Raw genomic sequence first — 57,671 nt, 5'->3', positions numbered from 1 at the left:
GGCGGCGAAGATGGTCTTCTCCAGCGACCAGCCGGAGAGGAGGCCGTGGCAGATGGCTCCGCCGAAGGCGTCTCCGGCGCCCAGGCCGTTCTTCGTGGTCACTGAGGTCACGGGCATCTCCACCCGCTCGGTGCGGGTCTTGGCCAGCGTGCCCTCCAGGCCCTGCTTGACGATGGCCAGCTCGACACCGGCCTCCAGGAGGGCGTCGGCGGCGCGCTCGGGGTCCCGCTCGCCGACGGCCACCTCGCACTCCTCGCGGTTGCCGATGGCGACGGTGACCTTGGGCAGGATCTTGGAGACCTCGCGGTGGGCCGTGGCCTTGTCCTTCCAGAACATGGGCCGGTAGTCGAGGTCGGCGATGGTGAAGCGCCTCCGGTCACGGGCCCCCAGGGCGGCGTGGTGGGCCGAGCGCGAGGGCTCCTTGCTCAGCCCGGTCACCGAGATCCAGAAGATGGAGGCGTCGCGAATGGCGTCGAGCGGCAGGTCCTCCCAGGTCAGCTCCAGGTCGGGGGCCGAGGGCTCGCGATAGAAGTAGAGGGGGAAGTTGTCCGGCGGGAAGATCTCGCAGAAGGTGACCGGCGTGTTGTAGGCGGCCTTGGTGACGACGTGGCGGTCGTCGACCCCCAGGCGGCGCATCTCGGTGCGCACGAAGCGCCCGAAGGGGTCGTTGCCCACGCCGGTGACGACGGCGGAGCGGTGGCCGTAGCGGGCGGCGGCCACGGCCACGTTGGTGGGGCTGCCGCCCAGGAACTTGCCGAAGCTCTCCACGTCCTCCAGGCCGACACCGACCTGGAGGGGGTAGATGTCGATGCCGCAGCGTCCGATGGTCAGGACGTCCAGCGGGGTCTGACTGCCGGGCAGCCTCTCGGGTGCGAACACCTCCGCCGGCTCAGTGGTCTCAATGGTCTCGGTGACCTCGATGCCGTCCCCGGCCTCGGTCGTCTCGCTGGTTGCCGTCGTTGCTGTCGTCACGGTGATCGCGTCTCCACATCCTTGGGGCCCGCAGGTCTCCAAGGGCGGGGCCTGCGTCGGGCGTCACTGCGAAGCCTGCCTCACAGCCAGGCTCCAGGTCAAGCATTTGTCAGAACATTTGACGTCAGATGACCCTGACCGCCACCACCGTCGCAGCCACGATGACGACGGTGCGTGACATCGACGGGCGCCATCCGTATGCTCAAGGCATTATCACGTCTGACGCACAGGCTTATCTCATGTCCGATTCAGCATCCCCTTTCGCCCTCGACATCACGATCGACCGCGACTCCAAGACGCCGCTGCACACGCAAATTTCCGAGCCCCTGGCCTCACTCATCCTCGACGGCACGCTGCCCGCCGGCACCCGCCTCGAGGACGAGCTCTCCATGGCCAAGCGCCTGGAGGTCTCCCGCCCCACGGCGCGCCAGGCGCTCCAGCACCTGGTGGACCGCGGCCTGGTCAAGCGCCGTCGGGGCGTGGGCACGATCGTCTCCCCCATGCACGTCCACCGCCCGATGCAGCTGACCAGCCTCCTGGCGGACCTGTCCGCGGCCGGCCACACGACCTCCACCACCGTACTGGACTACACCGAGCACGAGGCCGACGCCGACGACGCCGAGCACCTCGAGGTCGAGGAGGGCACCGCCGTCGTGTCCTGCACCCGCATCCGCTGCGCCGACGGCGAGCCGATCGCGGTCCTGTCCAACCTCATGCCGGCCTCCATGGCCCCCACCCGCGAGGAGCTGGAGGCGGGAGGCCTCTACGACCTCCTGCGCGCCAAGGACATCGTTCCCACCACCGCCAAGCAGATCATCGGCGCCCGAAACGCCACCACCCGCGAGGCCGAGCTGCTCCACGAGCGCCGCCGCACCGCCCTGCTGACGGCCACCCGCATCACCTACGACCAGGCGGGCCGCGTCATCGAGTACGGCCAGCACATCTACCGCGCCTCGCGCTACACCTTCGAGACCTCCCTGTTCTCGAGCTAGCTCTCCGCCCGGCCCGGGCACTACCACCGTTCCCAGGAATCTTTGTCCTGACAATTTGTTGACAGATGGCGCCGGGCACACTTCAATAGGGGCTACCGGACCGCGGCTGCAAGGACGCCTGCGCGGATGAACCCGAAAGAGAGCACAGAACAGATGAGTATCGAATACACTCCCGGCCCCCTTCTTGACGCTGCTCGCAACACGCCCACCGCGCTGTGGAACGACTCGGCCGACCCCGACGAGCTGCGCCAGTCGATCTCCTTCGGCGGCGTGGGCGCCACCTGCAACCCCACCATCGCCTACACCTGCATCAACCAGCGCAAGGACGTGTGGCTCCCCCGCATCGCCGAGCTGGCCGAGGAGATGCCCGAGGCCACCGAGTCCGAGATCGGCTGGCAGGTCGTGCGCGAGATGAGCATTGAGGCCGCCAAGCTGCTCGAGCCCATCTTCGAGGAGCACAAGGGGCGCAACGGCCGCCTGTCCATGCAGACCGACCCGCGCCTGGCCCGCAGCGCCAAGGCCCTGGCCGACCAGGCCGAGGAGTTCTCCAACCTCGCCAAGAACATCATCGTCAAGATCCCCGCCACCTCCGTGGGCGTCAAGGCCATCGAGGACGCCACCTACCGCGGCGTGTCGGTCAACGTGACGGTCTCCTTCTCGGTGCCCCAGGCCGTGGCCACCGGTGAGGCCATCGAGCGCGGCCTCAAGCGCCGCGAGGCCGAGGGCAAGGACGTCTCCACCATGGGCCCGGTCGTCACCCTCATGGGCGGCCGCCTGGACGACTGGCTCAAGATCGTGGCCAAGCGGGACAAGCTCTTCATCGACCCCGGCCACCTGGAGTGGGGCGGCGTGGCCGCCCTCAAGCGCGCCTACCAGGAGTTCCAGGCCCGCGGCCTGCGCGCCCGCGTGCTGTCCGCCGCCTTCCGCAACGTGCTGCAGTGGTCCGAGCTGGTCGGCGGCGACCTGGTCGTCTCCCCGCCCTTCGCCTGGCAGAAGCTCATCAACGACTCCGGCTACAAGGTCGTCGAGCGCATCGACGAGCCCGTGGCCCCCGAGATCATGGAGACCCTGCTGTCCATCCCCGAGTTCGTGCGCGCCTACGAGCCCGACGGCATGACGCCCGAGGAGTTCGACTCCTTCGGCGCCACCCGCCGCACCCTGCGCGGCTTCCTCCAGGCCGACGCCGACCTGGACGCCCTGGTGCGCGACGTCATCATGCCCCAGCCCTGAGCGGCCCCGATCAGGCTCGGCCGGGCCCCGGTGGGAGCCCGGCCGGCCGCAGGCGGCACCCGCCGCACCGGGTGGGTCGACGACGCCTTCAGACACGTTCCGCGTCGTCGCCCCACCCTCACCCCCACCACTGACCGACTGACCGCAACCCAGACACTCACTCACACGCAGAAGGAGCAAGGATGCTCTCCATCGCCGTCATCGGCGCCGGCCGCATCGGCCACGTCCACGCCAAGACCATCGCCGCCCACCCCCAGGCCGAGCTCGCCTTAGTCTGCGACCCCTTCGAGGACGCCGCGGAGAAGCTGGCCGCCACCTACGGGGCCCGCTCCTGCAAGGAGGCCGAGGAGGTCTTCGCCGACCCCGAGATCGACGCCGTCATCGTCGGCTCGCCCACGCCGCTGCACATCCCCCACCTGCTGGCCTCCGCCAAGGCCGGCAAGGCGGTCCTGTGCGAGAAGCCGATCGCCCTGGACATGAAGGACGTCGAGGCCGCCCAGGCCGAGCTCGACGCCGTCGAGGTACCCGTCATGTTCGGCTTCAACCGCCGCTTCGACCCCAGCTTCGCCGCCGCCCGCGCCGCGGTCGAGGCCGGCAGGATCGGTGACATCGAGCAGCTGACCATCATCAGCCGCGACCCGGCCGCCCCGCCGGCGGAGTACATCAAGGTCTCCGGTGGCATCTTCCGCGACATGACCATCCACGACTTCGACACCGCCCGCTTCTTCCTGGGCGAGATCGAGGAGGTCTACGCCGCCGGGCAGAACCTCGACCCGGCCCTGAAGGACACCGGCGACTTCGACGCCGCCGTCGTCACCCTCAAGGCGGCCTCGGGCGCCGTGGCCACCATCATCAACAACCGCCACTGCTCCTCGGGCTACGACCAGCGCCTGGAGGCCTCGGGCCGCGAGGGCGCCCTGTTCGCCGAGAACATCCGCGCCACCACGGTGCGCCTGTCCAACGGCGAGGTCACCGACGCCCAGGAGCCCTACCTCGACTTCTTCCTGGAGCGCTACGCCGACGCCTACCGCATTGAGCTGAGCGCCTTCATCGAGGCCGTCGAGGCCGGCACCACGCCGCCCACCGGCATCGGCGACGCGATCGCCGCGCTGCGCCTGGCCGAGGCCGCCACGGAGTCGGCCCACTCCGGTCAGCCGGTGCGCCTGAGCTGACGACCTGGCGCACCACCGCACCCCAGGTAGACGCACGGTGGGCGTCGTCGAGCGATCCATCTCGACGGCGCCCACCGTGCGTTGCTCTATGGGACTCCTGAGGGAGTCGGTCAGTCCCGGTCAGTCCTCCTCGTGCAGGCGGTAGGTGAAGGAGTGGGACTGCCCCACTGCCAGGGCGATGAGGTCCTCCCCGCTGTTGAAGGCGTTGGGCGGGCAGGTCATGGGCTCGATGGCCACACCCGCCCGGGAGAGCTCGTCGGCGGTGTAGGCCTGCACCCAGGGGGCGTCCGAGCTCATGACGACGGCACGGTCCGCCTGCCCTCCGCGAAGGCTCACCTCCCAGGTGCCCTCGGGCAGGGCGGTGTAGGCGTTGTCCGTCCGGGTGGCGCCGACGAGCCGGCCCCGGCGCCAGTCCCAGTCGGTTCCCTCCACACTGCGCCGACTCGTGGGAGCCATGTGCTCGTCGACGTCGAGGACCTCGGCCGCCGGGATGGTCAGGACGCAGTCGTCCAGGGGCACCGAGCGGGTCAGGTAGGGGTGGCAGGAGACGCCGTAGGGGGCGGGGGCGAGCTCGCCGTCGGTCTCGGGAGCGCCGGGAACCGGGGGGTTGGGGCGGGCGGCGCCGACGTTGGTGGCGGTCACCGTGACGCTCAGCCCGCGCTCGGCGTCGAGCTGGAAACGGGCACTGGCCTCCAGGCTCCACGGGTAGCCGTAGGAGGCGAGCAGGCTCAGCTCGAGGACGACCTGGCTGCGTTCAGCGCCGTCGTCGGGGCCGGAGGGGTCGTCGTCGACGACCTGCCAGTCCATCCAGCCGGCCAGGCCATGGAGGGCCGAGCCGCTGGCCGGTTCGTTGCAGGCCACGAGGAACTCGGTCCCGCCGTAGTCGTAGCGCGCCCCGGCGATGCGGTTGGCCCACGGCAGCAGGGTCTTGCCCTGCCAGCCCGCAGGCAGCGTGGCCTCGGCGTCGAAGGGCATGACGAGGTCGCGCCCCTGGCGGCGCAGGCGGACGAGCATGGCGCCCGAGGAGGCGATGCGAGCCTCGTAGTCGCCGGCGACCAGGTCGATGAGTTCTCCGTTGATCATGGTTCCTGTCCCAGTGTTCGGGGGCGGGCCTGTGCCCCTCAGTGTTGATATCTCGGTTGGCATCTCATGTGGTATCACAACCGTCGGCACCGTAGGCCGTATCGGCCCAGATCCGGTGCCGACGGTCTCGATGGTTGCGGCTCACGCGGCACGCGCCGTCGTGTCGCGGACGAGCAGGTCGGGCACCACCCGGTAGAGGCGGCCGCCCAGGCGCCGGTTCTCACCGGTGACCTCCTCCGGGATCCGGCCGTCCTGGTCCGGGTGCATCCGGGCCAGCAGCGCCCGCACCGCCACCTCGGCAATGAGGCCGGCGTCCTGGCGCACCGTGGTCAGGGAGAAGGCCGAGGCCGCCGTCACCGGGATACCGTCGTAGCCGGTGACGGCCACGTCCTGCGGCACCCGCACGCCCTGGCGGCGCAGCTCCATGAGGGCACCGACCGCGCAGTGGTCGTTGAAGCACAGCAGCGCCTCGGGCGGCTCGCCGGCCTCGATGAGGTGGCGCACCGCCCTGGCCCCGCTTTCCTCGTCCCCTCCTCCGGGCACGACGCACGCACCGTCCGCCAGGCCGCGCCGCTCCATGGCGTGGACGAACCTCGCCACCCGCCGCCTCGCAGCGGTCTCTCGCCCGCCGTCGACATGGGTGATGCGACGCCGCCCGGTGTCGGCGAGGTGGTCGACGAGCAGCTGGATACCGACGTCGTCGCGGGAGTGGATCTCGTCGACGTCGCTCAGCTCGGTGCCGGTACCGATGAGGACCGCCGGAGTGCGGTCAACGATGCGGACCAGGGCATCCACCGGGATGTCGGGGTCGATGAGGACGATGCCCTCACAGCGCTCCAGCAGCAGGGCGCGCAGTCCGTCGGCCACGTCCCGGTGCGGGGTGGAGGCGGCCAGGACCAGGCCGTGCCCCAGGGCGGAGGCCGCCTGGTAGAGCCCGTCCACGATGAGTCCCTGGTAGGCCTGCCCGATGGCGAAGCTGGCACCGATGAGGCCGGTGTGGCTGCGACGCAGGAACTGGGCTCGCGGATCGGCCTGGTAGCCGAGCTCGGCGGCGATCCGCAGGATCTCCTCGCGGGTCTTCTCAGCGACGCCGTCGGAGCCGTTGAGCGCCGCCGAAACGGTGGAGATGGAGCGGCCGGCGTGCTCGGCCACGGTCCTGATCGTGACGCGGCCGCCGCGTCCTCGAGGTCCTTGCATGGCAGACTCCTCCCTTCCCACACCGTTGTGCCCACCGATCCCGCGCGTGCCACGGGAGACGGCACCCACCGTCGGGCACCGACCGTCACATCCTATCCGACGACACCGTTTCAGCAGGTAGGCGACCACTCATAGGACTGTATCAATCCACCTGTCGACCGCGCCTGCTATGCGATCGAGCAACTGGTGCACCGTGCCAGCATGCGGATCACGGGCTCCCGAACACCCCTACCCGCCGCCCCGGGTCACACCGTCGAGATTCTCAGCCATCTTTCGTCTTGTCAGGACAAAGATGGTCTGATACCTTCCTGTGGCGTCATTAGCGACGGGTGTCTCCCGGGTCTTCCGGACGCACCTCCACACACGCAGCAGCCGACAGTGTTGTCGGAAAGGACCGTTATGACTGATAAGAGAATACTGGGCATCGGGGTGATCTCCCTGGGATGGATGGGACGACTCCACTCCCGCAGCTACCGTGCCATCGCCGAGCGCTTCCCCGAGCTGGGAGTGGCTCCGCGCCTGGTCGCAGCCGCCGATCCCGTGGACGAGGTACGACGGGAGGCGGTGGACAACCTGGGCTTCGAGCGCGCCTACGCCGACTACCACGAGCTGCTGGCCGACCCCGAGGTGGAGGCCGTCTCCATCTGCGCCCCCAACTTCCTGCACCACGAGATGGCCCTGGCCGCCGTCGAGGCCGGCAAGCCCTTCTGGATCGAGAAGCCCATGGGGGTCAGCGCCGAGCAGTCCCGCGAGATCGCCCAGGCCGCCGAGAAGGCGGGCCTGGTCACCGCCGTCGGCTTCAACTACCGCCACACCCCGGCGATCGAGTACCTGCGCTCCCTGGTGCGCGGGGGCGATCTCGGCCGTATCACCAACGTGCGCGTCTGGTTCATCGCCGACTACAACTCCTCCCCCCTGGGCCCCCTGACCTGGCGGGCCTCGAAGGAGAAGGCCGGAGCCGGCGTCGTACCCGACCTCATGAGCCACGGGGCGGACCTGGCCCAGTACATCGTGGGGCGCATCGCCTCGGTCACCGCCGTCACCAACACCTTCATCACCGAGCGCCCCATCCCCACCAAGATGGGTATCGGCCACTCCGGCTTCGAGATCGGTGACGAGGTGGGCCCGGTGGAGAACGAGGACTACGTCTCCATGCTGGTGCGCTTCGAGGACGGCACCGTGGGAACCATGGAGTCCTCCCGAGTCAGCGTGGGACCGCGCGCCGAGTACGTCGTCGAGGTCTACGGCACGAAGGGCTCGGCCCGCTGGAACTTCGAGCGTCTCAACGAGCTTCAGATCTGCCCCGTGCTCGACGGCGGTGCCTCACACGGCTACACCCGTGCCATGGCCGGGCCCCAGTGGGGTCAGTGGCAGCGCTTCCAGCCGGCCATCGGCACCTCCATGGGCTTCGACGACATGAAGGCCATCGAGGCCGCGCAGTTCATCGAGTCGATCATCAGCGGCGAGCAGATCGCGCCCTCGGCCGCCGACGCCTGGTGCGCCGCGGAGGTCGACGAGGCCGTCGTCGCCTCGGCCGCCGACGGCCAGTGGCACGAGGTGCCCCGCGTCGAGGGCCGGACCACCTTCGACTCCTGAGACCGGCCCGTCCAGGCCTCCCCGCACATCAACACATCATCATCAATCACCACAACCCTGCGGCACCGTCGCCGCAGACCTGAGAGGAGACCCCCTATGTCACAGGGAGTCACGACGTCCCTGCGCGGACTGACCAGGGAAGAGCTCAACGAGGCGGTGGCCAAGACCCCGGCCTCGGGCAAGCACCGCGGTGTCGCCGCCATCGCGGCCGTCGCCACGCTCGGCTCGCTGCTCTTCGGCTACGACACCGGCGTCATCTCCGGCGCCCTGCCGTACATGTACATGCCCTTCGCCGCCAAAGGGCTACAGCTGACCTCCTTCGAGGAGGGCGCCATCGGCGGCACCCTTCTGGTCGGGGCGGCCCTGGGCGCCCTGCTCGGCGGCCTCATGTCGGACCGCTGGGGCCGGCGCCACAACATCACGGTCCTGGCCGCCTTGTTCTTCATCGGCGCGATCGGAACCACCGTCGCCCCCAACGTGTGGGTCATGTACCCCTTCCGCGTCGTCCTGGGCTTCGCCGTCGGCGCCGCCTCCGCAACCGTCCCCGTCTACCTGGCGGAGACGGCGCCCAAGCGCATCCGCGGCTCCATCGTGGCCATCGACCAGCTCATGATCGTCACCGGCCAGCTGCTCGCCTTCTCGATGAACGCCATCATCAACTCCATGCAGGGCGGCCCGAAGATCACCATCGCCAACGACCCCAGCGGGCGCTTCTCCCCGGGCACCTACGTCTTCGACGAGATCACCAGGCTCCAGGCCTCCAAGGGCGGCCCCATGAGTGGAGCCGAGTACCACGCCTTCCTCGACCAGCTGAGCATCAGCGCCGGTAACGGCGAGGCCTGGCGCTACATGCTCGTCCTGTGCTCCATCCCGGCCGTGGCCCTGTGGATCGGCATTCGCCTCATGCCCGAGTCCTCGCGCTGGTACCTGGCCAAGGAGCGCCTCTACGACGCCATCGGGTCCCTCAAGCGCGTGCGCGTGCCGGAGAAGGACGGCCCCATCGAGGACGAGATCATGGAGATGGTCGAGGCCCGCCAGCATGAGAAGGAGGAGGAGTCCCAGCGCAAGGGCCTCAGCCACGTCATGGCCACGCCCTGGCTGCGCAAGCTGCTGCTGGTCGGCATCTTCCTGGCCGTCATCAACCAGACCACCGGCGTCAACACCGTCATGTACTACGCCCCCAAGGTACTGGAGTACGCCGGCATGTCCACCTCGGCCTCCATCACCGCCCAGGTGGCCAACGGCGTCATGTCGGTGATCGGCTCGGCCATCGGCATCTGGCTCATCCTGAAGTTCCGCCGCCGCCAGGTCCTCATCGGCGACGTCATCGGCGTGGGCATCACCCTCCTGGGGATCGCCGCGACCTTCCAGTTCTTCATCGCCCCGCACATGGCCGACCACACCACCCCGCCCGCCTGGGCCGCCTACCTCATCCTGGGCCTCATGGCCGTCTTCATGCTCATCGTGCAGTCCTCCAACGGCACGATCGTGTGGACGATGATGGGCGAGATCTTCCCGGCCAACGTCCGCGGCATCATGAACGGCACCGCGATCTTCTGCATGTGGACCGCCAACGCGATCATCACCTGGACCTTCCCGCCCATGATGGAGACCCTGGGTGGCGGCATCACCTACACCATCTACGGCGTGCTCAACCTGGTCGTCGCCGTCGTGCTGTTCAGGATCATGCCGGAGACCAAGGACAAGTCCCTGGAGGAGATCGAGGTCGAGATGGAGAGGCTCTACTCCTGACCCCGCCCCGGGGACGCGCGCTCCCGGGAGGACACCCAGAGGCTTGTCAGGACAAAGTCCTGTTGCTAGGTTCGTTGCACGGGCCCACCGCCCGGCACCGACGCCGACACCCGCCTTCCGGGAGCGCCCCGTCCACGGCCTAGGAGCCGACGGCCCACCAGCCACCGGCTCACGACTCACCACTGACCCGGTACCAACTTACCGACCATCACCACACCAGCTAGACACGGAGCAACGATGTCCTTCTCGCTCGACCCCGCAACCGCAATCTCCGATCCCCACGGCATCTCCTGGGGCATGCACCCGATCACCTGGCGCAATGACGACATCCCCGAGGTCGGCGCCTTCAACACCCTGGAGGACATGCTCCTCGACCTGGCCGACACCGGCTTCGCCGGCACCGAGTGCGCCGGCTTCTTCCCTCCCAAGGAGGAGGTCAAGGCCGCCGCTGACGCCCGCGGTATCAAGATCGTCGCCCAGTGGTTCTCCTCCTTCATCCTGCGCGACGGCGTCGAGGCCGTCATCCCCGACTTCGAGGCCACCTGCGCCTACCTGGAGTACCTGGGTGCCACCCGCGTCGTCGTCTCCGAGCAGACCGGCTCGGTCCAGGGCATCCGCGACGTCTGCATCTTCACCAACAAGCCGGTGCTCACCGAGGAGCAGTGGCCCGTCCTGGCCGAGGGGCTCAACCGCCTGGGCGACGTCGCCCACGCCCACGGCCTGGAGCTCGTCTACCACCACCACCTGGGCACGGTCATCCAGACCAAGGACGAGACCATCCGCCTCATGGAGCTGACCGACCCGGCCAAGGTCTCCCTCCTGTTCGACACCGGCCACGCCTACGTGGGCGACGGCGACGTCATGGGCCTGCTGAAGGCCACCATCGACCGCGTCAAGCACGTCCACTTCAAGGACGTGCGCCCTGAGAAGATGGAGGAGTCCCGGGCCGCCGAGCGCTCCTTCCTCGACTCCTTCCTGGCGGGCATGTTCACCGTCCCCGGTGACGGCACGATCGACTTCACGGTGCCCTACAAGTTCCTCGTGGACCACGGCTACCGCGACTGGATCCTGGTGGAGGCCGAGCAGGACCCGGCCATCGCCAACCCCCTGGAGTACGCCCGCAAGGCGCGCGCCCACCTTGAGGGCACGCTCTTCAAGGCCTGAGACGTCACGGGGCCGTCCCGGCCCCCCTCCGGGCCTGCCCCACCAACTGACGCCTCACCCCGACGCTCCCGACCGCCACCAGTCGGGAGCGTCGTCGTTCCCGGGCCACCGAGGAGCACCGACGGGGCGAGCCGCCCACCTCGTTGCGCCCCGACGACCATCACTCTTCGCAAGGGCGCGCTGGCGGGCCTACCCCGAAAAGGGCAATCTTGACCGTGACGGCGCACAGGAGGAAGAGCCATGTCCTCGCCACAGGTCCCAGGCACAGTCAGTGGTTTCTTCTCCGATGTCCGCCGCTGGGAACGCACGGATCACCGCCTCACCCGGACCGACGGTCTGCTGGTCACCTACTGCATCCTCTTCTGGGTGGTCTGCATGGGCCTGGCCACCATCGGTAGCCTTCGCAAGGAGACCTCTCCCGCATCGAGCGCGCTTCTGTGGTGCATGGCCGGCTTCACGGCCTGGGCGGCCCTGCCTCCGCTGCAGCTCATCACCCCCTGGGCGGCTGCCAGGCGAACACTGCGGGCGGCCGCCTCGATCCTGTCGCTCAGTGCGGGAGCCACGGCCCTGGGCCTGCTTCACGGGATCGGGCTGACGACCCAGCGCGCCGCAGTTGCGGACCACCTGCCCACCACCACCCTGCCTGCGACGGGGCTTGTCATCCTCGGAATCGTCGGGCTCGCCGCGCTGCTGCGCAGCACCACTGCGGCACCCCGTTGACGCAGCCCGTCAGCCTGTAGCCTGCGCAGTACTCGGGCCCCGTGCTAGAGGGCCCCACAGCAGACCGTCCGACGGCGCAGGAAGCAGGAGCAGACGGTGACCAGGATTCATGCCGCCACCCAGAGCGACGTCGCCCGCGCCGCCGGAGTCTCGCGCAGCCTGGTCTCGCTGGCGCTAAGCGGCTCCCCCAAGGTCGCGGTCCGCACCCGCGAGCGCATTGAGCAGGTGGCGGCCTCCCTGGGCTACCGGGTCAACGTCTCAGCCTCCTCGCTGGCCCGTCAGCGCTCGACCATCATCGGCCTGGTCCTGCCCAACCTGCGCAACGCCTTCTTCGAGCAGATCGCGGCCTGCCTGGGCCGGGCGGCCGCCCGGCGCGGCCTCACCCTGTTCGTCACGGTCGGTTCGGACCAGTCGGAGGTCCTGCACCGGTCCATCGAGAGCCTGCTCGGCGTACGGGTCGCGGGCATCGTCTTCGTCTCACCCTGGCTGCCCGGTGAGGACCTGCTGGCCATCGGCGAGGAGGTTCCCGTATGCGTCATCGGGCGGCGCAGTCCCGGCGGGAGGGTCGACTCGGTACGGGTCGATGAGGAGGCGGCCGCCCGCCTCATCGTCGACCACCTGGCGGCCTTGAGCATGCGCACCGTCTGCTACATCGGCCCGCGCATGACCGACGAGGCCTCCCGCCGCGACCGCGAGTACTCGCTCGCCCGGGCGGCCAAGGCGGCCGGGATGGACTTCGAGGTGCGCAGCTGCGACGAGGACGCCGGCCCCGCCACCCGGGCGGCGCTGGATGACCACCCCGAGGCGCTCGGCCTGGTCATCCACAACGACGTCCTGGCCATCGACGCCGTCCCCGTGCTGCGCGAGAGCCCCCGCACCCTGGGCGACGACGTCGCCCTGGCCTCCTACGACAACACCTACCTGGCGATGCGCGAGGAGTTCGCGCTGACCAGCGTCGACCAGCCCGAGGACCTGCTGGGCGAGCGGGCGGTGGAGCTGCTGTGCCGGCGCGCGGAGATCATGCCCGACGACGAGCCGGAGGCCGACGCCGGGACCGGGACCGAAGCCCGCAGCATCGTCCTGACCCCCGAGCTCGTCACCCGTGCCTCGTCCCTGGGACGCTGAGGCGCCCCAGGGACGAGATCACGCAGCCGGCTCAGACCGAGAGGGCCTGAGAGGGTCGGAGGGGGTCACTGCGGCGCCGTCAGCGCCGCCATGGTGACGTAGTTGTAGGGCTTGTTGAAGTGGGGCAGGAAGAAGATGTCCAGCAGGGCGAGCTTGTCGATGGTCAGCTTCTCCTGGATGGCCAGGGAGAAGACGTGGATCATCATCGAGATGTCCTCCTGGGAGGCGATCTGACAGCCCAGGATGACGCGGCTGGTGCGGTCGAAGATGATCTTGATGCTCACCAGGTGGTTCGGGGTCCGCATGAACTCGGGCCGCTGGAGGTCGGTGAACTCGGTGACCACCGGGTCGTAGCCGAGCTCACGGGCCCTGGCCGAGGTCAGCCCGGTGGAGACCATCTTGAGGTCGTAGACGCACACACCGTTGGAGCCCTGGACGCCGGCGGACTCGATCGCGGTGCCGCAGGCGTTGTGAGCGGCCACCACGCCCGAGCGCACGGCGTTGGTGGCCAGGGCGATGTAGTTCGGGGCGTCGGCGGCGTTGTCGTGGACGGTGGCGCAGTCACCGATGGCGTAGACGTCCTCACGGCTGGTGCGCTGGTGGAGGTCGACGAGGTAGGCGCCGTTGTCGAAGAGCTCGAGCTCGCCGCGCCCCAGCTCGTTGTTGGGGCGGAAGCCCACGGAGGCGACGACCATGTCGACGTCGAAGCCCTCCTTGTCGGTCACCAGGCGCTCGACGCGACCGTTCCCCTCAACGGCGACCACCTTCTGCCCCAGGGCCAGATGGATGCCGTGATCGGTGAGGGTCCGGCTCATGCGCTCACCGAAGTCGGGGTCGTAGTAGCCCTCCAGGGGCACCTCGGCGACGTCGACGAGCGTGACCTCGCGGCCCAGGCGCTCGAAGGCCTCGGCGAGCTCGACGCCGATGTACCCCGCACCGATGACGGCGATGCGCCTGATCGACTCGTCCTGGAGCTTGTCCACCACCTCGGCGGCATTCTGGTAGAGCTTGATGAACTGGACGTTGTCCAGGGTGGCCTGGAACTCCCGGGTCCCCTCGACCAGCTCGATGCCCGCGACCGGCGGGACGATCGGGGAGGAGCCGGTAGCCAGGATGAGCTTGTCGTAGCTCTCGGTACGGGCCACGCCGTCGGCGACGACGTGGACCTCCTTGGCGTCGAAGTCGACGGACTCGACGACGGTGTTCATGTGGACGGTGGCGCCAGCGGCCTCGAGCTGAGCCTTGTCGGAGTAGAACAGGCCCTCCGACCCGGCGATCTGCTGACCGACCCACAGGGCGATGCCGCAGCCGAGGAAGGAGATGTTCGAGTTCTGGTCGAAGACCACGACCTCGCTGTCCGCCCCGTAGCTGCCCAGAATGGTGTTGACACAGGCGGTGCCGGCGTGGTTGGCGCCGATGACGACGATCTTGCTCATGGTCAGGGTCCTTGCGTCGGGGAGCGAGGGGAGCCACCGGTTCAGTAGTCCTCACCAGCTCCGGCTTATATCGATCCCACATAGATCACAGGTTAATAACGGCGAAACGCCCATGAAGACATAGGACACAAGTCCCCATTGGCTCCCACCGTCTTGAGGATGTCTCAGACACGCCTTCGCACCAGCCGTCCCCACTCTGTTCGGCTCGCCCTGTTCGGCACACCGCCGCGCACCCACTCGGGGACCACAGTCCCACACCCTCCACTCATCTCACCGACCGTCCGCCTTTGTCGTGACGAAGTTCTCAGAACCGGTTGACACCGCCATCGCCGGACACCACACTGGAACCGTGAGTTCACGCGCGTGAATTCGTGCCAACGCACCGCTCACGCACAACTCCACGCATGACTCCGCAAGTCACCCGCTCGTCAATGAGGACACCTGAGGCAACCATGAGCACCACCCCCCTGTCAGTCGCCGTCATCGGTGCCGGTATGGCCGGCACCACCCACGCCAACGCCTGGCGCCAGGTTGGAACCGTCTTCGACCTGGGCCTGCCACCGGTCCGCCTGCACACCATCGCCGACGCCCACCTCCCCTTCGCCGAGGACGCCGCCCAGCGCTACGGCTACGAGCGCGCCGTGGACGACTGGCGCGTCGTGGCCGAGGACCCGGAGATCGACATCGTCTCCATCGTGGTGGGCAACGCCCTGCACCGCGAGATCGCCGAGGTCCTCATCAGGGCCGGCAAGCACGTCCTGTGCGAGAAGCCCCTGGCGGACACGCTCGAGTCCGCCCGCGCCATGGCCCAGGCGGAGAAGGAGGCCGGTGTCGTCACCGCCGTCGGCTTCACCTACCGCCGCAACGCCGCTGTGGCCGAGCTCGCCAAGCTCGTCGCCGAGGGCCACCTGGGCGAGATCAACCACTTCGACGGCCGTTACTGGTGCGACTACGGCGTCGACCCGGCCACCCCTATGGCCTGGCGCTACAAGGGCCCCATGGGCTCGGGCGCGCTGGGCGACGTCGGCAGCCACCTCATCGACACCGCCGAGGTCATCTGCGGTCCCATCGTCTCGGTCTCGGGCGCCGCCATGATGACCTCCATCAAGGAGCGCCCCGTGGCCACCGGCCACGTCACCCGCGGCACCGCCCTGGACACGGAGAACGCCACCTACGAGCCGGTGGAGAACGACGACGTCGCCACCTTCACCGCGCACTTCGCCAACGGCGCCGTGGGCACCTTCTCCTGCTCACGCGTGGCCTGGGGGCTGCCCAACTCCCTCATGGTCGACGTGCTGGGCACCAAGGGCCGCGTCTCCTGGGACCTGGCCCGCTGCGGCGAGATCAAGATCGACGACGTCAACTCCCCCGCCGGCCTGGGCGGAGCCCGCCGCGTCCTGGTCAATCCCGACTTCCCCTACTTCGCGCGGGGCTCCTCCATGGCCTTCGGCGGGGTCGGACTGACCCAGATCGAGCAGTTCACCTACCAGGCCCACGCCTTCCTCCAGCAGGTCGCCTGCCTCACCCTCGAGCAGGGTGCCCTGCCCCGCTGCGCCAGCTTCGCCGACGGCTACCGGGAGATGCTTCTGGCCGACGCCGTGGCCCGCTCGGCAGCCGCCGGGGGCGCCGCCGTCGACGTCGCGGACCTGCCCGAGCTCGCGAGCCTGTGAGGCCCCCGCGCCACCCGAGCCGCCGGCCATCCCGATAGATGGCAGGTAGCCACGCCAAGAACAGACACACAGACACACCCAGACACCCAAGGAGACCACTCATGCCACTGACCTACGGCGCCTACACCGCCTGCCTCCAGGACCGCTCCCTGTCCGAGGCCCTCGACGTCCTCAAGGACGCGGGCCTGACCGGGGCGGAGGTCAACGTCGGAGGATTCATCCCCTCTCCGCACTGCCCCGTTGACGCCCTGCTGTCCTCATCCACCGCCCGCGACGAGTACCTGGGCCTGTTCAAGGACAAGGGAATGCGGCTGTCCGGCCTCAACACCTCGGGCAACCCCACCTCGCCGCTGCCCAACGAGGGGCTCAAGCACGCTGAGGACATTCGCAACGCCATCCGCCTGGCCGGCCTGCTGGGTGTGGGCGAGATCGTCACCATGTCCGGAACCCCGGGCACCGATCCGAGTGCGAAGTACCCCACCTGGGTCGTCAACCCGTGGAACGGGATTGACATGGAGATCCTGGACTACCAGTGGAGCGTCGTCGTGCCCTTCTTCAAGGAGATCGACGCCCTGGCCCGTGACAACGGCGTCCAGGTCTGCCTGGAGCTGCACCCGCGCAACCTGGTCTTCAACGTTCCCTCCTTCGAGCGGCTCATCGAGGAGACCGGGGCGACCCACATCAAGGTCAACATGGATCCCTCCCACCTGTTCTGGCAGCAGATGGACCCGATCGCGGCCACCAGGCGCCTGGGCTCCCTCGTGGGGCACGTCCATGCCAAGGACACGAGGGTCCTCCCCGGTGCCGCCTACCGCGGGGTCCTGGACACCGACTTCGCTCACGTGCCCGCTGAGGCCGAGGGCAAGGTCCCGGTGGCCTACGGCTACTGGTGCAACGCCTGGCCCGAGGACCCGGCCTGGCGGTTCGTCGCCTTCGGCCTGGGCCACGACACCGGCTACTGGGCCGAGTTCCTGACCGCCATCGCCGAGGTCGACCCGGAGATGAACGTCAACATCGAGCACGAGGACGCCGAGTACGGCAACGTCGAGGGGCTCCAGATCTCCGCGCGCAACCTGCTGGAGGCCGCCGCCGGGCTCTGAGCGGACTTCTCGCGGGCGCCGCAGACGACTTACGCGCCCTCGCACCTCTCACCGCGCCGACGGCGAGGCCCCCCGCCCACCGGTCCTCGCCGTCGGCGTGCGTCCGCTAGGCTAAGTAAACGTCAGGACAAATCCTGAGTTTCCGCTTCGCCCGTCACCACCCGCAGCTCCTTCGCAGCTCCTTCTCAACGCCGAGAGGCCGACCCGTGCTCCCCACCTTGACCGCAACCGCCTGGATCCTGCTCATGGTTGTGGCGGCCCTGTGCGGCATCGCCAAGACCGCCCTGCCCGGGGCAGCCACCATCGCCGTGGCCCTGTGCACCGCAGTACTGCCGGCCAAGGAGTCCACCGGCGCCATCCTGCTCATGCTCATGACCGGCGACCTGCTCGCCGTGTGGAGCTACCGCCGGGACGCCGACTTCCGCATGCTGCGCAGGCTCGTCCCCGCGGTCCTGGCGGGGGTGGGGGCCGGCGCCCTGTTCCTGCACCTGGCCTCCAACGACTCCACGCGACGTCTCATCGGCGTCATCCTGCTGGCCCTGGTCGCCATCACCCTCCTCCAACGACGCCGGGCAAGCAGGAGCGGACCCGACGACGCACCCGAGGAGCAGGAACAGCTGCCGGCCTCAACCGCCCCGACGGCGTCCAGCCGCCTCGCCCGACTGGTCTACGGCAGCCTGGCCGGCTTCACCACGATGGTCGCCAATGCCGGCGGGCCGGTGACCTCCATGTACTTCCTGGCCTGTCGCTACCCGGTCAAGGCCTTCCTGGGCACGACCGCCTGGTTCTTCTTCCTGGTCAACCTCGTCAAGCTGCCCTTCTCCATCTCGGCCGGCCTGGTCAACGCCGCGACGCTGTCTCTGGCCGCCGTCGCCGCGCCGGTCGTCATCGTCTCGGCCCTGGTCGGCCGCCGGCTCGCCGAGCGCATGGACCAGCGGGTCTTCGAGCCGATCATCGTCGTGCTGACCATCATCTCCGCACTGCCCCTACTGCGCTAGGTCGGGCCGCGGCGGAGGACAGGCCGACAACCCCTATTTCTCCGGCCTACAAAACAGGCCCCCACCAGCGAGTATTTCCCTCAAGTCCGCCTGTCTGACATCACATCTCCGCCTCACGCTGGAGCATTGACGCGATTTATCCTGACCGTTACCGTATTCATCAGTATGAAGAGTGCGGCCGGTATTGATTATGTCGACGTTTCGCCAGGCAGGAACGCCGGCGACGCCGTTGACGACCGCGCACTCCCGACACCTGCCCCGGTTTCCCCCTCCTCCCCCTCTCCCGACGCCTCCCTCGACACCACCGGAGCCGAAGGCGCCGAGGGCTCCGAAACCGCTACGGCCTCCACCGACTTCGAGGCCGTAGTGGAGGCGCCCGTTCTGGTCAGCGGCGACGTCCACGCCGTCATGCTGGGACTGTGGGCCTCGGGGCTCAGGTGCGTCATGGTCTACGCCGTGGCCCCCGCCGTCGGCGCCGCCGGCCCCCTGGCAGTCGGAACGGCCCTGGTCATCCAGGTCGCCGGCGCCGCCGTGAGCCTCAGCGGCGCCCACTCACTGTGGACGCGCCGCTGCCGTGGACGCCGCGTCTACGCCCTCATCACGGCCCTCACCTGCCTGTGTACCCTGGCGGCCCTGCTGGCGCCCACCGGGTTCTAGCCCCTCATACAGCTCGACCATGAATCCCTCGGCAGCCCCACTCCCCTCCCCTCCCACCCGCGCTTCCCGGGCGATGGCGCTCCTGCGACGCTGGATGTCGGCAGCGGCCGCCCTCATCCTGCTGATCATCACTGTCAGCGGCACGATCCTGCCGAACCAGGGGGAGATCCTGCACTCGCTGAACCCTGGCGCGCACTCCCACAACGTCGGCCCCAACCAGGTCTCACTGCCTCAGGCGATCACGACGATCGAGCGCGCTCACCCCGACGAGCCCGTCGTGTCCGCCGCGTGGGTCGACGACGTCATCGAGGTCAGGAGCGGGCAAGCCACCTACGCGATCGACCCCTCCACCGGCGGCGAGATCGGCCGGGTGCCCGCTGCTCCGTCCTGGATCGCCGCTCTGGACAACCTGCACCGCTGCCTCCTGTCCTGCCAGGGCCCTGGTCATGTGCGCTGGGTGTCCCAGGAGATCCCCCATACCCGCTGGTGGGACGAGAGCAGGGGCCTGACCGTCGGCAGCCTTATCGTGGTCACGTCCGGCGTGGTCCTGACGGTTCTCGCCGTCAGCGGACTCAGGGTGTGGTGGCCGCTGCAGCGTTACCGGCGCACCGCCCTGTCCGCTCGCTGGCGCAGCAGGCGTCTGTCGAGGGACACCGATCTGCTCAAGGCGGCCGGGCTGGTCCTCCTTCCTCTGCTGTTCCTGTGGGGCTACTACGCCAGCGCCTTCGACATCCACCTCAGCCGGCCGTCCTCACCCACCTCCGTCACGGTGGCCGAGGCCCCGACCGAGCACACCCGCACCGGCCAGGGCCGGGACATTGGTCCGCACCGCGCCGTCGCAGCGGCTCAGGAGGCGCGCGAGGGCAGGCCGGTCGCCCTGTTCCTCCCCGAGCCGGGCGACCCCTCGTCGACCTACGCGGTCTGGCTCTCCCAGGATGCGCAGGGCGCCCACCAGCGGCCTGGCGGCAGCGTCGCGGTAAGCGTCGACCCCGGTAGCGGGCGGACCACGGTCCCATCCGCCCCCGACCGGAAGCCGACCACTCGGGCCGGTTAGCCCTCTGCACACCCCAGCCCGAGCCCTGAGCATGTGCCCGTTCCCACATCACAAGACGAATTGAGACCGGGCCTTTGGTCGCAGACAACCCGCAGGTAGAGGCACAATCGGACCCGTACGGCACCGGAATGAGCCGGCGCCCCTGACTCCAAGACAACGCGAGAAGGACCCAACGTGGCGCGCAGTATCTACATCGCCTCACCCAACGCCGGAACCGGGAAGTCAACGGTGGCTCTCGGACTGGTCTCCTGCCTGACGAAGGTGGTTGCCAAGGTCGGAGTCTTCCGCCCCTTCGTGGAGAGCCGCGAAGGCGACGCCTTCCTCAGCCTCCTGCTGAACCGCGCCGGCTCCGCCACGCACGCCGAGCAGTGCGTCGGCGCGACCTGGGACGAGTTCCACGCCGACCCCGAGGAGGCCCTGGCCCGCATCGTCGACGCCTACCGGGCCCTGGCGCGTGAGCACGACGTCGTCATCATCGACGGCTCGGACTTCACCGACGTCGCCGGCAACCCCGAGCTGGCCCTCAACGCCCGGGTGGCCGCCAACATCGGTGTGCCGGTGCTGCTGGTGGTCTCCGGCCAGCACGACGCCGAGGACGTCGTCGGCTCCGTGGAGGTCTCCATGGCCGAGATCGCCGACAACCACGCCCGCACCGTCGCGGTGGTGGCCAACAAGTGCCGTCCCGACAACCGCCAGGCCGTCACCGACGCCCTGACCGCCATCGAGGGCATCACCTCCACCACGCTGCCCGAGGTGCCGCTGCTGGCCGCGCCCGCGGTGCGCGAGGTGCTGGACGCCGTCGAGGGCACGCTCATCGCCGGCGACGAGACCCTCCTGGACCGCGAGGCGGAGTCCGTTCTCGTGTGCGCCATGGACGTCTCCCACGTCCTGGAGCGCCTGACCGCGGGCCAGCTCGCCATCGTGCCGGCCGACCGCTCCGCCATGCTCATCTCACTCATGGCGGCCCAGGCCTCCTCCAGCTTCCCGATCCTGTCCGGTCTCGTCCTCAACGGCGGCTTCGAGGTGGCGCCCCACGCGCTGCGCCTCCTGGAGGGCCTGGACGTCAACATCCCGGTCATCACCTCCCCGCTGGACACCTTCGCCGCGGCCTCGGCGGCCGGCTCCCTCCAGGGCCTGCTCGCCCACGGCTCCGAGCGCAAGATCGACGTCGCCGTGACCACCTTCGAGCAGGAGGCCGACGTCGACGCCCTGCTGTCCGCCCTGGAGGTCGAGCCCTCCGAGGTCGTCACCCCCATCATGTTCCAGGCCGAGCTGGTGGATCGTTCGCGCACCAACCGCAGGACGATCGTGCTGCCCGAGCCCGACGACGACCGGGTCCTGCGGGCCGCCGACGCCATCCTGCGACGCGGCATCGCCGACCTGGTGCTGCTGGGCGATGAGACCACGGTGCGCGCCCGCGCCACCGAGCTGGGCCTGGACATCGCCGCCGCCCGGGTCATCGCCACGGGCGACCCCGAGCTGCTGGAGAAGTACGCCGAGGAGTTCGCCCGCCTGCGCGCCAAGAAGGGCGTCACCCTGGAGCAGGCCCGCGAGAAGGTCCAGGACGTGTCCTACTTCGGCACGATGATGGTCCACATGGGAGACGCCGACGGCATGGTCTCGGGCGCGGCCCACACCACCGCCCACACGATCGTCCCCTCCTTCCAGATCATCAAGACCAAGCCGGGAACCTCGATCGTCTCCTCGGTCTTCCTCATGCTCCTGCAGGACCGGGTGCTCGTCTACGGCGACTGCGCCGTCAACCCCGAGCCCAACGCCGCCGAGCTGGCCGACATCGCCATCTCCTCGGCCGCCACCGCCCGCCAGTTCGGCGTCGAGCCGCGCGTGGCGATGCTGTCCTTCTCCACCGGGACCTCCGGCAAGGGAGCGGACGTCGACAAGGTCCGTGAGGCCACCGAGCTGGTGCGGGCCAAGGAGCCCGACCTCGCCGTCGAGGGCCCCATCCAGTACGACGCCGCCATCGACCCGACCGTCGCCGCGAAGAAGGCCCCCGACTCGCTCGTGGCCGGGCGGGCCAACGTCTTCATCTTCCCGGACCTGTCCAGCGGCAACATCGGCTACAAGGCGGTGCAGCGCTCCTCGGGCGCCATCGCCATCGGCCCGGTCCTCCAGGGCCTCAACAAGCCGGTCAACGACCTCTCGCGCGGCGCCCTGGTGGAGGACATCATCAACACCGTCGCCATCACAGCCGTCCAGGCCCAGGGCTGAGGCCCAGTGAGACCCGGTGTCGGGGCCGCCGACCACTCGGCCCGGTCCCGACCCCGCTGGATCTCAGTGAGAACTCAGTCAGACCCTGCCAGGATCTCCGTCAGGCTCCCCGTCCGTCATCCCCGCGTCCATCCCATACCGTTCTTGAAAGGCACCTCGTGACTCAGCGCACCGTCCTCGTTATCAACTCCGGCTCCTCCTCCATCAAGTACCAGCTGGTCGACCCCGACTCGGGCGCCTCGCTCGCCTCCGGCCTGGTGGAGCGCATCGGTGAGGAGACCGGCGCCATCATCCACAAGCACGGCGAGGAGCGCACCGAGATCACCGAGCCGGTCCCCGACCACGGCTACGGCCTGTCCGAGGTGCTGCGCCTGTTCGAGGAGCAGGGCCCCTCACTGGCCGACGCCCACATCGTGGCCGTGGGTCACCGCGTCGTCCAGGGAGGGCGCTACTTCTCCGGCCCGGCTCTTATCGATGACGAGGTCGTGGCCCGTATCGAGCAGCTCGTGCCGCTGGGTCCCCTGCACAACCCCGCCCACCTCAAGGGCATTGAGGTGGGACGCCGGCTCCTGTCCGACGTGCCGCACGTGGCCGTCTTCGACACCGCCTTCTTCCAGGACCTGCCCGAGGAGGCCGCCCGCTACGCCCTGGACCGCGAGGTCGCCGACACCTACTCCATCCGCCGCTACGGCGCCCACGGCACCAGCCACCAGTTCGTCTCCGGGGCGGTTTCCGAGCTCCTGGGCCGCGACGACCTCAAGCAGATCGTCCTGCACCTGGGCAACGGCGCCTCGGCGTCGGCGGTCGTGGCGGGGCACGCCGTGGACACCTCCATGGGCCTGACCCCGCTGGAGGGCCTGGTCATGGGCGGGCGCACCGGTGACATCGACCCGGCCGCCGTCTTCCACCTGGCCCGTGTGGGCGGCATGTCGATCGAGGAGATCGACCACCTGTTCAACCGCGGCTCGGGCATGAAGGGGCTGGCCGGCGACAACGACATGCGCGAGGTCCGCAAGCGCATCGACGCCGGCGAGCAGGAGGCTCGCGAGGCCATGGACATCTACCTGCACCGCCTCGTGAAGTACGTGGGCGCCTACACCGCCGTCATGGGCGGTCTGGACGCGCTGACCTTCACCGCCGGCATCGGTGAGAACGACGCGAACCTGCGCCGCGAGCTCTGCGAGCGCCTCGCCTTCATGGGTGTGACGATCGACCCCGAGCTCAACGCAGTCCGCTCCGACGAGCCGCGCGTCATCTCCACCCCGGACTCGAGGGTCACCGTGCTCGTGGTGCCCACCAACGAGGAGCTCGCCATCGCGCGCCAGTCACTCACCCTCATCTGAGTCCCCGGAGGCCGACGTCGGCCCACCCGGAGCGGATCATCACCGGGACATCACCGCGCGGTGCCGCAGCCGACCCTTTCGGAGTGGCTGCGGCACCGCTGTCGTCCCCCGAGGGGGACAGATAGGCTGACGACGATGCGCTCATAGGAGTTCAGGCGCTTGCATGGATTCATGAGCATCGCGCCCCCGACCACCTCGCTGACCTCCCCCCTGTCGGCCACGACGCCCGCACCGCCCACCGTCTCCTTCCCTGAGCCGGACATCGCGGCCGGCAGCCCCGTCGCCAGCCCGGTCACCAACCCGGTCGGCAGCCCGGCCACCGCCCCTGTTGCTCATCCCGCCGGTGCTGTCTACGGGCTCCTCGGTCCCACCGGAGCCGGTAAGTCCACCGTCCTCAAGCTGCTGCTGGGAGCGGTCCGCCCGACGTCGGGCAGCATCAGCGCCCTGGGACATCAGGTCACTCCCCATCACGGCCTGCCTCCGGGAACGATCGGCTCCCGCATTGAGGGCCCCTCCTACTACCCGAGCCTGACCGGCAGGGAGAACCTCGCCATGATGGCCTCCCACCTGGGCCTGCCGAGCAGACGCGTCGAGCACGCCCTGGCTGCCGCCGGACTGACCGGACAGGAGAACCTGCGGGTCAGGCGCTACGCGGCGGAGATGAAGCAGCGCCTCGCTCTGGCCATGGCGCTCCCGACCGACCCGCCCCTCATGCTGCTGGACGAGCCCACCAAGGGGCTCGGCCCGGCCGCAGCGGAACAGATCCGTCAGATCATCGTCACCCTGGCCCGCCAGGAGGGCAGGACGATCATCGTCTCCTCCCAGGTTCTCTCGGAGATCGAGCAGATCGCCGACACCGTGGGCATCATCAGTGCCGGGGGCCTGCGCTACCAGGGCCCCCTGTCCGGGCTGGACAGCGACGGCGTCATCGAGATGACCGTCTCCGCGCCCACAGCCGTCTCCACGCTTCTGACCTTCCTCGGAATCGCCCATGAGGTGCGCCGGGGGCGGTGCGCACCGCCTGGTACTGGGAGAACCGCAAGGCTCCCAACTGGTGGTACTGGGCAGCCGTTACCGTTCTGTGCACCCTGTCGTCCCTGTCCGGCTACCTGCAGTACCGGACCTATCAGGCCGACCTCCCGGCCCAGGGCATCACCTGGGATGCCCTCTGGCCTCATTCCACGCTGCTGCTCTCCATGTGGCTTACCGCTGGCTCTGGGCGGCTTCGCGGCGCAGCTGGCAGCAGATGAGGGCCAGCCGTCTGGAGGCGACCGTGATCGCGGGCAAGCTGCTCCATGGGCTGCAGGTCGCGGTCGCCACCACCGCGATCCTCGTCCTGACCACTGCGATCACCGGGCTCGTCGCCGGCTTCGGTCCGATGGGCCTGGCCGCCTACCTGCCGCGGTTCGCTGCCGTGGCACTGGGGATGTGGGTCATTCTGACCTTCGTCACCTGGCTGGGGTCTCATCATGAGGTCCTACGCCGCCACGATGACCGCCGTGCTCCTGGGGGCAGTCGCGGGAACGGCGATGCTCCTCTCGGCCCGGCCGCTGAGTGCGCTCAACCCCATGACCGCATTGACCCGAGCCACCGCGTCCCGAGGACCCGCCTGGACCGCATCGCCGAGTGGTACCGGGCCAGCCCGGCGGGGCGGTGGGCCGTCGTCATCATCAACAACGTGGCTCTCATGGTGAAGATGATCAAGAGCGACTCCGCAGAGTTCCTCATCCCGCTGTTGGTGAGCGTCTACACCCTGATTGCCATCGCAAGCGTTCGGGATCGGATCCTGGGCATCGGCGCCACCCTGGTCTTCCTGTTCATCCCCTGTCTCGCGTCGTTCAACGGCCCCCTGCCGGGGCTCATGCGGGAGAGGGTGCCGCTGTCGGACTTCATGCAGGAGGCAGGATTCCTCATCGCCGTGGTCACCGTGGCGTCGATCACCCGATCGCGTCGGGAGGCCCTGGAGCACGGGGACGCCCAGCTCGCCTCCCAGAGGGCCGAGCAGCAGCTTGTGGTGCAGCGTGACGCCGCCCGGTACCAGGCCAGGGCGGCGGCCGAGCTCCACGACTCCGTGGGCCACTCCCTGACCGCGATCATCGCCCTGTCCGAGGGGCTCCACGGCGCCGGCGGCAGCCCGGACGTCAACGAGGCCATCGACCTGGTCAACTCGCTGGCCCGCGACGGCCTGGCCGACACGAGGAGCGCCGTCGCCTCGCTGCAGTCCTCACCCGACATCCTCGACTACTTCGGCTCCGGCGTGGTGACCGCCTCGAACCCAGTGGTCGTCACCGACGCACGCGGCTGGGACCAGCTGGAGAACCTGCTGACCACGGTACGGGCGACCGGAATCAGTGCGGCCCTGACCGAGACCGGTCTGCGCCCCAGCAGCACAGTGGCGGAACGAGCGATCGGGGAGCTCGTCTACATCGTCGTCCGGGAGGCCCTGACCAACGTCATGCGGCACGCCGAGGGTGCCACGCGCGTCGTGGTGTCCCTGGACCACACCGGCTCATCCACCCGGATCACCGTGTCCGACAACGGACACGTCACCGTACGCAGCGACGCCTCGCAGGACTCCCCCGAGGAGTCGACCGGTCACGGACTGGCCAACCTGGCCTCCGTGATCCGCGAGCGCGGCGGAGCGTTCGACGTCGGTCCCAGCATCGCTCCGGGCTCCGGCGGCTGGGTGCTGAGCGCCGTCATCCCGGTCTACATCCCCCTTCAGGAGGAAGCATGACCACCGTCTCACTCCCCTCCTCGCCGGCTCCGGAGAGGCTCGCCCCAATCACGGTGATGATCGTTGATGACCAGAAGGCGACCCGTATGGGCCTGTCACTCATCATCAACCGGGCGGATGACCTGAGGGTCGTGGCCGAGGCTGCCCACGGTCAGGACGCGCTCGACCAGCTCGCCGACCGGTTCCAGGAACGCCGCCCGCTTCCCGACGTCATTCTCATGGATGTGCGCATGCCGGTGCTCAACGGGATCGACGCCACGGCGCGCATCACCCAGCTCTACCCCTCGATACGGACCCTGGTGCTGACTACCTGCGACCAGGACGAGTTCGCCTTCGGTGCGCTGTCCGCGGGCGCCTCGACCGTCTCAGCCCGCGTGAGCGCGAGGTGGCCGAGCTGGTGTCCCAGGGGCTGACGAACACGGAGATCGCTCAGCGACTCGTCCTGGCCCCGGACTCGGTCAAGAAGAACGCCACCCGGATCCTGACGAAGCTGGACCTGCGTGACCGGGTCCAGCTCGTCCTCCTCATGCGCGACGCCCAGCCCTGACCCGTCTCGCCACCCGGGGTCTTAGCCGAGGCCGGCTGTCAGGACCATCGACCAGTACCAATGGCCCCGCCCATGATCTCCATTGATCACGGGCGGGGCCATTGAGGCCGCAGGCTTCAGGCCGCCGTCGCCAGAGCCGGAGCCATGACGGACTGCTCGGCTGGGGCGGGGGCCCGGTAGACGAGGCGGGACTGAGCCAGGTAGTTGACGATGAAGAGCGTGGAGTCGACGAGCACCTTGGCCAGCCACAGAGGCGCCCCGGCGCCGGTGAGGACCGAGATACCGACGTACGACGTCGCCGCGACCCCGCCCTGGACGGCCGCGTAGCCGCCGGCGGAGCGCCAGAAGGTCTCCGGGGCGGCCCGGAACAGGCGCCGGTTGAGCAGGAAGCCCAGGGTGCAGGAGACGATCCGGGCGCCGACGACGGCGTAGAGGACCGAGCCGGTCAGTGAGTTGAGGACGAGGGCCAGGACGTAGTCGACCGTCCAACCGGAGAAGGACACGGTGGCGAAGAGGATGACCGTGGGGATGCGGCGGCGCAGGTGGGCCAGCCGATTGAGGACCGTGGGGCGGGACACGGGTGAGGAGGTGGCCGGCGTGGGGAGGGCGGGGCTCGTCGTCATGGCTTCAGCCTCGCCCGCAGGCTTATGCCGCCTGTTTGACGCGCCTGTGCCGTTCCTGTGAGAGACCGCGGGCCACCAGGGTCAGTCCTGGGTCCCAGAGCCCAGGTTCTCAGAACAGGGTGCCACCGGCCTCGCGCAAGCGGGCTCGACGGGCGGCCGTCGCACCGGGGACGACATCGCCGTCAGTCCGCATGTCAGTCCCCGACGAGGGGCCGGTCCCCTCACCATCGGTCTCATGAGTGCTCACGCCGGGCCACCCCGGGCCCGATGGGACCGGCTCGCCCCGCTGGTAGGCGGTGGCGGCGCCGCGGGCCCGGGAGTCGGCGGCCTCGTTCATGGGGTGGCCGACGTGGCCGCGCACCCACTCGAAGCGCACCTTACGGCCCGCGAGCGCGGCGTCGAGGTCCTTGACGAGGTCGGCGTTGAGGACAGGCTTGCCGTCGGCCTTGCGCCAGCCGCGCCTCTTCCAGCCGTGGCGCCACTTGGTCAGTGAGTTGATGACGTACTGGGAGTCGCACTGGATGAGGAGCTCCTCACCGGCGAGTCCGGCGGCCTGCGTGGCCCGCAGGAGCTCGAGGACGGCGGTGAGCTCGCCGCGGTTGTTGGTCGAGCTCTCCCAGCCTCCGGCGGCCCAGCAGTCGTCATCCACGTACCAGGCCCAGCCGGCCGGTCCCGGGTTGCCCAGGGAGGAGCCGTCGGCAGCAGCAGTCAGAGTCATGGGCGCACTCTACCCACCAACCCCGGTAAGTCCCGGGCAGGCCAACCTCCCGTGCCGGTATCACCGCCGTGCTAGTCTGCCCGTCAGCAAGAATGATCTTGCTCAACTGAAACAAATTCTCGAGAGGTACACCGATGTCCTCCACGCTGCACGCCCTGTCAGCATCGTCAGCGTCATCCGGCACGCTCATTGCCGCACGCTGGTACGACTACATCCCTATCGCCATCTACTTCGCCTTCGTCATCGGCGTCGGGCTCATCGCCCGGTCCAAGGCGGCCACGGCAGACGGCTTCCTCACCTCGGGCCGTTCCCTGCCGGCCTGGGTCACCGGTATCGCCTTTGTCTCGGCGAACCTCGGTGCGGTTGAGATCATGGGGATGTCCGCCAACGGTGCCGAGTACGGCATGCCGACCTTCCACTACTTCTGGATCGGCGCGGTCCCGGCCATGATCTTCCTGGGTCTGGTCATGATGCCCTTCTACTACGGCTCCAAGGTGCGCTCGGTGCCCGAGTTCATGCTCAAGCGCTACGGCACCGCCGCCCACCTGGTCAACGCGCTCAGCTTCGCCCTGGCCCAGCTGCTCATCGCCGGCATCAACCTGTACCTGCTGGGCAAGATCATGAACTGGCTGCTGGGCTGGCCCCTGTGGGTGGGGCTCATCGTCGCCGCCGTCATCGTCTTCTCCTACATCACGATGGGAGGGCTCTCCGCAGCGATCTACAACGAGGTCCTCCAGTTCTTCGTCATCGTGGCGGCGCTGCTGCCCCTGACCCTCATCGGCCTGCACCGTGTGGGCGGCTGGCAGGGCCTGACCGACAAGATCACCGACGCCGCCAACCTCGCCGGCACCGACCCGTCCCAGCAGCTGCACTCCTGGCCCGGCAACTCGATCTCCGGCTTCGACTCCAATGTGCTGTCCGTCATCGGTCTGGTCTTCGGCCTGGGCTTCGTGCTGTCCTTCGGCTACTGGACGACGAACTTCGTCGAGGTGCAGCGGGCGATGGCCTCGGACTCGATCTCCTCGGCCCAGTCCACCCCGATCATCGGCACCTTCGTCAAGATGTTCGTGCCCTTCCTCGTCATCGTTCCGGGCATGGTCGCCGGCGTCCTGGTCACTGAGGTCCAGCAGCTCAAGTCCGGCGCCAAGACGAGCTACCAGTACAACGACGCGGTCCTCTACCTCATGCGCGACCTGCTGCCCAACGGCCTGCTGGGTCTGGCGATCACGGGCCTGCTGGCCTCCTTCATGGCCGGGATGGCCGCGAACATCTCCGCCTTCAACACCGTGTGGGGCGTGGACATCTACCAGCACTACCTCAAGAAGGACGCCGACGACGCCCACTACCTGAAGGTAGGCAGGCTCTCGACCCTGACGGCCTCCGTCGTCGCGATCCTTACCGCGATCATCGCCTCGAGCTACTCCAACCTCATGGACTACCTCCAGACGCTGTTCTCGATGTTCAACGCGCCGCTGTTCGCGACCTTCATCATCGGTATGTTCTGGAAGCGGGCCACGCCTCAGGCCGGTTGGATCGGACTGGTCAGTGGAACGCTGGGCGCCCTGGGGGTCAACCTCCTCATCTGGACCGAGCGCCTGGTCATGCCGGGACAGGGCGGTGCCTTCCTGGCGGCGGGCGTGGCCTTCACGGTCGACGTCGTCATCACGGTGCTGGTCTCCATGGTCACCCACCCCAAGCCCGACTCCGAGCTCAAGGGCTTCGTCTACGCCCTGACGCCCAGGAGCGAGCGCACCGACCCGCACCTGCACGAGTTGCCCTGGTACCGCCGTCCGATCCCGCTGGGGATCATCGCCGGTCTCATGGTGATCACGCTCAACAGCATCTTCCACTAGCCCCACCCGGATACACGAAGGAGAATACTCATGAGCAATCGTTCACTCACCGACATCCGGGCGGTCATTACCGGAGCGCTGGGCCTCATCGGCCTCTACCTGGTGGTGTGCTCGTTCCTGTTCAACAGCACTGAGGAGATGGACAAGACCGGCGGGATCAACGCCAACCTGTGGGCGGGCCTGGGCCTGCTCGTCATCGCCGCGGGCATGGGCCTGTGGTGGTGGATCAGGCCGAACCCCTCCGGCGGCCAGCAGGACTGAGTCCGCGGGGTCGCCATCGAGACGGCAACTGGGCTTGCTCGCAGATGACTGAGGTCAGCTCCTGTCATCTGCGAGCAAGCCCAGTCCCGGCCAGAGAAGTACGTCCTCGACGCCCCGACCGGCGGCCACAATCGACCTAGCCGGATGAGGACGGCCCTGAGTCCATGCTAGTTGCCAGTCCCATGAGAACCAGACCGACGACGGCCGCCACGACTCCTGCGGCTACCACCGCCTGCTCCCGGCCGGTGCGCTTCTCCCCTAGAACGGTCAGGCCTCCAACGGTGGCCAGGACGAAGCCGAGCTGGGAGAGAGTGAAGCCGGATGCCACGCCCACGGCCGCCGTCGAGCGCAGCATGAGGGCGTTGCCGATCGCCCACAATCCCCCGGCGAGCACCGCCGGGGCGATCCGCGGGCCGCGCAGGGGCGATCTCCGAGGCAGGACGAGGGCGCACAGGACTGCGCCGGCCAGCAGCCCCAGGCCCATGGGGCCCACGGCGTGGGCCGAGGGCACATGGGCGGCGCGCAGCAGCGAGGGGTAGGAGCCGTAGAGGACGGCGGAGGCAGCGGTGGCCAGCAGCCCGTCACGCCGCTGCGCACTCGTGGGGCCGGGGCCGGTGCGCTCCTGCCAGGAGCAGGCGGCTGCCCCCGCCATGATGAGCGCGAGCGCAACCGTCCCCAGGGGCAGGGCGCCGGGGGCGCGCCACTCACCGAAGAGGCTCACCCCCAGGGTGGCGTTGAGCAGGAGCTGAAGGGCGGTGGTCAACGGCATGGTGCGACTGACGCCCCAGGCGCGGAAGGCCCGCAGGACGAAGACCTGGCCACCGGTCCACATGAGCCCGCAGACCGCGCCCCACACGGTGGCGCGTGGGGACCAGGGCACTGCGAGCAGGGCTGAGCACATGAGCGAGACGGCTCCCGCCCCCACCATGACCGCGGTGTTCTGTCGGCGGGTGTCGGTGGGGAAGGCCCCGAGCAGGAGGGAGAGTGCCCCGAACAGCAGGGAGGGCACGAGGGCGACGGCGATGTCCATGGTGAGGGTGAGGCACTATCCGTGACGGGGGCTTCCGAGCGCCCGCGCACGAGCAACGGGGCGCGCCCCAGTGGAGCGCGCCCCGTTGGCCGTGGCTGTTATCAGGCGTCCAGGTCGGTCTCCAGGAGGGCCTTGAGCTCCTCGAGAGCGGCGTCGGCGCCGTCGGCGTCGGAGGCCAGGGTGACAACGTCGCCGAAGCCGGCACCCAGGGTCATCACACCGAGGATGGAGGAGGCGTCAACCGCAGCGCCGCCCTCCTTGGCGATAGTGACCGGGACGCCCTTCTCGGCGACGGCCTTGACGAAGGTGGCGGCGGGACGGGCGTGCAGACCGACCTTGGAAGCGATGGTGGCGGTGACCTGGGCCATGTGAAGCTCCTTGTGACATGTGGGGGCTAGCGGTGCTGGAACCGGATCATGCCCCCGCGCCGGTTTCAGCAGCGCGACGGCTGCCGTCCCGGCTGAGACTACCCGAGATCACGGCTCAGTTGCACTGTTCCGACCTTCAAAAAGGCTGTTGGGCGTGGCGGGGCTCACTCAGGAGCCGGCGTAGGGGGCCAGGACGATCTCCACGCGCTGGAGCTCCTTGACGTCGGCGTAACCGGTGGTGGCCAGCGTGCGGCGCAGAGCGCCCATGATGTTGAGGGTGCCGTCGGCACGGTCGGAGGGGCCGTTGAGGATCTCGGCCATGGTGCCGACCGTGCCCACGTGGCTGCGGAAGCCCCGCGGCAGGCGCTCGTGGCGGGCCTCGGCGCCCCAGTGGTAGCCGCCGCCGGGCGCCTCCTCGGCACGGGCGAGCGCGGCACCGAGCATGACGGCGTCGGCACCGCAGGCGATGGCCTTGACGACGTCCCCGGAGTTGCCCACCGAGCCGTCGGCGATGACGTGGACGTAGCGACCTCCGGACTCGTCGAGGTAGTCGCGCCGGGCTCCGGCGACGTCGGCCACGGCGGTGGCCATGGGCATGTGCAGCCCCAGGACCTGGCGCACCGAGGAGGAGGCGCCGCCGCCCTGCCCCACGAGGACCCCGGCCGCGCCGGTGCGCATGAGGTGGAGGGCGGCGGTGTAGGTGGTCACCCCGCCGACGACGACGGGCACGTCGAGCTCGTAGATGAAGCGCTTGAGGTTGAGGGGCTCGACGGCACCGGAGACGTGCTCGGCCGACACGAAGGAGCCGCGGATGACCAGGAGGTCCACACCCGCCTCGACGACGGTGCGCCAGTGCCGCTGGGTCTGGGCGGGACTGAGCCGCCCGGCGACGACGACGCCAGAGGCCCGGATCTGAGTCAGTCGCTCAGTGATGAGCTCAGGTCGGACGGGGGCCCGGTAGACCTCCTGCAGGACGCTGGTGGCCTGGGACGGGTCGGCCCGGCGGATGCGTTCGAGGGCCTCAGCGGGGTCCTCGTAGCGGGTCCACAGTCCCTCCAGGTCCAGCACGCCGATGCCGCCCAGACGGCCCACCATGATGGCGGTCTCGGGACTCATGACCGAGTCCATGGGCGAGGCCATGACCGGCAGGTCCACGTGGTAGGCGTCGATCTGCCAGCCCACCCGCACCTCGGAGGTGTCACGGGTGCGACGGGCCGGCACCAGGGCGATGTCGTCGAAGGAGTAGGCGCGCAGGGCGCGCTTGGAGCGTCCGATCTCGACCTCTGTGCTCATGGTTCGATCCTAGTGTCCTCGCCCGAGTATCTACCGGACCGACTGGCACTCTGGACGATGCCCTGGACGGAACGCGCAGGCAGTCACCATAGGTGTCGTACCCCGGTGGCATGCTGGACTCATGAGCACCCCGCACTCCTCCTCCGTGTCCGACGCCGCCTCCCCCGCCTGGCCCTTCGGCCCCCTACTCGGTTTCGATACCGAGACCACCGGCGTGGATCCCTCCCGGGACCGCATCGTCACGGCGGCACTCGTCTGGCGCTCGGAGCGTCAGGCCGACGGAGGACGGCGGCAGTCGGTGACCACGTGGCTCGCAGATCCCGGTGTCGAGATTCCCGAGGCCGCCTCCGCGGTCCACGGCGTGACCACCGAGCGGGCCCGGGCAGAGGGGCGGCCGGTGACCGAGGTGCTGGCAGAGGTGAGTGACCACCTGGTGGCGGCGATGGCGGCCGGGTCTCCGGTGGTCGCCTTCAACGCCTCCTACGACCTGACGCTCATGGAGGTCGAGCTCGCCCGTCACGGTCTGCCCACGATGCGCTCGCGCCTGGGGCGCGACCTGGGGCCCATCGCCGATCCCCTGGTCCTGGACCGGGCCGTAGACCGCTACCGCAGAGGCAAGCGCCGCCTGGGCGATCTCTGCGAGGTCTACGGCGTGCAGGTTGATGCGGCCCTGCACACCGCGGAGGTGGACGTGGCCGCCACGCTCGATGTGCTCGAGGCGCTGGCCACGGCTCACCCGCGGGTCTCGGAGCTCAGCGCGGAGGAGCTCGTTGCCTTCCAGGCCCGGACCCACCGCGTCTGGGCGGAGTCCTTCAACGAGTGGCTGGCTCGCAGGAACCCCTCGCGGGCCCCGGCCCAGACCGCCTGGCCCCTGCCGGACTCCCCCGTCGACTGAGTCCTGGGCGGGGAAGGCCGGCTGGGGCGGCGCGTGCGCGCCCGGGACAGGGTCCCACCGGCTCAGGCGCTGTCGCGCCCGGTGTAGTTGGGGGCCTCGACGGTCATCTTGACGTCGTGGGGGTGGGACTCCTTGAGGCCCGCACTCGTGATGCGCACGAACTGCCCGCGCTCCTTGAGCTCGGGGATCGTGCGGGCGCCCACGTAGAACATGGACTGGTGCAGCCCACCCATGAGCTGGTAGACGACATCTCCCAGCGCCCCGGAGTAGGGGACCTGACCCTCGATGCCCTCGGGGACGATCTTGGAGTCGGAGGAGACGTCGGCCTGGAAGTAGCGGTCCTTGGAGTAGGAGGTGCGTCCGCGCGAGCTCATGGCACCCAACGACCCCATGCCGCGGTAGCGCTTCCACTGCTTGCCGTTGACGAAGACGAGGTCCCCGGGAGACTCCGTGCAGCCGGCCAGGAGAGAGCCGAGCATGACCGTCTCCGCCCCGGCCACGAGGGCCTTGGCGATGTCACCGGAGTACTGCAGGCCGCCGTCGGCGATGAGCGGGACCCCGGCGGGGTTGCAGGCGCGAGCCGCCTCATAGATGGCCGTCACCTGAGGCACGCCCACACCGGCGACGACACGGGTGGTGCAGATGGAGCCGGGCCCCACTCCGACCTTGACGGCGTCGACCCCGGCGTCGATGAGCGCCTGGGCCCCCTCGCGGGTGGCGACGTTGCCGCCGATGACCTCGATGCCGCTGAAGGCGGAGTCGGACTTGAGGCGTGAGATCATCTCCAGCGCCAGCTTGGCGCCACCGTTGGCGGTGTCGACGATGAGAACGTCCACGCCGGCGTCAGCCAGGGCGCCGGCACGGTCCCAGGTGTCCCCCCAGTAGCCCACGGCGGCACCCACCACGAGGCGCCCCTCGGCGTCCTTGGTGGCGTTGGGGTACTGCTCGGTCTTGACGAAGTCCTTGACGGTGATGAGGCCGGTGAGGCGCCCCTCGGCGTCGACGAGGGGAAGCTTCTCGATACGGTGCTCGGCCAGGAGCGCCTTGGCGTCCTCCCGTGAGATGCCGGTGGTGCCAGTGACGAGCCGTTCGCGAGGCGTCATGCACTCGCGCACGGTCAGGCTCGCCCAGCGCTCCGGCGGGACGAAGCGCAGGTCGCGGTTGGTGATGATCCCGCGAAGGTTGCCGCCCTCGTCGACGACCGGCAGCCCGGAGACCTTGTAGTGGCCGCAGAGCTCGTCGAGCTGGGCGATCGTGGCCTCCGGCCCGACGGTCACCGGGTCGGTGACCATGCCGGACTCCGAGCGCTTGACGCGCCGGACCTGCTGGGCCTGCTCCTCGATGGACAGGTTGCGGTGAAGGATGCCGATACCGCCCTGACGGGCCATGGCGATGGCCATGTCCGACTCGGTGACGGTGTCCATCGCGGCCGAGAGCAGAGGGGTTGCCAGACTGATCCTCGGCGTCAACCTGGAGGTCGTATCGACCTCGGAGGGGATGACGTCGGTCAGCCTGGGCAGCAGGAGCACGTCGTCGTAGGTGAGTCCGGTAGGGGCAAAGACGTCAGGGCTGGTGATCGAGTCGCTCACGGGGACATCGTAGGACGACCCGACCTTCCCGTGCATATCCGCCGGCACCGGTCCGCCCACCCCGCCAGGCCGGCAGGAACCGGGCGGCCCGGGGGACCGGAGCGAGCACCCGAACCGGCCCTGAGACCACCACAACGACGTGATGTGCACCCCAGAAATAAAGCAACAATGAAGGCTCTTCGTGTTTGAGGGTGTGGTAGGTGGGGCTTATCGCGTGGTTTAGGTGGTTGTTGTCGGGTGGTCTTTGAGGCGTCCGGCGTGGATGAGGCTGCGGATGGTGTAGTGCGTGAGGTTGCGGAAGCCCAGGGCGATGCCGCGTAGGTGCTCCAGGCGCCCGTTGATGGCTTCGGTGGGGCCGTTGGAGGTGCGGGGGTGGTCGAAGTAGGCCAGGACGTCCTGGCTGCGGCTGACCAGGGTCCTTGCCAGTGTCTGGATCTCCTCCAGGCCGTCGGGGACGGCCTGCTTCAGGGAGCTGATGAGCTGTTGCATCAGGAACCGTCCCAGGCGGCCTGGACCGCAGCGTGGCGCTGGTCGGCGAACAGGGCCCAGGGGCGCTCGGCCTGGGCGTCGGTGAGCAGGTCGGCCCCGGTGCGTAGGGTGCGTCCGGCCTGGTAGAGCGGGTCGCCCGCCCGGCCCCGCCGGCTGGTGGTCTCGTGCTGGATGCGGCGGCGGCACTCATCGAGCTTGCCGGCGGCCAGGGACACGACGCGCGTAGGGGTCCATGACCGCCTGGGCCTTGGGGAGCTCCTCGCCGGCGGCGTTCTTGAACCCGGCGAAGCCGCCCATGGCCACCACCTCGACCCGCTCACGCCAGGACTTGCCCCGAGTGGCGAGCCAGGTCTTGAACGCCTTCTTGGACCGGCCCTCGATCACATCGAGAAGACGGGCCGGCCCCGCCCCGTGACGTACCGGGGGTCAGGTCGATGACCATGGTGACATAGCGGTCGCCCCGCCTGGTGTGGCGCCAGACAGAGGGGGTACCTCCCGCACGGGAGCGAAGCGCGCGGGGGCATCATCAACCCCGATCACCTCCACGCCGTCGAAGCGGTGGGAGTCGCCCAGCAGCGCAGACTGTGCGTGGGTCAGGATCGCGGTGCTGGCGGTGTGCCAGGAGATCCCCAGGGCGGCTGCTACCCGGGAGACGGACATGGACTCAAGACCCAGGGCCCGCAGCCCCCACTCGACGGCCGCGTGGGTCAGCCGCGCCCGCGGCTGGGCCACCCGGCTCGTGTCCTGTCTCCACACTCGGCGGCAGTGCGTGCAGGCGAAGCGCCGCACGCGCACCACCAGCTGCGTGGGTCGCCACCCCGCCGGCACGTGGGCCAGGCGCCGGGCCACCGTCCCACGAGCGACGCCTTGGGCCCCGCAGGAGCGGCAGAACGGGTCCTCCAAGCCGATGGGCATGCGGCACTCGATCAGCGCCCGCCCCGGGGTCAGGTGCTGGCCCACCGCGGTCAGCCCCAGGGCGTCCAGGCCCAGGAAGGTCGTCAGGTCAGGGCCGGTGAAGGCAGTCTCAGGCACGTCGAGGTCTCCCAGCTGGGTTGTGTAGCAGCTCCCATCATCGGGGGACCTCGCCCCCCACCCACCGCAACGACGCACCCACCACCCCCACCAAACAGATCAATAGGCCCTGCCTACTACACCCTCAAACACGAAAAGCCGCAATGAACGCGGAACGTTTCAGAAAAAAGATGTTCCACATACATACATCACCCACAAAACGTTTCTGCTATTCGTGCGCCACAATGTGACGCACGTTTTCAGACAACTGCGGCACAGACACCCAGGAAATCTGGAGATAATTTCGTTGTGAGATAGAATGATTCTTCTTGATTAGCGCCCCACGCGATCTTATCGTTACGTATAGCACATCAAGTTCGGCGTGCCCGACCGCCGTATCCAAAGGAGGGGAGGGAGGCAATGCACGACTCATCGCGTCTGCCCGGTCCGATCTCCACTCTCTGGGAGTGGCAGTACCGGGGGGCCTGCCTCGGCATGGACTCCGCGGTCTTCTTCCACCCCGAAGGAGAGAGAGGCGGTTCCCGTCGACGACGGGACGAACGAGCAAAGGCCATTTGTCAGGACTGCCCCGTCCTGGAGGAGTGCCGAGAGCATGCTCTGAGTACTCGTGAGCCCTATGGCGTCTGGGGAGGCATGAGCGAGGAGGAGCGGCGCGCTCACTACGAGCAGCAGGCACGCCGTTTCGCCAACGAACCGGCCTGACGCTCCGCCCTGTTCCAGGGAATCGACAGCACAGACGTTCCCAAGTCAACGTCCGGACAATTGTCCGGACACAGCGCAGACATGCAACAGACATTCTGCGTGCACGTGTTGAGGGGGAGGCACCACAAGGTGCCTCCCCCTCAACACGTCATGGCGCCGTGTGGCGCACATGATCTCAGCGGGTCACTTGGTGACGACCGCCAGGACGTCGCGGGCCGACAGGATGAGGTAGTCCTCACCGGCGTAGCTGACCTCGGTGCCCCCGTACTTGGAGTAGATGACGACGTCACCCTCGGCGACGTCGACCGGGACCCGATTGCCGGAGTCGTCGACACGGCCGGGGCCCACGGCCACGACCTTGCCCTCCTGGGGCTTCTCCTTGGCGGTGTCAGGGATGACCAGACCGGATGCGGTGGTCTGCTCGGCCTCAACGGTCTGGACGACGATGCGGTCCTCGAGCGGCTTGATGGAGATCGACATCGGAGACCTCCTCCTTCTCTTCAACGTGCAGTAGAACGGCTTGACCGCCCTCCCGAGGCGTACCCGACCGCCGTCGCGGGGGTCGGTCCGGCACGAAGCAGGAGTGCGAGTCGCAGAAAGCACCCGCCTGCGTCCCAGGACCAGGGCGAGCACTCCGCTGCGCCTGACGGAGAATCTACGACGGCGTTAGCACTCAGTCAACGCGAGTGCCAAAGCGCGGCGGTGGTTTCGCCCTGGGCGTCAGCCCTCGTCAGCGCCGGTGCTCCCGTGTCCAGGCGATGGCCTCTCCCACGCTCGCCTCGCGGCGCCCCAAGGTCGGCTCACGCCGAGAGAGGACATCGGTGACGGCCTTGATCGTGGCCAGGCGCTCACGCGTCCAGCTGACGGCCCAGCTGATGCGGTCGCGGCGGGCACGCGAGTCACCCACGCCCTCGACGTTGACGCCGACGGCACGGCAGATGGCGACCGCACGCGGCTCGTGGAAGTCCTGGGTCACGAGCAGGGCGCGCTCGATCCCGAAGATCCTGCGGGCCCGCACACAGGTGTCGTAGGTGTCGAAGCCCGCATAGTCCAGGGCGATCGCCTCGCTGGGGATGCCCTTGGAGGTGAGGTAGCTGCGCATGACGGTGGGCTCGTCATAGCCGACGCGCCGGTTGTCCCCGGAGACCAGGATGGCCTCGATACGACCACTGGTGTAGAGGTCGGCGGCGACGTCGAGACGATAGGCCAGCCAGGGCGAGGGCTGGCCGTCGGCATGCACGGCGGCCCCCAGGACGATCGCCACCGGGGCCCTGGTCGCATCGTCGGTATCGTCGGTATCGCCGTCACCGTTGTTCTCACCGGCGACCTCGATGTGCCCGGCGCTCATCGTCCAGGCCCAGGTGCTGGCCCCGGCCACGATGAGGCCCATGATCCCCACGACCACGAACGACACTCGCACCAGCCGCCGCAGAAGCGCCCTGCGACGACTCGTGGCACGAGGAGCCGGCTGCGAGCCGCCCCCGCCGTCATCCTTGCGGTGCGCGACGGCGTCGGGCGCACTGGTCGCGCTGATCCGCGGCTCCTCCTCGGCCATCAGCTCCCTGCCCGTCTTCTCGTCCCAGCGTCAGCCGGCCCCGCCGGCGTGCGGGGCGTCGGCGCACCACACTACCCACGCGGACGCTCACCCGCCTGCCAGGACCGGCTTGCGCGCCACCCAGTGAACATCACGCGCATCGGCGGGCTCGCCGTGGAATGATCGGGGTGATGGCTGAGAACCACGTCGCGCTCCTCCTGACGCCCGAGGGCTGGGAGCTTCTGTCCTCCCTGCCCCCTTATGACCCGGCGGATGCCCTGTCACTGGGACGTTCCCTGCGCGAGGAGGGCCACTCCCCCGCCCTGGTGGCGGCCGCTCTGACCCAGCAGCGGCTGCGTGCCCGGGCCACCGCCAAGTTCGGGCCCTTCGCCCAGCAAATGCTCTTCACCGCCGACGGCCTGGAGCAGGCCACCCGGCTGGCGGTCTCGGCCCACCACGCCGCTCGCTACGCGGCCGCCGGCGCCTCGAAGGTCGCGGACCTGGGCTGCGGGATCGGCGGCGACGCCGTGGCTCTGGCGGGACTGGACCTGCCGGTGCTCGCCGTCGACCGGGACGAGGCCACGGCCGCTCTGGCCACCATCAACCTCATGCCCTTCCCGCACGCGAGCGTCGAGTACGCCGACGCCCTGGAGATCGACCTGGCCGAGCACGGGGTGGACGCCGTCTTCGCGGACCCGGCCCGTCGGGCTCAGGGGCGGCGCATCGCCGACCCGGAGCAGTGGTCTCCGGCCCTGTCGAGGTTGCTCGCGCTGCGGGAGCGTGTACCCGCTCTCGGCGTCAAGGTCGCCCCCGGCATCGACCATGCCGCACTGCCCTCCGACTCCCACGTCCAGTGGGTGAGTATGGACGGCGACGTCGTCGAGGCCGCCATCTGGTACGGTCCGCTGGCCCCGGAAGGACCCGGGCGCTCCGCTCTGGTCCTGCGCTCGGGGGCCGACGGCGCGACCGCCTGCACACTGGCCGACCCCGGCGTCACCGACCCTTCCGAGCCACCAGTACAGGTCGACCCGATCAGCTCGCCCGACGACCTGGGCAGCATCATCCACGTGCCCGACGGCGCCGCCGTCCGCGCCGGGCTCATCGCCCACCTCTGCGAGGCCCTGGACGCCCGCCCGGTGGGACCGCGAATCGGCTACCTCACCTCGGAGAGCCTCCCCGACGCGGCGACAGCCCCCTTCGTGCGCTCATTCCGGCTCACCGAGATCCTGCCTCTGAGGCTCAAGACCCTGCGGGCCCGGGCCCGCGAGCTGGGGGTCGGGAGCCTGGAGATCCTCAAGCGCGGGGTCGACGTCTCCCCCGACGCGCTGCGCGCCTCACTGCGGCTCAGCGGTCAGGACTCGGAGACCTGGATCCTGACCCGTGTGGGAGACAGGGCCAAGGGCGCAGTCCTCGTCGTTGAGCCCATCGTCAGAGACTCATCGGCTGACTCTCCGGATCACTCATCGGCTGACTCTCCGGATCACTCATCGGCTGACTCTCCGGATCACTCATCGGCTGACTCTCCGGATCACTCATCGGGTGACTCTCCGACCCGTCGACACGGCGAGGCCCCCTCCGACTAGAGACCGACACCCTCCGTACCCGCCAGGGACCCGAGGACCCCGAGGAGACGACCAGGACATGCAGGACATGACTGACACGACCAAGAACCCGAGCACCGCCTCAGCGGGCCCCAGCTGCCGCCGGCCCGCCGTCCCCAGTCCCTGCCCTTCGCCAGCTCGGCCCGCTCCACGCTGGGGGTGGAGTGGGAGCTGGCGCTCATCGACCGCGACAGCCTCGACCTGCGCCAGTGCGCCGAGGAGATCCTCCAGAAGGTGGGCTCGGACCCGCACGTGCACGGAGAGATGATGCTCAACACCATCGAGCTGGTCTCCGGGGCGCGCCAGAGCGTGGCGCAGTGCGTGGAGGACATCGCGCTCGCCTTCGACCGGGTTCTTCCGGTCACCGATCCCCTGCGCGTGGACCTGGCCTCGGCGGGTACCCACCCCTTCGCCGACCCGCTGGTGCAGAAGGTGACCAACGCCGAGCGCTACGCCCGCCTGGTGGACCGCACTCGGCTGTGGGGCCATCAGATGCTCATCTTCGGCACTCATGTGCACGTCGGGGTCGAGGACCGGGCCAAGGTCCTGCCGATTCTCAAGGCGCTGCTCACGCGCACCGCGCACCTGCAGTGCCTGAGCGCCTCCTCGCCCTTCTGGGCGGGCGCTGACACGGGCTACGCGGACAACCGGGCCATGATGTTCCAGCAGCTGCCCACTGCGGGAGCGCCCGAGCAGTTCAGCACCTGGGAGCAGCTGGAGAGCTACACCGGGGACCTGGTCCACACCGGCGTCATCGAGGACTTCACCGAGATCCGCTGGGACGTGCGGCCCTCCCCTCGGCTGGGAACCATCGAGGTGCGCGCCTGCGACGCCGCGACGAACCTGACCGAGCTGGCCGGGATCGCGGCCCTGACCCAGTGCCTCGTGGAGTCCTTCTCCCGCACCCTGGACCGGGGCGAGGAACTCGACACGATGCCCGACTGGTACGTCGCCGAGAACAAGTGGCGCTCGGCCCGCTACGGCATGGACGCGATCCTCATCGTCAACTCCGCCGGCGAGGAGGAGCTGGTGGGCGACACGGTCGAGCGGATGCTCACCGAACTCGCTCCCGTCGCCGAGGACCTCGGCTGCGCCGCCGAGCTGGAATCCGTGCGCGCCACCCTGGAGACGGGCGCCTCCTACCAGCGCCAGATCGCCGCCGTCGGGGCCTACGGGGGGCAGAGGGAGGCGGCTGTCAGGCTGCTGCTGGCCGAGGCGCGCGCCGGCAGGCCCCTGCGCCCCACCGAGGTACTCTCGATGGCGGCCAGGCCCTGACAGACCCGCCCCGCACGCGCCGACGGCATCGGCGCCCGGATCAGGAGCGGCCGGTTCGTCCCCCCCATCTCGTCACGCAGGAGGCTGGTCATGCTGGTGACGGGGATCCCCAGGAGAGCGGGGATCGGGATCGTCGTGTGACCGTGGGAGAAGCTCCTCTCCATCCGGCGCGTCACCCGTGGCGGTAGCGTGGGACGCAGCCGTTCCAGGGTTGCCTGCGGTGCGCGCAGGTAGACCAGGACGCAGTCGTTGTTGCCGATCTTGAGCCAGCCGTTGAGCGTGCGCGCGTTGAATCCCTCGATCTCCTCCCACCGGATGAGGCCCACCGAGTCGCGGTTGAGGTGATCGTGCACCCCCACGGAGTCGATGACCAGGGTCGGTCTGGGACCGGAGAGGTAGCGCCACAGATCCACCAGGCTCAGCGGCAGCCCGATGACGCACGCGACCATGCCCATGATCGTGAGCATGGGCAGCCTGCGGGACTGCGACTGTCAAGCCCCGGGTTTTGTGGAGGCTGGTTTAGTTGGTTGTGGTTGTTCCTGGCGGTGGTGGTCGTGGTGGGTGTCGGGGCCCAGGCGGCTTCGTGCTCGGCGGGGGTGCGCATGCCGATGGCGGAGTGAGGGCGAATGGTGCCCGTACCAGTGGACCCACTCGGCGGTGGCGACCACGGGCGGCGTCGATGTCCTCCCAAGGTCCCTGGTTACGGATGAGCCCCGGCCTTGTACAGCGAGTTGAGCGCCTCGGCCAGAGCGTTGTCGTAGGAATCCCCCTTAGAGCCTACAGAGGCGACTGCCTCGCAGTCTGATAGGGCCTGCCCGTAGCGGATGGACCGGTACTGCACGCCGCGGTCGCAAGTGGTGCACCAGGCCAGAGAGATCAGCCCCGGTGCGTTTTCGCTGCCAGACGGCCATCTTGAGGGCGTCCAGAGCCAGGTCGGTGCACACTGGCCGGTAGGTGGTCTGCCACCCCACGATCCGCCGCGAGAACACGTCGGTGACGAAGGCGACGTAGACCCACCCCGAGAACGTACGCACATAGGTGATGTCGGCGACCCACAGCTCGTTGGGCCTGAACGCGCTGAAATGCCTTTTGACGAGGTCGGCCGGGCACCGGTCCGGAGGTGCCGAGCGGGTCGTCCTGGGCGACTTGGCGCGCCTGACACCGTGCAGACCCAGGTCGCCCATGAGCCGCTCGACGGTACAGCGGGCCACGTGACCGGCTCCGTGACGCTCGGCGACCTCAAGGGCGACCCCGCATCACGTGCATCTTGCGGGCCCCCAGCACCGAGTAGCTGGTTCTTGTGGACCCTGGATATCTCCGCCTTGAGGGCCTCGTCGAGCAACGACCTGGCTGATGGAGGACGGCTACGACGGGCGTAGCAGGCACTCGGGGCGATCTGCACACCAGCCTCGCTGAGCGTGGCGCAGATCGGCCAGGCCCCGAGCTCCTCCTTCTTGGCCTCGATGTACTGACAGATCAGCGCGACGGGCGCTCACACTCCGCCGCGAAAAAAGCCGACGCACTCCTCAGGATCGCGTTGGCTCTTCGCAGCTCTCGGACCTCCCTTCTCCAGCTCCTTGATCCGCTGCGCTTCATCGGTGGTGGTTCCCGGTCTTAGACCACCATCGACCTGGGCCTTCTTGACCCAGGAGCGCAGAGCCTCGGGGTGGACTCCCAGCTCCTCGGCGATCCTGCGGATCGCGCCCTTGGCCCGCGCCGGGTCGGCCAGCGCCTCCAAGGCCCGTCCTCGTGGCCCGCTCGCGCAGCTCATCGGGGTACTTCCTCTGTCCCATGACAGTGATCCTTCCGTGTCATCACCGCCTCCATCAAACCCGGGGCGATTCACACCGTCACACCCTTCCCGGCCGGGCATCGCCTGACCGCCATGTCGATGGCCTCACACACCAGCGAGGTGCGCACATGGCTCGGCCATCGCATACCCCACGACCTTCTTGGTGCAGCAGTCCAGAACCGTAGCAAGACAGACGAACCCGACCCACGCGCCTGATGTAGGAGGGGGTACCTCCCGCTTGCGGGGGAATGTCCCCGCACCACTCACGCCCAGGCTCGTGGGCAGCGGGAGTCGCGCCCCACCAGGTCGGGGCGCTCACCCGTGGTCCGCGGCCGGCACGGTAGGTGCGGACCTTCGCCCGCGGCTGCGCGGCCTCAAGGCCCAGGTCGCGCATGATGGAGCGGACCGTGGCACCATCCACCCTCACGCCACGCCGCTCCAGGTGGGCCTGGATCCTTCGGTACCCGTAGGTGCCCTCACGAGTCGGCAAAAGCGTCCTTGATCATGGTGGCCAGCACTTCTCTTCCGATGGCGGTGGCGCACTGGGGCCGGTCGCGCCAGGAGTAGCAGCCCGACCGTGAGACACCGGACCACCGGCACATCGAGGAGGTAGGGTAATGGCCTTCTTCGCGATTGATGAGCCCGTAGCGCTCGGTCACGGTCGTTCCTTCACGAAGAAGGCCGCAGCTTTTTTCAGGAACTCGTTCTCCTGACACAGCTCCCTGCTTCTCCGCTCTCAGCTTCGCGATCTCGGCTGACTCGGAGGCCTTCTTGCGGTCCTGGTCGGTAGCACGATCTTTTCTGTACTTTGCGACCCAGTTACCCACCGTCTGGGCCTGGGGATCGTACGAGGCCGCTACCGAGGCGATCGTGCGGTCCTTCACGGGTGACCTCACGCACGACCTGGGCCTTGAACTCCTCCGAGTATTTCGCTGCTGGCATGGTCTCCATCCTATCGACTCACGGGAAGAAAAACTCCCCCTGTCCGAGAAACACCACGCACTCCACTGCTCGCAGTACCGGTCGGCGTAACACGCATCCGCACCGTCGTCAGCTCCGAGGGACTTGAGCTTCACTCGCCAATTGGGCGTGTGAAGAAGCTGAGCTGGCAGCAGGCCCATCGTCGCATCTGGATCAGCACCGCTCACATGTACGGCAGCTGGTCAATGACCGTATGCAAGGTCGTTGTCGCCCTCGATGAGAAGCAGGTCGTCCTTCCGGGCGCCGTCGCACAGGGGATCTTCCGTAAGCGGACCGAGGCCCGGGCGGAGCTAGTCGTTGAGCGGATCAACGCCATGGACCCCATGAACGGATAACGTCCCCGCACGCCGACAGCATCTCGGCAGCGCCTCGCATGACCCGGCCCGTGCCCGGTCCGAATCGGATCGGGCACGGGCCGGACTCGTATCTGTTCCCGGCCAACGGTTCTCAGCTCGTTGACACGAGCTCCCAGCCGCGGGCCCGGGTGCGCTGCTCCCAGAAGCTGCGGTAGGGGCCGTCGGCCGTCACAAGTCCTCGTGCCGTCCGTGCTGGGCGACGTGTCCGGCGTCGTCGAGGACGATGACCTGGTCAGCCGCAGCAATCGTCTCGAGCTTGTGGGCGATGACGATGAGCGTCGAGGTGCGTCGCAGCTCCTGCATCGCGGCCACGATATTGGCCTCGTTCTCCGCGTCCAGGGCACTGGTGGCCTCGTCGAGCAGGACGATCGGCGCGCGCTTGAGCAGGGCGCGGGCGATGGAGACGCGCTGGCGCTCACCGCCGGACAGGGCCCGCCCGCCCTCTCCCACGCGCGTGTCCCAGCCGTGGGGCAGACGGTCGACGATCTCGGTGACACCAGCGAGGTCTGCGGCTCAGCGCACCTGATCGTCGTCGGCCGCAGGGTCTCCGATGTGGATGTTGGCGTCCAGGGTGTCGTCGAAGAGGTAGACGTCCTGGAAGACCATGGAGAGCTGCTCCATGAGCTGTGCGGTCGGCATGTCGCGCACGTCGGTGCCGCCCACGCGCACGGTCCCGGAGTCGGCGTCCAGAAGCGGGCGACCAGGCGGGCGATGGTCGTCTTACCGCTGCCGGAGGGCCCCACGATCGCGCACATGGTGCGTGCGGGGACGTTCATCGACACCCCGGCCAGGACGGGATGGTCGGCGCGGTAGCCGAAGACGACGTCGTCGAGCTCGACGGCTCCAGGATCGGACAGCGTGGCACGGGTCTGCGGCTCGGCCATGAGCTCGGCGTCCATGACGGCGTCGAGGTGGTTCATCATCTGACGGCGCTCCTCCATGCCCATGACGGCCCCGCTGATGTCGTCGAGCATGGTGGTGAAGCGCAGGCACATGCCGATGATGGCGACGGCCACGAGCGGCTCCATGGTTCCGGAGACGGCGAAGGAGGCGGTCAGGCCGATCATGGCCACGACGACGACCTGGCTCAGTGCACCGTTGACGACGTTACCGGCGGTCTCCCACTACAGGGAGCGCCGTGAGGCACGGACGCCGTCGTCCGAAGGCGGCCCTCAGGCGGCTGTAGCCGGTGGCGGCCCGGCACGAGCGCAGGGCCCTGACAGCGGGCGATCTCGACAACGCGGGTTGCCAGCTCGCGCTCGGCGGGCTCGGAGATCGACTTGCCGTGATCCATCAGGCGGCGTGCGGCGCGCACGAGTTCGGCGAACAGGGGCGCGGCCACCGTCAGCAGGAGGCCCAGGCGCCAGTCCCAGGCCCAGGAGCCGGCCCAGACGACGACGCAGGCGGCGGTGGTGGAGGTGAGCATGTACATGAAGTGGGCGGCGGACTCCCCGAGGGGCCACCATCTCCTGGCTGACGGCCCGCGACAGGCTCCCTGCGGAGTCGGCGTTGAACCAGCGCAGGGGCAGGCGGGCGAATCCGGTCGCCGACGGCGTGGTGGACGTCGTGCATGAAGCCGAGCGCCCGGACATTCCTCGGCGCTGTCCCTGGAACTCGGTGACGGCGGCAACGACGCCGCACACGACGAGGACGAGGAGCCACCCGCCGACGGACAGTCCCCATCGGGGCGCGCCGGTCCCCAGGGCGACCGAGGCGGGCAGGAGTGAGATCAGTGCGGCCCGGATGCGACGCCGTTGGCCGCGCCCAGGACGAGACTCGTGCGCGTCTGGCCGCCAGAGGAGTCGAGCATGAGCCTGCGGAAGCGGGCCAGCAGGGAGCGTACGGCTCCGGAGGCACCGGCGGCCGGCGTCGGGACCGGGGGAACCGACCGGCTCCGGTCAGGAACCTGCTCGACGGCCTGCTCGACGGAGTCCGGGGACGGAGCACCGGAGGCCTCGCCACCCGGTTCGTCGGCGAGGGAGGGCCCGTCCGCCCCGGTCACGGAGCTCTCGCCAATCGGGCCGGCAGCGCCGTCGAGCTCACCAGTCTGCCGCAGGAGGGCCCGGTAGTGGGGCTCGTTCACGAGGTCGTCATGGGTGCCGGAGGCGACGATGCGCCCCCGCTCCATGACGGCGATGCGGTCGGCGCCGCGCACGGCAGCCGGGCGGTGGGCGATCACCAGCACCGTTCGTTCCTTGACCAGGGCGCTCAGCGCCTGCTGGATCTCGGCCTCGGACTCGGGATCGGCCATGGCGGTGGCCTCGTCGAGCAGGATGACGGGAGTGTCCAGCAGGATGGCACGAGCGATGGCGATGCGCTGCTCCTGGCCTCCGGACAGGGCGGTGTCCTGTCCCAGGACGGTGTCGTAGCCGTCCGGCAGTGCCATGATCTCCTCATCGATGCGGGCCACCCGGGCGGCGGCCCGCACCTGGTCCAGGTCGGCGTCGGGGCGTCCGAGCGCGATGTTCTCCCGCACGGTGGTCCCGAGCAGCTGGGCGTCCTGGAGGACGAAGGAGACGGTGGAGTACAGGGTCGTCTCGTCCATGTCCCGCAGGTCCACCCCGCCGATGCGCACGGCTCCGGCGTCGGGGTCGGCGAAGCGGGCGATGAGGGTGGCCAGTGTCGACTTTCCCGACCCGGAGGGTCCCAGCAGGCGGTGACGGTGCCCGGCTCCAGGACGAGAGAGGCGTCGTCGACGGCGAGGGTGTCCCCGTAGGAGAAGGAGACGTGGCTGATCTCGACAAGGGCGCTGCGGGGCCGCTCAGGACGGTCGGCAACGGGCAGAACGGGGGTGTCGAGGACCTCGCACAGGCGCAGAGCCGCCGCTCCGGCCATCTGGTAGGACCAGGAGATCGAGGCGATGGTGATGAGCACGGCGGGCAGGACCCAGGGCGACCAGGGTCGTGGCCAGGACCTGGGGCAGGGTGACGGCGCCGGCATGGATGAGCAGTGCCCCGTCACCGAGGTTGACCAGGAGGAGCACCGGGATCGAGACCCAGGTGAAGGACAGGCAGGTGACAGTCACCAGGGGCATCGCCCAGGCGCGGTAGAAGGCGGAGAACTCGTCGGCCGCAGTGAGGTAGGCCGAGTGGGCGCGGCCGACGCGGCCGAAGGCCTTGACCACGCCGATGCCGGAGACGAACTCGACCATGGTGGAGGAGATGGCGGCGAGCTTGCGGTCCATCTCCACGGTCTTCTCCTTCATGCCGCGCATCGACACCGAGTAGGTGAGCACGTAGAGGACGAGTGTGGACAGCGCGATCAGTGCCAGGCGCCAGTCGATCCAGAAGGGCGCACACCAGTAGCGCCAACGGAGTGACGACGGCGTTGAGACGCTCGACGGGGCCGTGGGCGATGACGGTGTGGACCAGGGTCGTGTCGTCCTGGACGGCCTTGCGGATGCGCCCGGAGGTGGAGGCGGTGAACCAGGCCAGCGGAGCATGGGAGATGCGGTCGACGATGTCGCGCCGCAGCCGATCGCGCAGGGACAGGTCGGCCATGTGGGTGATGAGCAGGGCCAGGAAGTACAGGAGCAGCCGGGTGAGTAGGTCCCACGAGCATCATGACGGCGGAGCGGCACCTGCTGGGGGTCGGGCCCCACCCCGGCCCGGTAGGCGCGCAGAAGGATGTCGCCGAGCTGGACCAGTGCGACGTACGGCGCCACCGCCAGGACCGCGGAGAGCGGGACGAGGGCCTGACCGATCCTCAGGCGGGTGCACACGGGAGCGCCCAGGCGAGCGATGGCGGCCTGCCCCTCGCGCGAGCGCTGGGCGTTGCTCTGCGGGGGCTGATCGCCCGGCGCCTCGGCGGACTGAGTGCTCGCCGAAGGTTGCGGCGACGTCCTCGACAACGACTGAGTCTGCGTGCTCATGAGGAGCCTCATCCTTCCGTCGGCTCTAATTCTGAATACATTTCAGAATTCGATAAGGCCCGCCTTATTCTCACCGCTGAAGCGGGAGCAACCGTCGTCGCGGCGCACTACTGTGCTGCCATGGCATCACTGGCGCGACTGGGCCGGACCGACCGGACCGAGACCCGGTTTCTCGCGCGACGACGTCGTCGACGCCGGCACTCGAGATCGGCATCGCGGACTTCACGCTGACGGCGGGTGGCCAAGCGGCTGGGCGTGGCGGACTCGGGGCTGTACCGCACGATCGCCTCGCGCGAGGACCTGCTGGCCGCCTGCCTGGAGCGGATCGCCTCCCGGGTCGAGGTCCCGCGTCCGGGGAGGAGCTGGCCCGAGACGGTCCGGGCGCACGTCGAGGCCGTCTGGGGGATGCTGGAGCAGTACCAGGCCTGGCCGGCGTCATCATGGGGGTGCCGTGGGCGCACCAGCTCTTCGCCGGCCCCGTCTCCCAGGCGTGTCAGGTGCTGGTCGACGGAGGGCTTGAGGCCGAGGAGGCCAGGGTGGTCCTGGACTTCGTGGGCGACACCGTCATCTCCACGCACGCGCAGATCGAGGTCAATGCGCTCCCCCCGTCGGCCGCTCCGGGCTCCCCGCGCCGACCGGGCAGGAGCCGGCGGAGGACACCCCCGCCTCCGAGCGCGGCGGTTCCACGGGGCTGCAGGAGGCGAGCCGCCTGGCGGCCACCAGTCGGGCGCCGTCCCTGCCCGAGGCGCTGACCCCGAACGAGAGCTGGCTGGAGCGCGGCGGCCTGGACCGCAAGATCGAGATCATCATCCGGGGAGTGGCCGCCGGCGCGACACAGCAGGGGTCAGGGGACGCCGGCAGGCATCAGTGAATGACTGTCAGTGAACGACGCTGACGTCCAGCGGCATCCCTGAGTCCGGGGCGAAGTCCATGGGGCTGGGGGCAACGCCGGCGCGCACGGCCGCCGAGCCCAAGGCGGCGATCTGGGCGCCGTTGTCGGTGCAGAAGCGCAGCGGCGGCAGGCGCAGGGTGATGCCGGCTGCCTCGCAGCGCTCGGCGGCCAGGGACCGCAGGCGGGAGTTGGCGGAGTATCCACCTCCGACGACGAGCGTGTCGCAGCCGGTGTCCAGGCAGGCCTGGACCGCCTTGGCCGTCAGGGAGTCGTTGACGGCCTCGGAGAAGGCGGCGCACACGTCGGCGCCGGGCACCTCCTGGCCGGCATCCTCCAGGGACTCGACGTAGCGGGCCACCGCGGTCTTGAGACCGGAGAAGGAGAAGTCGTAGCGGTGGCGCTCCTTGTCCTTGCCGGCGGCCAGGCCGCGAGGGAAGCGGATGGCGCTGCGGTCGCCCTCCTGGGAGAGCCGGTCCACGTGGGGGCCACCCGGGTAGGGCAGCCCAGGAGCCGACCGACCTTGTCGGAGGCCTCGCCGGCGGCGTCGTCGAGGGTGCCGCCGAGCTCGACGACGTCGGTGGCGATGTCGCGGATGCTCAGGAGGTTGGAGTGACCGCCGGAGACGATGAGCCCGATGAACCGCTCGGGCAGGGGGCCGTCGACCAGCTCGTCGACCGCCAGGTGCCGATGACGTGGTTGACGCCGTAGACCGGCCTGCCAGGCTCGCGGCCAGGGCTTGGCGGCGGAGATTCCGACGGTCAGGGAACCGATGAGCCCGGGGCCGGCGCACACCCGCGACGGCGTCGACCTCGCCCAGATCGGACGTCGGCCTTCTCCAGCGCGGCGTCGAGGGTGGGCAGGAAGGACTCCAGGTGGGCGCGCGAGGCGATCTCGGGGATGATCCCGCCGAAGCGCGCCGTACTGGTCCATGGAGGTGGCGGTGACGTCGGCGAGGAGCTCGCGCCCCGCGCACGAGGGCCACGCCGGTCTCGTCGCAGGTGGACTCGATGCCGAGGATGGAGAGGATCGCTCACAAGCCCACAGCCTATCGCCTGCCGGCACGGGCTGACGCCAGGCGCCTTCGGGCACTGTCCCCGCTGGGCAACGGACGCGTGCGGCAGGCGGCACGACGCATGAGGAGGCACCCGTGACTGAGCCCGGCAACCCAGACCTGGTGGTGGGCGACGACGGCCTGGCCAGACCGCGCTGGGCCGCCACCGACCCGCTGCTGCGCGAGTACTACGACACCGAGTGGGGTATGCCGGTGCGCGATGAGCGGGGGTGTCTTCGAGCGGTTGAGCCTGGAGGCCTTTCAGTCGGGACTGTCCTGGGCGACGATCCTGCGCAAGCGACCGGCCTTCCGCGACGCCTTCGCCGGATTCGACCCCGAGATCGTGGCCGGCTCGGCAGGCGGAGGTGGACCGCCTGCTGGGGAATACGGGAATCGTGCGCAACCGGGCCAAGATCCTGGCCACCATCGACAACGCCCGCGCGACGCTGCGCCTCAGGGAGGCGGGCGACGTCGACGGCGGCCTGGCGGGCCTGGTGTGGTCCTACCAGCCGGAGTCGACTCCCCGGCCGCGCAGGCTGGAGGACGTCCCTACGCAGTCACCGCAGTCGGCCGCCCTGTCCCGCGACCTCAAGCGCCGCGGCTTCCGCTTCGTCGGCCCGACGACGATGCACGCCCTCATGGAGGCGATCGGGATCATCGATACCCACCTGGTCGGCTCCCACCGCCGCGGCAGCTCCGGGGTGTGGGCATAGCACGGCCACGGCCCGTCTTTCGTTGGTACCCTGTGACGGCCGTATCCGCTCCTTCTTCCCTCGTTCCCTTGATTCCGTCTCAGGAGGCACCATGACTGTTCACCCGGCCGTCCAGCTGATGTCGTCGAGCGGTCCCGCCGGGGAACCGGTGCGCCTGGCCCGGGCCGAGGCGATCCTGTGCGACATGGACGGCACGCTCGTGGACTCCTCGGCGGTCGTGGAATCCATGTGAAGCTCCTTCGCCCGCGACCACGGCATGAGCGAGCGCTTCGACGAGATCATGGCCTACTCCCCCGGACGCACCGGTATCGACACGATCCGTCGGTTCCTGCCGGAGCTGGCCTCGGAGGAGCACGACGCCATCCACGAGCGCTTCGCCCAGGAGGAGATCGTGCGCACGGCCGGGCGAATGGCCGAGATCCCCGGCGCCGCGGCACTGGTGACCGCGCTGATCGACGCCGGCGTCCCCCTGGCCCTGGTCACCTCGGCCCCGATCGAGCTCATGCGAGTGCGCATGCAGGAGGCCGGGGTCCCCATTCCGGCGGTTGCCGTCTCAGCCGACGACGTCGCCCGCGGAAAGCCCGATCCCGGCGCCTATCTCAAGGCCGCCGAGCTCCTGGACGTGCCCATCTCCTCCTGCCTGGTGCTGGAGGACGCCGCCTCCGGCTACACCGCAGCCCAGCGGGCCGGAGCCCAGATCCTCCTCGTGGGCGACGGTGTTCCCGAGGCCGACCCGCAGGTGCCTCGGATTCCGGACTTCACCGGGGTGACCTTCACCGTCGTCGGCTAGCCCCTCACACCGAGCCGGGCACTTTTCGCGTGGCCCAACAGAATTTCTGCAGGGGTACGCGAAAAGTGCCCGGCTCGGTGGATGAGGGTGGAGAGGTGGTCAGTGGGCGTGCTGGCCCTTCCACAGGGCGTGGCCCAGGTCGCGGTTGAGGCGCGAGATGACCTCGAGAGGCACCGACTTGGGGCACACGGCCGCGCACTCACCGATGTTCGTGCAGCCGCCGAAGCCCTCGGCGTCGTGCTGATTGAGCATGCTCACCACGCGGGCGAGGCGCTCAGGCTGCCCCTGCGGCAGCAGCCCCAGGTGCGAGATCTTCGCACCCGTGAACAGCATCGCCGAGGCGTTGGGGCAGGCGGCCACGCAGGCGCCGCAGCCGATGCAGGCGGCGGCCTCGAAGGCGGCGTCGGCCTTCTCCTTCTGTACGGGCACCGAGTGCGCCTCGGGGGCACCACCGGTGTTGACCGAAATGTAGCCGCCGGCCTGGACGATGCGGTCCAGGGCGGAGCGGTCCACGATGAGGTCGCGCAGCACCGGGAAGCCGGTGGAGCGCCACGGCTCGATCGTGATGGTGGAGCCGTCCTTGAAGGAGGGGTCCTCCGCCAGGTGACGCATGTGCAACTGGCAGGTGGTCGAGCGGATCGGCCCGTGGGCCTGCCCGTTGATGACCACACCGCACTGACCGCAGATGCCCTCGCGGCAGTCGGAGTCGAAGGCCACCGGCTCCTTGCCCTCGGCGAAGAGCTGCTCGTTGAGCAGGTCGAGGACCTCGAGGAAGCTCATGTGCTCCTCGATCCCGCTCATGGCGTACTCCTCAAAGTGGCCCTTCGAGTCCTTGTTCTTCTGGCGCCAGATCTTGAGCTTGATGTTCACTTGTAACTCCGCTGCTTGAGCTCGATGTCCTTGTAGACGAGGTCCTCCTTGTGGAGGATCGGCGGACGGTTCTCCCCGCCCCACTCCCAGGCGGCGACGTAGAGGAACTCGTCATCGTGCCGCATGGCCTCACCCTCGGGCGTCTGGGACTCCGCCCGGAAGTGACCACCGCAGGACTCACGCCGGTGCAGGGCGTCGATGCACATGAGCTCGGCCAGCTCGAAGAAGTCCAGCAGCCGGCCGGCCTTCTCCAGGGCCTGGTTGAGCTCGTCGGCCTGGCCCGTGATGCGGGCGTCGCGCCAGAACTCCTCCTTGAGGGCCCGGATCTGCTTGATGGCGTCGCGCAGACCGGCGTCACGCCGCTCCATGCCGCAGTACTCCCACATGATGCGTCCCAGGGCCATGTGGAAGTCGTCCACGCTGCGGGTTCCGCGCAGGGCCATGAGGCGGGCGACCCGCTCCTCGACGGAGCGCTTGGCCTCGGCGATCTCCGGGGCGTTCGGGTCGACCTTGCCCAGGCGCAGCATGTCCGCCAGGTAGTCGTTCATGGTGTCGGGCAGGACGAAGTAGCCGTCGGCCAGGCCCTGCATGAGCGCCGAGGCGCCCAGGCGGTTGGGCGCCGTGGTCGGAGAAGTTCGCCTCACCGGCGATGTAGAGGCCCGGGACGTTGGACTCCAGGTCGTAGTCCACCCACAGGCCGCCCATCGTGTAGTGCACGGCCGGGTAGATGCGCATGGGGACCTCGTAGGGGTCGTCGCCGGTGATGCGCTGGTACATCTCGAACAGGTTGCCGTAGCGGGCGGAGACGGCGTCCTTGCCCAGGCGGCCGATGGCCTCGGAGAAGTCCAGGTAGACGCCGCGACGCATCATCCGCTCGTTGCCGTTGGCGTCGCGCTCCTTGATGGCCGGGCCCACGCCGCGGCCCTCGTCGCACATGTTCTTGGCCTGACGCGAGGCGATGTCACGCGGCACGAGGTTTCCGAAGGCCGGGTAGATGCGCTCGAGGTAGTAGTCGCGAGCCTCCTCGGGGATGTCGCGCGGGTCCTTGTCGCAGTCCTCGGCCCGCTTAGGCACCCAGATGCGTCCGTCGTTGCGCAGCGACTCACTCATGAGGGTGAGCTTGGACTGGAAGTCTCCGGACTGCGGGATGCAGGTGGGGTGGATCTGCGTGTAGCAGGGGTTGGCGAAGTAGGCGCCCTTGCGGTGCGCGCGCCAGATGGCGGTGGCGTTGCAGCCCATCGCGTTGGTGGACAGGAAGAACACGTTGCCGTACCCGCCGCTGGCCAGGACGACGGCGTCGGCCAGGTGGGTCTCGATCTCACCGGAGACCATGTCGCGGGTGACGATGCCGCGGGCGCGCCCGTCGACGAGGATGAGCTCGACCATCTCGTGGCGGCGGAACTCCTTGACCGTCCCGGCGTGCACCTGACGCTCCAGGGCCTGGTAGGCGCCGATGAGGAGCTGCTGGCCGGTCTGGCCGCGGGCGTAGAAGGTACGGGAGACCTGGACGCCACCGAAGGAGCGGTTGTCCAGCAGGCCGCCGTACTCGCGGGCGAAGGGACGCCCTGGGCCACGCACTGGTCGATGATGTTGCGCTGACCTCGGCCAGGCGGTAGACGTTGTCCTCGCGGGCGCGGTAGTCGCCGCCCTTGACCGTGTCGTAGAAGAGCCGGTAGGTGGAGTCGCCGTCGTTGCGGTAGTTCTTCGCGGCGTTGATACCGCCCTGGGCGGCGATGGAGTGCGCCCGGCGGGCGAGTCCTGGTAGAAGAAGACCTTGACGTTGTAGCCCTGCTCGCCCAGGGAGGCGGCAGCGGCGCCGCCGGCCAGGCCGGAGCCGACGACGATGATGTCCAGCTTGCGGCGGTTGGCGGGGTTGACGAGCTTGGCCTCGAACTTGCGCTGCTCCCAGCGCCTGTCGATCGGGACGGGTGGGGGGCCTTGGTGTCGGCGATCTTCTCGCCCTCGTAGTACAGGCCGTCGATGAGTTCAGTCATAGTCGTTCACTCTCAGTGGGTCGCCGCAACACACTCGGCGAAGTGCTCGGCGGAGGAGCCGATCGCATCACAGAACTGCGGGTAGTAGTCGGCAGCGGACATGGGGGCGTCGACATAGCCGAAGAGGATCGCCGTCGGAACGATCATGAAGCCGGCGAACAGCGCGAAGGCCACCACGAAGGCGATCAGCCGGATGAAGGGGATGGTGCCTCCTCGCACCGCACCCAGCGTCTGCAGGGCCGACCACACGCCGTGCCACACGTGCAGGCACAGGGACACCAGCGCGATCGCGTAGATGAGCCACACCCACCACAGCTGGAAGCCGTAGTACATGTTGAGGTAGGCGCGTCCGTGCACGTACTGGCCCCCCGGCGTCAGTGACAGGGTGGGTGAACTGCAGGATGTGCCAGATGATGAACAGCAGGAGGATGACGCCGCCCCAGCGCATGGTGCGCATGGCGTAGCGGGAGGCGAAGTACTCGGCGCCGGGCTTCTTGACGGCGTACTTGTCGTTGCCACGGGCCCGCTTGTTGCGCACCCACAGGTGGAAGGCGCTGCCGGCGTGAGCCAGGAGGCAGGCCATGAGCGCCAGGCGGAGGATCCACAGGAAACCCTCGTAGGGCAGGATTGGTACGAGGATCGCGCGCAGGAACACGGCGTAGTGATCGTAGGCGACCTCACCCTCGAAGTAGTGGAGGTTGCCATAGGCGTGGAAGAGGACGAAGAACAGGAACACCAGCCCCGAGATCGCCATCATGCGCTTCATGAAGACGGTCGTGGAGAAGGCGGTCCGCCTCTTCAGGGAAGGAGCAGATGTTTTGGCCACGGCAAAAGGCTAGCCGGGATTGAAGCCACCTCGGCACCATCTGTGCCGCCACCAGCACCGATACGCCGACAATCCGCAGAATCTCGGGGATTTCGGAAGGCCTCAACGTCGGATTCAACGCTGCGGAATTTGCTGACGCCACCGTCCGAGGCCGCCTTTTCGTCATAGGGGTGTCAGACAAATCTGTGAGGCCTCGGACACTCGAGGCCTCCACCGCAGAAAGCCGTATTTATTGCCGGCCAACACCGTGCCTATCTGCTTCTTCACCCCCGGCGCAATCCTCCCGGTCGGGCGTGCGGATCTTTCGGCCGGGCAGAGCCGCGCGCTCGGCCCAGCCCGACTCAGCTCGGCTCAGCCCGGACTCGACTCACTGACCTCGGCCGCTCCGAGAGGGTCCAGGCGCTGCGCAGCGTCAGCCGCATGACCACGGCGTCCTCGGGCGGCGCCTGATAGTAGCGGCGGCGTCTGCCGATGGGACGAACCCGTGCCTGGCGTAGATCCCCTGGGGCGGTCTGATTCGACTGGCGCACCTCCAGCAGGACGTCGGGACAGCCCGCCTTCCGGGCGGTGTCCACGAGCTCGGCGAGCATGCCCGAGGCCAGCCCCGCCCGCGTGCGGCCGGGACGGTGGCGATGGTCAGCAGGTCGGCGCTGGTCAGACCACCGGCGTGGTAGAGGCCGGCATAGCCCAGGAGGCGTCCCCCCCGGCCCGGTTCCTGCTCGAGCCCGGAGCCCCACGCGGCTGTCGGCATGATCCGCGCCGTGTTCCTCGCCGGCACCGTCTGGCTCGACACCAGGCTCGGCATCAGTCTCGACGACGACGTAGCGGCGGTCGGCCCGGGGCCCCCGGGAGGCCTCCAGCTCAGCGGTCAGCAGGTCCCGGCTCCATGCCTCGGCGCCGAACAGCTCGCCTCGAGCCGGGCGATCTCCTCCAGGTCCGCCTCGGTCATCTCCCGCAGCCTGGGCGTCCGCCGTGCTCCCGGTCCCTTGGACACCTGAGTCACCCGGGGCCGGGTCAGCGCACGCGCTTTGCGCGCGGCGGGCATCTGCACGTCCGCGTGGCGCAGGTAGAGGCTGCACGCCCAGCTCCTCACCGCGGTCCAGACGGCCAGGGCGATGCGCACCTGGGTCAGGGCATCGCCGGAGACCGGAGCGAGCGCCTCGCGGGAGGAGCCCAGCTCGGCCAGCTCGGGATAGAGGGCGGCGCCCGGATCCGGCCACGGCATCGACGGCTCCGGCCCCCTCGACCTGCCCGGCGATCCGCTCGCTGACATGCTCGGCGACCTGGGTCGGGGCGCAGACGTCGATCTCGGTCAGGCGGGTGACGTTCGTCGGGCCCGTTGGCACGGAAGAGCGCCGCGTAGACCTCCCGCCTGCGGGCGTCGGTGGCGACCAGGACGACGGGATCCGTCTCGCCCCCGCGAGCCGCGAGCTCGTCGAGGGCGCGGCGGGCGACGGCGTCGAGCTGGAGACCCCGTGGACGGGAGGCCTCGGGTGCG

45 protein-coding genes and 8 pseudogenes (1 of these 53 running past the window's edge) are annotated in these 57,671 nt (G+C 69.1%); 28 read left to right on the top strand and 25 right to left on the bottom strand.

Annotated elements, in window-relative coordinates; translation table 11 throughout:
* Positions 1-903, bottom strand: partial view of a 5-dehydro-2-deoxygluconokinase gene (gene iolC, locus EL340_RS00270; protein WP_408608590.1) — the 5' portion only. 126 nt of this gene lie to the left of the window's left edge; the window shows 903 of its 1,029 coding nt (coding positions 1-903); its start codon is at positions 901-903; its stop codon lies beyond the left edge, outside the window.
* A gap of 308 nt (positions 904-1,211) precedes the next feature.
* Between iolC and EL340_RS00265 the strand changes: the two genes are divergently transcribed.
* The 3 genes from EL340_RS00265 (at position 1,212) to iolG (ending at position 4,366) form a co-directional block, all read left to right on the top strand.
* On the top strand, positions 1,212-1,964 hold the full coding sequence (locus EL340_RS00265) for a GntR family transcriptional regulator (RefSeq protein WP_126412926.1): 753 nt from the start codon (positions 1,212-1,214) through the stop codon (positions 1,962-1,964).
* Positions 1,965-2,117: 153 nt separating this feature from the next.
* Entirely contained in the window at positions 2,118-3,194 is a 1,077-nt protein-coding gene (locus EL340_RS00260; protein WP_126412925.1) for a transaldolase family protein, read from the top strand.
* A gap of 182 nt (positions 3,195-3,376) precedes the next feature.
* The gene (iolG, locus tag EL340_RS00255; protein WP_126412924.1) at positions 3,377-4,366 is read left to right on the top strand and encodes an inositol 2-dehydrogenase; all 990 of its coding nucleotides are present in this window, start codon (positions 3,377-3,379) and stop codon (positions 4,364-4,366) included.
* Positions 4,367-4,486: 120 nt separating this feature from the next.
* Here the strand turns inward: iolG and EL340_RS00250 are convergent, their stop codons facing one another.
* Entirely contained in the window at positions 4,487-5,449 is a 963-nt protein-coding gene (locus tag EL340_RS00250; RefSeq protein ID WP_126412923.1) for an aldose-1-epimerase, read from the bottom strand.
* A gap of 141 nt (positions 5,450-5,590) precedes the next feature.
* Complete coding sequence (locus EL340_RS00245) at positions 5,591-6,646, bottom strand: LacI family DNA-binding transcriptional regulator (RefSeq protein ID WP_126412922.1); 1,056 nt, start codon at positions 6,644-6,646, stop codon at positions 5,591-5,593.
* Positions 6,647-7,045: 399 nt separating this feature from the next.
* Between EL340_RS00245 and EL340_RS00240 the strand changes: the two genes are divergently transcribed.
* The 5 genes from EL340_RS00240 (at position 7,046) to EL340_RS00220 (ending at position 13,003) form a co-directional block, all read left to right on the top strand.
* Positions 7,046-8,242 carry a Gfo/Idh/MocA family protein gene (locus EL340_RS00240; protein WP_126412921.1) on the top strand — a complete coding sequence of 399 codons (1,197 nt, stop codon included), beginning with the start codon at positions 7,046-7,048 and terminating at the stop codon, positions 8,240-8,242.
* Between the two features lie 96 nt (positions 8,243-8,338).
* Positions 8,339-9,994, top strand: coding sequence for an MFS transporter (locus EL340_RS00235; protein ID WP_126412920.1), 1,656 nt, complete (start codon positions 8,339-8,341; stop codon positions 9,992-9,994).
* A gap of 237 nt (positions 9,995-10,231) precedes the next feature.
* Positions 10,232-11,158 (top strand): myo-inosose-2 dehydratase, encoded by a 927-nt coding sequence (iolE, locus tag EL340_RS00230; RefSeq protein WP_126412919.1) that lies wholly within the window; start codon positions 10,232-10,234, stop codon positions 11,156-11,158.
* A 240-nt stretch (positions 11,159-11,398) separates the two neighbouring features.
* The gene (locus EL340_RS00225) at positions 11,399-11,878 is read left to right on the top strand and encodes a pre-mRNA-splicing factor (RefSeq protein ID WP_126412918.1); all 480 of its coding nucleotides are present in this window, start codon (positions 11,399-11,401) and stop codon (positions 11,876-11,878) included.
* Positions 11,879-11,974: 96 nt separating this feature from the next.
* Positions 11,975-13,003: a LacI family DNA-binding transcriptional regulator gene (locus EL340_RS00220; protein WP_126412917.1), complete on the top strand. Its 1,029-nt coding sequence runs from the start codon at positions 11,975-11,977 to the stop codon at positions 13,001-13,003.
* A 65-nt stretch (positions 13,004-13,068) separates the two neighbouring features.
* On the opposite strand, the gene nox is transcribed toward EL340_RS00220, so the two are convergent.
* On the bottom strand, positions 13,069-14,439 hold the full coding sequence (gene nox / locus EL340_RS00215; protein ID WP_126412916.1) for a H2O-forming NADH oxidase: 1,371 nt from the start codon (positions 14,437-14,439) through the stop codon (positions 13,069-13,071).
* Positions 14,440-14,891: 452 nt separating this feature from the next.
* Between nox and EL340_RS00210 the strand changes: the two genes are divergently transcribed.
* The 10 genes and pseudogenes from EL340_RS00210 (at position 14,892) to EL340_RS00165 (ending at position 26,774) form a co-directional block, all read left to right on the top strand.
* On the top strand, positions 14,892-16,109 hold the full coding sequence (locus EL340_RS00210; protein WP_126412915.1) for a Gfo/Idh/MocA family protein: 1,218 nt from the start codon (positions 14,892-14,894) through the stop codon (positions 16,107-16,109).
* 101 nt (positions 16,110-16,210) lie between these two features.
* A complete protein-coding gene (locus tag EL340_RS00205; protein WP_126412914.1) occupies positions 16,211-17,209 on the top strand; it encodes a sugar phosphate isomerase/epimerase family protein in 999 nt (332 codons plus the stop codon).
* Positions 17,210-17,415: 206 nt separating this feature from the next.
* Positions 17,416-18,207 carry a sulfite exporter TauE/SafE family protein gene (locus tag EL340_RS00200; protein ID WP_126412913.1) on the top strand — a complete coding sequence of 264 codons (792 nt, stop codon included), beginning with the start codon at positions 17,416-17,418 and terminating at the stop codon, positions 18,205-18,207.
* A gap of 165 nt (positions 18,208-18,372) precedes the next feature.
* The gene (locus EL340_RS00195; RefSeq protein WP_126412912.1) at positions 18,373-18,864 is read left to right on the top strand and encodes a hypothetical protein; all 492 of its coding nucleotides are present in this window, start codon (positions 18,373-18,375) and stop codon (positions 18,862-18,864) included.
* A gap of 19 nt (positions 18,865-18,883) precedes the next feature.
* Entirely contained in the window at positions 18,884-19,918 is a 1,035-nt protein-coding gene (locus tag EL340_RS00190) for a PepSY domain-containing protein (RefSeq protein WP_126412911.1), read from the top strand.
* Between the two features lie 174 nt (positions 19,919-20,092).
* Entirely contained in the window at positions 20,093-22,147 is a 2,055-nt protein-coding gene (pta, locus tag EL340_RS00185; RefSeq protein ID WP_126412910.1) for a phosphate acetyltransferase, read from the top strand.
* 158 nt (positions 22,148-22,305) lie between these two features.
* Positions 22,306-23,490, top strand: coding sequence for an acetate/propionate family kinase (locus EL340_RS00180; RefSeq protein WP_126412909.1), 1,185 nt, complete (start codon positions 22,306-22,308; stop codon positions 23,488-23,490).
* Between the two features lie 171 nt (positions 23,491-23,661).
* Positions 23,662-24,963: an ABC transporter ATP-binding protein gene (locus EL340_RS15865; protein WP_126412908.1), complete on the top strand. Its 1,302-nt coding sequence runs from the start codon at positions 23,662-23,664 to the stop codon at positions 24,961-24,963.
* A complete protein-coding gene (locus tag EL340_RS00170) occupies positions 24,869-26,227 on the top strand; it encodes a sensor histidine kinase (RefSeq protein WP_408608589.1) in 1,359 nt (452 codons plus the stop codon). The genes EL340_RS15865 and EL340_RS00170 overlap by 95 nt, the downstream gene beginning before the upstream one ends.
* A pseudogene (locus tag EL340_RS00165) lies at positions 26,224-26,774 on the top strand (response regulator transcription factor). The gene EL340_RS00170 and the pseudogene EL340_RS00165 overlap by 4 nt, the downstream one beginning before the upstream one ends.
* Before the next feature lie 116 nt (positions 26,775-26,890).
* Here the strand turns inward: EL340_RS00165 and EL340_RS00160 are convergent.
* Positions 26,891-27,397, bottom strand: a complete 507-nt coding sequence (locus EL340_RS00160; protein ID WP_126412906.1) for a GtrA family protein — start codon at positions 27,395-27,397, stop codon at positions 26,891-26,893.
* A gap of 109 nt (positions 27,398-27,506) precedes the next feature.
* Complete coding sequence (locus EL340_RS00155; RefSeq protein ID WP_126412905.1) at positions 27,507-28,115, bottom strand: ribonuclease H family protein; 609 nt, start codon at positions 28,113-28,115, stop codon at positions 27,507-27,509.
* A 134-nt stretch (positions 28,116-28,249) separates the two neighbouring features.
* Between EL340_RS00155 and EL340_RS00150 the strand changes: the two genes are divergently transcribed.
* A complete protein-coding gene (locus tag EL340_RS00150; protein WP_126412904.1) occupies positions 28,250-29,968 on the top strand; it encodes a sodium:solute symporter family protein in 1,719 nt (572 codons plus the stop codon).
* A 30-nt stretch (positions 29,969-29,998) separates the two neighbouring features.
* Positions 29,999-30,229: a hypothetical protein gene (locus EL340_RS00145; RefSeq protein WP_126412903.1), complete on the top strand. Its 231-nt coding sequence runs from the start codon at positions 29,999-30,001 to the stop codon at positions 30,227-30,229.
* Between the two features lie 136 nt (positions 30,230-30,365).
* On the opposite strand, the gene EL340_RS00140 is transcribed toward EL340_RS00145, so the two are convergent.
* The 3 genes from EL340_RS00140 to EL340_RS00130 all read right to left on the bottom strand — a co-directional run bounded on the left by EL340_RS00140 (position 30,366) and on the right by EL340_RS00130 (position 32,920).
* A complete protein-coding gene (locus tag EL340_RS00140) occupies positions 30,366-31,259 on the bottom strand; it encodes a GRP family sugar transporter (RefSeq protein WP_126412902.1) in 894 nt (297 codons plus the stop codon).
* 101 nt (positions 31,260-31,360) lie between these two features.
* Positions 31,361-31,627 (bottom strand): HPr family phosphocarrier protein, encoded by a 267-nt coding sequence (locus EL340_RS00135; protein ID WP_009233328.1) that lies wholly within the window; start codon positions 31,625-31,627, stop codon positions 31,361-31,363.
* A gap of 168 nt (positions 31,628-31,795) precedes the next feature.
* Positions 31,796-32,920 carry a GuaB3 family IMP dehydrogenase-related protein gene (locus EL340_RS00130; protein ID WP_126412901.1) on the bottom strand — a complete coding sequence of 375 codons (1,125 nt, stop codon included), beginning with the start codon at positions 32,918-32,920 and terminating at the stop codon, positions 31,796-31,798.
* A 121-nt stretch (positions 32,921-33,041) separates the two neighbouring features.
* On the opposite strand from EL340_RS00130, the gene EL340_RS00125 reads away from it, so the two are divergent.
* The gene (locus EL340_RS00125) at positions 33,042-33,815 is read left to right on the top strand and encodes an exonuclease domain-containing protein (RefSeq protein ID WP_126412900.1); all 774 of its coding nucleotides are present in this window, start codon (positions 33,042-33,044) and stop codon (positions 33,813-33,815) included.
* A 62-nt stretch (positions 33,816-33,877) separates the two neighbouring features.
* On the opposite strand, the gene guaB is transcribed toward EL340_RS00125, so the two are convergent.
* Complete coding sequence (gene guaB, locus EL340_RS00120) at positions 33,878-35,440, bottom strand: IMP dehydrogenase (protein WP_197722323.1); 1,563 nt, start codon at positions 35,438-35,440, stop codon at positions 33,878-33,880.
* Between the two features lie 183 nt (positions 35,441-35,623).
* A pseudogene (locus EL340_RS00115) lies at positions 35,624-36,925 on the bottom strand (ISL3 family transposase).
* Between the two features lie 399 nt (positions 36,926-37,324).
* Here EL340_RS00115 and EL340_RS00110 point away from each other — a divergent pair.
* On the top strand, positions 37,325-37,627 hold the full coding sequence (locus tag EL340_RS00110; protein ID WP_126412898.1) for a WhiB family transcriptional regulator: 303 nt from the start codon (positions 37,325-37,327) through the stop codon (positions 37,625-37,627).
* A gap of 183 nt (positions 37,628-37,810) precedes the next feature.
* Here the strand turns inward: EL340_RS00110 and groES are convergent, their stop codons facing one another.
* The gene (groES, locus tag EL340_RS00105; RefSeq protein WP_003781116.1) at positions 37,811-38,107 is read right to left on the bottom strand and encodes a co-chaperone GroES; all 297 of its coding nucleotides are present in this window, start codon (positions 38,105-38,107) and stop codon (positions 37,811-37,813) included.
* A 250-nt stretch (positions 38,108-38,357) separates the two neighbouring features.
* Complete coding sequence (locus EL340_RS00100; RefSeq protein ID WP_126412897.1) at positions 38,358-39,182, bottom strand: SanA/YdcF family protein; 825 nt, start codon at positions 39,180-39,182, stop codon at positions 38,358-38,360.
* A 170-nt stretch (positions 39,183-39,352) separates the two neighbouring features.
* Between EL340_RS00100 and EL340_RS00095 the strand changes: the two genes are divergently transcribed.
* A complete protein-coding gene (locus EL340_RS00095; protein ID WP_232023130.1) occupies positions 39,353-40,744 on the top strand; it encodes a class I SAM-dependent methyltransferase in 1,392 nt (463 codons plus the stop codon).
* A 114-nt stretch (positions 40,745-40,858) separates the two neighbouring features.
* Complete coding sequence (locus EL340_RS00090) at positions 40,859-42,037, top strand: glutamate--cysteine ligase (protein WP_126412896.1); 1,179 nt, start codon at positions 40,859-40,861, stop codon at positions 42,035-42,037.
* On the opposite strand, the gene EL340_RS00085 is transcribed toward EL340_RS00090, so the two are convergent.
* From EL340_RS00085 to EL340_RS00065, 4 genes and pseudogenes are all read right to left on the bottom strand, one after another.
* The gene (locus EL340_RS00085; protein ID WP_126412895.1) at positions 41,932-42,492 is read right to left on the bottom strand and encodes a hypothetical protein; all 561 of its coding nucleotides are present in this window, start codon (positions 42,490-42,492) and stop codon (positions 41,932-41,934) included. The two genes, EL340_RS00090 and EL340_RS00085, sit on opposite strands and share 106 nt — an antisense overlap.
* Positions 42,493-42,672: 180 nt before the next feature.
* Positions 42,673-43,830 (bottom strand): annotated as a pseudogene (locus EL340_RS15860) (IS3 family transposase); the annotation flags it as partial.
* Between the two features lie 57 nt (positions 43,831-43,887).
* The gene (locus EL340_RS15855; RefSeq protein WP_126412892.1) at positions 43,888-44,319 is read right to left on the bottom strand and encodes an IS3 family transposase; all 432 of its coding nucleotides are present in this window, start codon (positions 44,317-44,319) and stop codon (positions 43,888-43,890) included.
* The gene (locus tag EL340_RS00065; protein WP_126412891.1) at positions 44,306-44,713 is read right to left on the bottom strand and encodes a transposase; all 408 of its coding nucleotides are present in this window, start codon (positions 44,711-44,713) and stop codon (positions 44,306-44,308) included. Before EL340_RS00065 ends, EL340_RS15855 begins: the two co-directional genes overlap by 14 nt.
* Positions 44,714-44,920: 207 nt before the next feature.
* On the opposite strand from EL340_RS00065, the gene EL340_RS15205 reads away from it, so the two are divergent.
* Positions 44,921-45,145, top strand: a complete 225-nt coding sequence (locus tag EL340_RS15205) for a hypothetical protein (RefSeq protein WP_126415226.1) — start codon at positions 44,921-44,923, stop codon at positions 45,143-45,145.
* 112 nt (positions 45,146-45,257) lie between these two features.
* On the opposite strand, the pseudogene EL340_RS15850 reads toward EL340_RS15205, so the two are convergent.
* The 3 genes and pseudogenes from EL340_RS15850 to EL340_RS15695 all read right to left on the bottom strand — a co-directional run bounded on the left by EL340_RS15850 (position 45,258) and on the right by EL340_RS15695 (position 50,963).
* Positions 45,258-49,037: pseudogene (locus tag EL340_RS15850) on the bottom strand (ABC transporter ATP-binding protein).
* Between the two features lie 878 nt (positions 49,038-49,915).
* Positions 49,916-50,721: pseudogene (locus EL340_RS00040) on the bottom strand (tRNA (adenosine(37)-N6)-threonylcarbamoyltransferase complex transferase subunit TsaD).
* Positions 50,688-50,963 (bottom strand): hypothetical protein, encoded by a 276-nt coding sequence (locus tag EL340_RS15695; protein WP_269471638.1) that lies wholly within the window; start codon positions 50,961-50,963, stop codon positions 50,688-50,690. The pseudogene EL340_RS00040 and the gene EL340_RS15695 overlap by 34 nt, the downstream one beginning before the upstream one ends.
* Before the next feature lie 113 nt (positions 50,964-51,076).
* Between EL340_RS15695 and EL340_RS00035 the strand changes: the two are divergent.
* The 3 genes and pseudogenes from EL340_RS00035 to EL340_RS00030 all read left to right on the top strand — a co-directional run bounded on the left by EL340_RS00035 (position 51,077) and on the right by EL340_RS00030 (position 52,483).
* Positions 51,077-51,693: pseudogene (locus tag EL340_RS00035) on the top strand (DNA-3-methyladenine glycosylase I).
* A 91-nt stretch (positions 51,694-51,784) separates the two neighbouring features.
* Positions 51,785-51,925, top strand: coding sequence for a hypothetical protein (locus tag EL340_RS15170; RefSeq protein ID WP_232023129.1), 141 nt, complete (start codon positions 51,785-51,787; stop codon positions 51,923-51,925).
* Positions 51,926-51,949: 24 nt separating this feature from the next.
* Entirely contained in the window at positions 51,950-52,483 is a 534-nt protein-coding gene (locus EL340_RS00030) for an HAD family hydrolase (RefSeq protein ID WP_232023128.1), read from the top strand.
* A 99-nt stretch (positions 52,484-52,582) separates the two neighbouring features.
* Here the strand turns inward: EL340_RS00030 and EL340_RS00025 are convergent, their stop codons facing one another.
* The 5 genes and pseudogenes from EL340_RS00025 to EL340_RS15160 all read right to left on the bottom strand — a co-directional run bounded on the left by EL340_RS00025 (position 52,583) and on the right by EL340_RS15160 (position 57,398).
* Positions 52,583-53,353: a succinate dehydrogenase/fumarate reductase iron-sulfur subunit gene (locus tag EL340_RS00025; RefSeq protein ID WP_003785183.1), complete on the bottom strand. Its 771-nt coding sequence runs from the start codon at positions 53,351-53,353 to the stop codon at positions 52,583-52,585.
* Positions 53,350-55,347 (bottom strand): annotated as a pseudogene (locus EL340_RS00020) (fumarate reductase/succinate dehydrogenase flavoprotein subunit). Before EL340_RS00020 ends, EL340_RS00025 begins: the two are co-directional and overlap by 4 nt.
* A 12-nt stretch (positions 55,348-55,359) precedes the next feature.
* A pseudogene (locus EL340_RS00015) lies at positions 55,360-56,113 on the bottom strand (succinate dehydrogenase cytochrome b subunit).
* A gap of 401 nt (positions 56,114-56,514) precedes the next feature.
* Positions 56,515-56,763: a GNAT family protein gene (locus EL340_RS15165; protein WP_232023136.1), complete on the bottom strand. Its 249-nt coding sequence runs from the start codon at positions 56,761-56,763 to the stop codon at positions 56,515-56,517.
* A 278-nt stretch (positions 56,764-57,041) separates the two neighbouring features.
* Positions 57,042-57,398, bottom strand: coding sequence for a hypothetical protein (locus tag EL340_RS15160; protein WP_232023135.1), 357 nt, complete (start codon positions 57,396-57,398; stop codon positions 57,042-57,044).
* Between the last annotated feature and the right edge of the window lie 273 nt (positions 57,399-57,671).

The organism is Actinomyces viscosus, assembly GCF_900637975.1.
Lineage (GTDB): Bacteria > Actinomycetota > Actinomycetes > Actinomycetales > Actinomycetaceae > Actinomyces > Actinomyces viscosus.
This window is presented reverse-complemented; position numbering and strand designations above follow the sequence as displayed.

Coding starts and splice junctions, on each gene's coding strand:
- EL340_RS00160 (WP_126412906.1), bottom strand. CDS start 27,397: ATGACGACGAGCCCCGCCCTCCCCACGCCGGCCACCTCCTCACCCGTG.
- EL340_RS00210 (WP_126412915.1), top strand. CDS start 14,892: ATGAGCACCACCCCCCTGTCAGTCGCCGTCATCGGTGCCGGTATGGCC.
- EL340_RS00130 (WP_126412901.1), bottom strand. CDS start 32,920: ATGAGCACAGAGGTCGAGATCGGACGCTCCAAGCGCGCCCTGCGCGCC.
- EL340_RS00145 (WP_126412903.1), top strand. CDS start 29,999: ATGAGCAATCGTTCACTCACCGACATCCGGGCGGTCATTACCGGAGCG.
- EL340_RS15865 (WP_126412908.1), top strand. CDS start 23,662: ATGAGCATCGCGCCCCCGACCACCTCGCTGACCTCCCCCCTGTCGGCC.
- iolE (WP_126412919.1), top strand. CDS start 10,232: ATGTCCTTCTCGCTCGACCCCGCAACCGCAATCTCCGATCCCCACGGC.
- EL340_RS00150 (WP_126412904.1), top strand. CDS start 28,250: ATGTCCTCCACGCTGCACGCCCTGTCAGCATCGTCAGCGTCATCCGGC.
- EL340_RS00140 (WP_126412902.1), bottom strand. CDS start 31,259: ATGGACATCGCCGTCGCCCTCGTGCCCTCCCTGCTGTTCGGGGCACTC.
- EL340_RS15160 (WP_232023135.1), bottom strand. CDS start 57,398: ATGCCGTGGCCGGATCCGGGCGCCGCCCTCTATCCCGAGCTGGCCGAG.
- groES (WP_003781116.1), bottom strand. CDS start 38,107: ATGTCGATCTCCATCAAGCCGCTCGAGGACCGCATCGTCGTCCAGACC.
- EL340_RS00155 (WP_126412905.1), bottom strand. CDS start 28,115: ATGACTCTGACTGCTGCTGCCGACGGCTCCTCCCTGGGCAACCCGGGA.
- iolG (WP_126412924.1), top strand. CDS start 3,377: ATGCTCTCCATCGCCGTCATCGGCGCCGGCCGCATCGGCCACGTCCAC.
- EL340_RS00195 (WP_126412912.1), top strand. CDS start 18,373: ATGAAGAGTGCGGCCGGTATTGATTATGTCGACGTTTCGCCAGGCAGG.
- EL340_RS00235 (WP_126412920.1), top strand. CDS start 8,339: ATGTCACAGGGAGTCACGACGTCCCTGCGCGGACTGACCAGGGAAGAG.
- EL340_RS00250 (WP_126412923.1), bottom strand. CDS start 5,449: ATGATCAACGGAGAACTCATCGACCTGGTCGCCGGCGACTACGAGGCT.
- EL340_RS00190 (WP_126412911.1), top strand. CDS start 18,884: ATGAATCCCTCGGCAGCCCCACTCCCCTCCCCTCCCACCCGCGCTTCC.
- EL340_RS00170 (WP_408608589.1), top strand. CDS start 24,869: ATGGGCCTGGCCGCCTACCTGCCGCGGTTCGCTGCCGTGGCACTGGGG.
- EL340_RS00100 (WP_126412897.1), bottom strand. CDS start 39,182: ATGGCCGAGGAGGAGCCGCGGATCAGCGCGACCAGTGCGCCCGACGCC.
- EL340_RS15165 (WP_232023136.1), bottom strand. CDS start 56,763: ATGCTCGCCGAGCTCGTGGACACCGCCCGGAAGGCGGGCTGTCCCGAC.
- EL340_RS00240 (WP_126412921.1), top strand. CDS start 7,046: ATGACTGATAAGAGAATACTGGGCATCGGGGTGATCTCCCTGGGATGG.
- EL340_RS00225 (WP_126412918.1), top strand. CDS start 11,399: ATGTCCTCGCCACAGGTCCCAGGCACAGTCAGTGGTTTCTTCTCCGAT.
- EL340_RS00095 (WP_232023130.1), top strand. CDS start 39,353: ATGGCTGAGAACCACGTCGCGCTCCTCCTGACGCCCGAGGGCTGGGAG.
- guaB (WP_197722323.1), bottom strand. CDS start 35,440: ATGCACGGGAAGGTCGGGTCGTCCTACGATGTCCCCGTGAGCGACTCG.
- EL340_RS00110 (WP_126412898.1), top strand. CDS start 37,325: ATGCACGACTCATCGCGTCTGCCCGGTCCGATCTCCACTCTCTGGGAG.
- EL340_RS00030 (WP_232023128.1), top strand. CDS start 51,950: ATGAGCGAGCGCTTCGACGAGATCATGGCCTACTCCCCCGGACGCACC.
- EL340_RS00245 (WP_126412922.1), bottom strand. CDS start 6,646: ATGCAAGGACCTCGAGGACGCGGCGGCCGCGTCACGATCAGGACCGTG.
- EL340_RS00260 (WP_126412925.1), top strand. CDS start 2,118: ATGAGTATCGAATACACTCCCGGCCCCCTTCTTGACGCTGCTCGCAAC.
- EL340_RS00135 (WP_009233328.1), bottom strand. CDS start 31,627: ATGGCCCAGGTCACCGCCACCATCGCTTCCAAGGTCGGTCTGCACGCC.
- EL340_RS00125 (WP_126412900.1), top strand. CDS start 33,042: ATGAGCACCCCGCACTCCTCCTCCGTGTCCGACGCCGCCTCCCCCGCC.
- EL340_RS00205 (WP_126412914.1), top strand. CDS start 16,211: ATGCCACTGACCTACGGCGCCTACACCGCCTGCCTCCAGGACCGCTCC.
- EL340_RS00265 (WP_126412926.1), top strand. CDS start 1,212: ATGTCCGATTCAGCATCCCCTTTCGCCCTCGACATCACGATCGACCGC.
- EL340_RS15170 (WP_232023129.1), top strand. CDS start 51,785: ATGACTGTTCACCCGGCCGTCCAGCTGATGTCGTCGAGCGGTCCCGCC.
- nox (WP_126412916.1), bottom strand. CDS start 14,439: ATGAGCAAGATCGTCGTCATCGGCGCCAACCACGCCGGCACCGCCTGT.
- EL340_RS00085 (WP_126412895.1), bottom strand. CDS start 42,492: ATGGGCATGGTCGCGTGCGTCATCGGGCTGCCGCTGAGCCTGGTGGAT.